The 57,671-nt window shown below is 44.0% G+C and carries 38 protein-coding genes (2 of these 38 cut by a window edge); 11 read left to right on the forward strand and 27 right to left on the reverse strand.

Going from position 1 to position 57,671, the window contains the following annotated elements; genetic code table 11:
• Nucleotides 1-4,315: the 3' portion of a T9SS outer membrane translocon Sov/SprA gene (gene sov / locus C825_RS26510; protein ID WP_010800787.1), read on the forward strand. 3,185 nt of this gene lie to the left of the window's left edge; only the last 4,315 of its 7,500 coding nucleotides appear in the window; the start codon falls outside the window, past its left edge; it ends in the stop codon at nucleotides 4,313-4,315.
• Nucleotides 4,316-4,368: 53 nt separating this feature from the next.
• On the opposite strand, the gene C825_RS26515 is transcribed toward sov, so the two are convergent.
• The gene (locus C825_RS26515; RefSeq protein WP_009859900.1) at nucleotides 4,369-5,067 is read right to left on the reverse strand and encodes a M48 family metallopeptidase; all 699 of its coding nucleotides are present in this window, start codon (nucleotides 5,065-5,067) and stop codon (nucleotides 4,369-4,371) included.
• A gap of 112 nt (nucleotides 5,068-5,179) precedes the next feature.
• Between C825_RS26515 and gpmI the strand changes: the two genes are divergently transcribed.
• Nucleotides 5,180-6,703, forward strand: a complete 1,524-nt coding sequence (gene gpmI / locus C825_RS26520; protein ID WP_010800788.1) for a 2,3-bisphosphoglycerate-independent phosphoglycerate mutase — start codon at nucleotides 5,180-5,182, stop codon at nucleotides 6,701-6,703.
• Between the two features lie 121 nt (nucleotides 6,704-6,824).
• Nucleotides 6,825-7,418, forward strand: a complete 594-nt coding sequence (locus C825_RS26525) for a DUF3109 family protein (protein ID WP_044215136.1) — start codon at nucleotides 6,825-6,827, stop codon at nucleotides 7,416-7,418.
• Nucleotides 7,419-7,589: 171 nt separating this feature from the next.
• On the opposite strand, the gene glsB is transcribed toward C825_RS26525, so the two are convergent.
• Together glsB and glsA are read right to left on the reverse strand one after the other, a co-directional pair.
• Nucleotides 7,590-8,555: a glycine N(alpha)-acyltransferase GlsB gene (gene glsB, locus C825_RS26530; protein ID WP_010800789.1), complete on the reverse strand. Its 966-nt coding sequence runs from the start codon at nucleotides 8,553-8,555 to the stop codon at nucleotides 7,590-7,592.
• 12 nt (nucleotides 8,556-8,567) lie between these two features.
• Entirely contained in the window at nucleotides 8,568-9,395 is an 828-nt protein-coding gene (gene glsA / locus C825_RS26535; protein WP_010800790.1) for a lyso-glycine lipid O-acyltransferase GlsA, read from the reverse strand.
• Between the two features lie 453 nt (nucleotides 9,396-9,848).
• On the opposite strand from glsA, the gene C825_RS26540 reads away from it, so the two are divergent.
• Both C825_RS26540 and rprY read left to right on the forward strand, forming a co-directional pair.
• Nucleotides 9,849-11,402, forward strand: a complete 1,554-nt coding sequence (locus C825_RS26540; protein WP_009859905.1) for a sensor histidine kinase — start codon at nucleotides 9,849-9,851, stop codon at nucleotides 11,400-11,402.
• A 2-nt stretch (nucleotides 11,403-11,404) separates the two neighbouring features.
• Nucleotides 11,405-12,136, forward strand: coding sequence for a response regulator transcription factor RprY (gene rprY, locus C825_RS26545; protein WP_005861388.1), 732 nt, complete (start codon nucleotides 11,405-11,407; stop codon nucleotides 12,134-12,136).
• Between the two features lie 134 nt (nucleotides 12,137-12,270).
• Here the strand turns inward: rprY and C825_RS26550 are convergent, their stop codons facing one another.
• From C825_RS26550 to C825_RS26655, 22 genes are all read right to left on the reverse strand, one after another.
• Entirely contained in the window at nucleotides 12,271-13,692 is a 1,422-nt protein-coding gene (locus tag C825_RS26550; RefSeq protein WP_010800791.1) for a carbon starvation CstA family protein, read from the reverse strand.
• Between the two features lie 216 nt (nucleotides 13,693-13,908).
• Nucleotides 13,909-14,361, reverse strand: coding sequence for a GatB/YqeY domain-containing protein (locus tag C825_RS26555; RefSeq protein WP_010800792.1), 453 nt, complete (start codon nucleotides 14,359-14,361; stop codon nucleotides 13,909-13,911).
• 21 nt (nucleotides 14,362-14,382) lie between these two features.
• Nucleotides 14,383-15,750: a cell division protein FtsZ gene (gene ftsZ / locus C825_RS26560; RefSeq protein ID WP_010800793.1), complete on the reverse strand. Its 1,368-nt coding sequence runs from the start codon at nucleotides 15,748-15,750 to the stop codon at nucleotides 14,383-14,385.
• 30 nt (nucleotides 15,751-15,780) lie between these two features.
• Complete coding sequence (ftsA, locus tag C825_RS26565; protein WP_010800794.1) at nucleotides 15,781-17,124, reverse strand: cell division protein FtsA; 1,344 nt, start codon at nucleotides 17,122-17,124, stop codon at nucleotides 15,781-15,783.
• Between the two features lie 5 nt (nucleotides 17,125-17,129).
• Nucleotides 17,130-17,858, reverse strand: a complete 729-nt coding sequence (locus C825_RS26570; RefSeq protein WP_009859910.1) for a cell division protein FtsQ/DivIB — start codon at nucleotides 17,856-17,858, stop codon at nucleotides 17,130-17,132.
• Nucleotides 17,855-19,240 (reverse strand): UDP-N-acetylmuramate--L-alanine ligase, encoded by a 1,386-nt coding sequence (murC, locus tag C825_RS26575; RefSeq protein WP_010800795.1) that lies wholly within the window; start codon nucleotides 19,238-19,240, stop codon nucleotides 17,855-17,857. The genes C825_RS26570 and murC overlap by 4 nt, the downstream gene beginning before the upstream one ends.
• Before the next feature lie 10 nt (nucleotides 19,241-19,250).
• The gene (gene murG, locus C825_RS26580; RefSeq protein ID WP_010800796.1) at nucleotides 19,251-20,360 is read right to left on the reverse strand and encodes an undecaprenyldiphospho-muramoylpentapeptide beta-N-acetylglucosaminyltransferase; all 1,110 of its coding nucleotides are present in this window, start codon (nucleotides 20,358-20,360) and stop codon (nucleotides 19,251-19,253) included.
• Nucleotides 20,357-21,661: an FtsW/RodA/SpoVE family cell cycle protein gene (locus C825_RS26585; RefSeq protein WP_009859913.1), complete on the reverse strand. Its 1,305-nt coding sequence runs from the start codon at nucleotides 21,659-21,661 to the stop codon at nucleotides 20,357-20,359. The genes murG and C825_RS26585 overlap by 4 nt, the downstream gene beginning before the upstream one ends.
• Nucleotides 21,662-21,831: 170 nt before the next feature.
• Entirely contained in the window at nucleotides 21,832-23,166 is a 1,335-nt protein-coding gene (gene murD, locus C825_RS26590; protein WP_010800797.1) for a UDP-N-acetylmuramoyl-L-alanine--D-glutamate ligase, read from the reverse strand.
• A 15-nt stretch (nucleotides 23,167-23,181) separates the two neighbouring features.
• Nucleotides 23,182-24,441, reverse strand: a complete 1,260-nt coding sequence (gene mraY, locus C825_RS26595; RefSeq protein ID WP_044215089.1) for a phospho-N-acetylmuramoyl-pentapeptide-transferase — start codon at nucleotides 24,439-24,441, stop codon at nucleotides 23,182-23,184.
• A 76-nt stretch (nucleotides 24,442-24,517) separates the two neighbouring features.
• Nucleotides 24,518-25,990: a UDP-N-acetylmuramoyl-L-alanyl-D-glutamate--2,6-diaminopimelate ligase gene (locus C825_RS26600; protein WP_010800798.1), complete on the reverse strand. Its 1,473-nt coding sequence runs from the start codon at nucleotides 25,988-25,990 to the stop codon at nucleotides 24,518-24,520.
• Between the two features lie 43 nt (nucleotides 25,991-26,033).
• Nucleotides 26,034-28,202 carry a PASTA domain-containing penicillin-binding protein gene (locus C825_RS26605; RefSeq protein ID WP_010800799.1) on the reverse strand — a complete coding sequence of 723 codons (2,169 nt, stop codon included), beginning with the start codon at nucleotides 28,200-28,202 and terminating at the stop codon, nucleotides 26,034-26,036.
• Between the two features lie 2 nt (nucleotides 28,203-28,204).
• Nucleotides 28,205-28,558 (reverse strand): FtsL-like putative cell division protein, encoded by a 354-nt coding sequence (locus C825_RS26610; RefSeq protein WP_009859918.1) that lies wholly within the window; start codon nucleotides 28,556-28,558, stop codon nucleotides 28,205-28,207.
• Between the two features lie 44 nt (nucleotides 28,559-28,602).
• Complete coding sequence (gene rsmH / locus C825_RS26615; RefSeq protein ID WP_009859919.1) at nucleotides 28,603-29,535, reverse strand: 16S rRNA (cytosine(1402)-N(4))-methyltransferase RsmH; 933 nt, start codon at nucleotides 29,533-29,535, stop codon at nucleotides 28,603-28,605.
• A gap of 388 nt (nucleotides 29,536-29,923) precedes the next feature.
• Nucleotides 29,924-31,924 carry a glucosidase family protein gene (locus tag C825_RS26620; RefSeq protein ID WP_010800800.1) on the reverse strand — a complete coding sequence of 667 codons (2,001 nt, stop codon included), beginning with the start codon at nucleotides 31,922-31,924 and terminating at the stop codon, nucleotides 29,924-29,926.
• Between the two features lie 55 nt (nucleotides 31,925-31,979).
• Nucleotides 31,980-33,662, reverse strand: coding sequence for a right-handed parallel beta-helix repeat-containing protein (locus C825_RS26625; RefSeq protein WP_010800801.1), 1,683 nt, complete (start codon nucleotides 33,660-33,662; stop codon nucleotides 31,980-31,982).
• Between the two features lie 110 nt (nucleotides 33,663-33,772).
• The gene (locus C825_RS26630; RefSeq protein ID WP_009859922.1) at nucleotides 33,773-34,249 is read right to left on the reverse strand and encodes a DUF5018-related domain-containing protein; all 477 of its coding nucleotides are present in this window, start codon (nucleotides 34,247-34,249) and stop codon (nucleotides 33,773-33,775) included.
• A 27-nt stretch (nucleotides 34,250-34,276) separates the two neighbouring features.
• The gene (locus tag C825_RS26635; protein ID WP_010800802.1) at nucleotides 34,277-35,989 is read right to left on the reverse strand and encodes a RagB/SusD family nutrient uptake outer membrane protein; all 1,713 of its coding nucleotides are present in this window, start codon (nucleotides 35,987-35,989) and stop codon (nucleotides 34,277-34,279) included.
• Nucleotides 35,990-36,001: 12 nt separating this feature from the next.
• Complete coding sequence (locus C825_RS26640; RefSeq protein ID WP_228100118.1) at nucleotides 36,002-39,220, reverse strand: TonB-dependent receptor; 3,219 nt, start codon at nucleotides 39,218-39,220, stop codon at nucleotides 36,002-36,004.
• Between the two features lie 442 nt (nucleotides 39,221-39,662).
• Nucleotides 39,663-40,697 (reverse strand): FecR family protein, encoded by a 1,035-nt coding sequence (locus C825_RS26645; RefSeq protein WP_010800804.1) that lies wholly within the window; start codon nucleotides 40,695-40,697, stop codon nucleotides 39,663-39,665.
• A 64-nt stretch (nucleotides 40,698-40,761) separates the two neighbouring features.
• Nucleotides 40,762-41,340, reverse strand: coding sequence for an RNA polymerase sigma-70 factor (locus C825_RS26650; RefSeq protein ID WP_010800805.1), 579 nt, complete (start codon nucleotides 41,338-41,340; stop codon nucleotides 40,762-40,764).
• A gap of 309 nt (nucleotides 41,341-41,649) precedes the next feature.
• Nucleotides 41,650-45,102, reverse strand: coding sequence for a DUF6383 domain-containing protein (locus C825_RS26655; protein ID WP_250690622.1), 3,453 nt, complete (start codon nucleotides 45,100-45,102; stop codon nucleotides 41,650-41,652).
• Between the two features lie 367 nt (nucleotides 45,103-45,469).
• Here C825_RS26655 and C825_RS26660 point away from each other — a divergent pair, with 367 nt between their 5' ends.
• The 5 genes from C825_RS26660 to C825_RS26680 all read left to right on the forward strand — a co-directional run bounded on the left by C825_RS26660 (nucleotide 45,470) and on the right by C825_RS26680 (nucleotide 51,213).
• The gene (locus C825_RS26660) at nucleotides 45,470-46,111 is read left to right on the forward strand and encodes an HU family DNA-binding protein (RefSeq protein ID WP_009859928.1); all 642 of its coding nucleotides are present in this window, start codon (nucleotides 45,470-45,472) and stop codon (nucleotides 46,109-46,111) included.
• 1 nt (nucleotide 46,112) lies between these two features.
• On the forward strand, nucleotides 46,113-47,099 hold the full coding sequence (locus C825_RS26665) for a GSCFA domain-containing protein (RefSeq protein ID WP_010800807.1): 987 nt from the start codon (nucleotides 46,113-46,115) through the stop codon (nucleotides 47,097-47,099).
• A 3-nt stretch (nucleotides 47,100-47,102) separates the two neighbouring features.
• Nucleotides 47,103-49,568, forward strand: coding sequence for a bifunctional UDP-N-acetylmuramoyl-tripeptide:D-alanyl-D-alanine ligase/alanine racemase (locus tag C825_RS26670; RefSeq protein WP_009859930.1), 2,466 nt, complete (start codon nucleotides 47,103-47,105; stop codon nucleotides 49,566-49,568).
• 158 nt (nucleotides 49,569-49,726) lie between these two features.
• Nucleotides 49,727-50,584: an enoyl-ACP reductase FabI gene (locus C825_RS26675; protein WP_009859931.1), complete on the forward strand. Its 858-nt coding sequence runs from the start codon at nucleotides 49,727-49,729 to the stop codon at nucleotides 50,582-50,584.
• 23 nt (nucleotides 50,585-50,607) lie between these two features.
• A complete protein-coding gene (locus C825_RS26680; RefSeq protein ID WP_010800808.1) occupies nucleotides 50,608-51,213 on the forward strand; it encodes an L-threonylcarbamoyladenylate synthase in 606 nt (201 codons plus the stop codon).
• Nucleotides 51,214-51,282: 69 nt separating this feature from the next.
• Here C825_RS26680 and C825_RS26685 read toward each other — a convergent pair whose 3' ends face one another.
• Nucleotides 51,283-52,941, reverse strand: a complete 1,659-nt coding sequence (locus C825_RS26685) for a SusD/RagB family nutrient-binding outer membrane lipoprotein (RefSeq protein ID WP_010800809.1) — start codon at nucleotides 52,939-52,941, stop codon at nucleotides 51,283-51,285.
• A 12-nt stretch (nucleotides 52,942-52,953) separates the two neighbouring features.
• A complete protein-coding gene (locus tag C825_RS26690) occupies nucleotides 52,954-55,992 on the reverse strand; it encodes a SusC/RagA family TonB-linked outer membrane protein (RefSeq protein ID WP_010800810.1) in 3,039 nt (1,012 codons plus the stop codon).
• Between the two features lie 392 nt (nucleotides 55,993-56,384).
• On the opposite strand from C825_RS26690, the gene dgt reads away from it, so the two are divergent.
• Nucleotides 56,385-57,671: the 5' portion of a dGTP triphosphohydrolase gene (dgt, locus tag C825_RS26695; RefSeq protein WP_010800811.1), read on the forward strand. It continues 39 nt past the right edge of the window; 1,287 of the gene's 1,326 nt are visible here — the first part of the coding sequence; it begins with the start codon at nucleotides 56,385-56,387; its stop codon lies beyond the right edge, outside the window.

Genomic DNA, 57,671 nt, shown 5'->3' on the forward strand with positions numbered 1-57,671 from the left:
GGTAGATTCCACTGTCTGGGGACTTGTTCCGAAGCAGCAGAGCACAGTCTATGCCTTCGACAATACGTCAGGCGCACGTGCAAGACAGGACGTCGGACTCAACGGTTTGTCGGCAGAGGAAGAACGGGATTATCCGGCATACAAGGAGTTTATTGAAAAACTTATGACAAAGTTATCGCCGGAGTTAATAGATGCAATGTTACAAGATGAATACTCTCCTCTGCGGAATCCGGGTACTGACAAATACCGTTATTTCCGTGGTACGGAATTAGACAGAGACACTGTCAGTATCTTAAACCGTTACAAACGTTACAATGGTACTGAAGGCAACTCCGCCGAAAGCGGAACTTCAGGAGAACGTTACGACACATCCGCCTCCAAAAATCCGGATGTGGAAGACCTGAATCAGGATAACACCATGAACAAGAACGAAAAGTATTTCGAATATAAAGTATCTATTCGTCCGGAAGACCTGAAAGTAGGGAAGAACTTCATTGTAGATATGAAAACGACCTATCCCAAATTACCAAATGGGGATAACGAAAATAACAACAGAAACAATCCGGCCAAATGGTACCTGTTCAAAATCCCTGTTAAGCAATACAACCGTACTGTCGGAGCTATCAGCGACTTCAAGAGCATTCGCTTTATGCGTATGTATATGACGCAATTCTCTAAACCGACCGTACTGCGTTTCGGAACATTCGAACTGGTACGCGGTGAATGGCGTTCATACGAGCAGGATCTGTCCGACCCGAAAGTTCCGCCATTATTCAATGGCACACTCGAAGTATCTTCTGTAAATATAGAAGAAAACAGCCGACGGACTCCTATTCCTTACATGACACCTCCGGGAGTAAGCCGTGTTGCTGACCCTAGCCAGCCTCAACTGACTCGTCAGAACGAACAGGCATTATCCATGAAGGTCAGTGACCTGGCTGCCAAGGACGCACGTGCCGTTTACAAGAATACTTATTACGATCTACGTCAATACAAACGGTTACAACTGTTTACCCACGCAGAAGCATTGCCTGAAGATGCGGATAATTACACATCCCTTGCCAACGGAGATTTGTCTGTATTCATTCGCTTAGGTTCCGACTATAAAAATAATTACTACGAATATGAAGTTCCGCTGAAAGTTACCCCGGTAAAAGGATCTTATGAGGCCGTAGAAATCTGGCCGGCGGAAAACATGCTTGACTTCCGTCTTGAAGTATTGACCAACCTTAAACTAAGCCGCAACAAGAAGAAACGGGCAGGAGACAAAGGTATTACATTCAATACCGTCTATTCAGAAATGGACGAGAATGGCAACACGATCAGCATCGTAGGTAACCCGAGCCTCTCGGAAGTAAAAACGATCATGATCGGTGTCCGTAACCGACAAAATGTAGTTAAAAGCGGTGAAGTCTGGATAAACGAACTCCGTCTGAGCGAGTTTAACGAAGAAGGCGGTTGGGCGGCCAACGCCAACCTGAACGTGGCTGTCTCCGACTTGGGTACGGTCAATGTGGGCGGACGTATCGAAACAGCTGGTTTCGGTGCCCTCGACCAGTCACTGGCAGAACGCCGCATCGACGACTTCACACAATACAACGTGGCTACTACCATCGAATGGGGTAAATTCTTCCCGGAAAAAGCGAAGGTCAGCATCCCGATGTATTATGCCTACTCCAAGGATCAGACAAAAGCAAAATATAACCCGCTCGATCAGGATATTAAACTGAGTGACGCCCTGGACGCTGTCGACACGAAAGCCGAAAAAGACTCTATCAAGAGTATGGCTGTCGACCAGACCGTCATCAAGAGTATCTCATTCAATAACGTAAGAGCGGATATCCGTAGCAAGACCCCGATGCCTTACGACCCGGCAAACTTCTCGATCGGCTATTCATTCAGCCAGACGAAAACGCAGAATCCGGAAACGGAATATGAAACGACCAAGGATTACCGCGGTAACTTCGCCTACAACTACACACCGTATGCGAAACCGTTCCGCCCGTTCCAGAAGCTGAAGAAGAACAACGGTTACACCCGTTACATCAAGCAGTTCAGCCTGAACTACCTGCCGTCGAACATCAGTTTCCAGACAGCCATGATGCGTAACTATAACGAAATGCAGCTGCGCGACTTGGAAAACACCGGCTACAAACCTGAAGTGACCTTCAGTTCCGAGTTCTACTGGGATCGTGCTTTCAGCCTGCGCTGGGACTTCACAAACAGCCTGAACATGACCTTTACCTCCGGAACAAATGCCCGGATCGAAGAGCCGTATGTACAGGTGAACAAAGAACTCGCCCCTGATAAGTATCAGATCTGGAAAGATTCCGTAAAACAAAGTATCGCCGACCTGGGTACGCCTTTGAAATACGACCAGACATTCAACGTGACCTGGAATATGCCGTTACAGTATATCCCGGTATTGGATTGGGTAAACAGTTCCGTCACTTACAACGCGCAGTATAACTGGGACCGTGGAGCCATTACCAACACCGAATATGAGCTCGGTAACACGATTACCAACCAGCGCCAGATCGACTGGCAGGGTAGCCTGAACTTGCAATCGCTTTACAACAAGAACAAGTTCCTGAAGAAAGTGAACCAGAAATTCTCGGCCACCCGTACCACGACCAAAAAGAAAGAACAGAAAGAGATCAAACTGGAAAGAGATATCCAACTGAATATGGACAGCGGAACAGTCGTACAACACGGTATGTTCACCAAGAAGGTGCGCATTACCGCCCGCGGAGCCGACGGCAAAGTCTATGCCATCAAATACAAACCGATCAACTTTGCACAGGTAATGATCCTGAACCAGGATACGGCTCATTTGAAACTGACTATCAAGCCGGGTCCGAAAGCGACGGAAGACTTCCTCTACAAAACGGCAGAATATGGCAGCCGCTTCCTGATGATGATACGCCGTATCAATATCCAGTATGCGACGACCGACGGTATGTCGGTTCCGGGATTCTCCCCAATGATCGGTGATATCTTCGGACAGGGCCGCTCGCCTTTCGGCCTGACACCGGGACTTGGCTTTGCTTTCGGAGCCGTGAACCGGGACTTTCTCTACGATGCCAAAGACCGTGGCTGGCTGGTTGAAAACACCAGCAACGTCAATCCGGCCGTCATGAGCAGTGCCAAAAACCTGAATATCCGGGCGAACCTGGAGCCTATCACCGGACTGAAGATCGACCTGAATGCCAACCGCGTCGATACCCGCAACACCGATATACAATATATGTATCCCGGTATGCCGGAACTGGCCGGAGGAAACTTTACGATGACGACTGTCGCATTGGGTAGTTTCTTCAAAGGCGTCGGCAATGCAAGTAATAACTATGCATCGGAAACATTCAATAAGTTTATCGAATACCGTGAGACTATTGCGAACCGCCTCGAAAGCCGCTATACAGGAACAACCTACCCGAATTCCGGTTTCCTGGGACAATCTCAATACGGAGGTAAAGAATATAATAAAGAACATGGCGGCGGAGTCAGCCATAACTCGGCCGATGTACTGATCCCGGCCTTCCTGGCCGCTTATACAGGGAAAGATCCTAATAAGATTTCATCCTCCCCGTTCCCGGCTATCCGCAGCATGCTGCCGAACTGGCGTATCACCTACGACGGACTGATCCGCATTCCGGCCATAAAGAAACATTTCAAGTCGGTCATGCTGACCCATCAGTATCGCTGTACTTACAATGTCGGTGCCTACGAAACTTATTCGACCTGGGTGGATGCCGGACTGGGTGACAACCTCGGATTTACACAGAATGCTTCCGAAGCTCCTATCCCGTCTTCACCTTACTCCATCTCTTCCGTCAGCCTGACGGAGAGTTTCAGCCCGTTGCTGGGAGTGGATGCGACCATGTTGAACAATATCACGATCCGTGCCGATTACACGACAACGCGTAATCTGAACCTGAATATCTCGTCTTACCAGATTGTGGAAGCACTATCTAATAAGTACACCATAGGACTGGGATATAAGTTCGCCGAGTTCAACAAGATATTGAAGATGAAGAAAACGCGTGATTTCAGCAATGACCTGACCGTGCGTCTGGACTTCTCATACAACAAGATGCAGTCATTGATCCGTAAGATCGAGGATAGCTTCACACAGGCAACCAGCGGTAATATTGCCAAAACGATCCAGTTCTCCGCCGATTACGGATTGAGCCGTGCACTGACACTGCGTGCTTTCTATGACTTGCAGATCAATGAGCCGCTGATCTCGAATGCATCTTATCCGACATCCAACTCCAACTACGGTGTTGCATTACGGTTCTCACTGGCACAGTAAACGCAATACAACACCGGTGCCTCCCGGCGCATAAGGTGTGAAGGAGGAAGGTGTTACAGTATGGAGTATTTCTTCAACTCCTGACGGAGCATTAACGCCCTGTTTTCCGTTATCTCATTCAGGAGTTTCCAGAAACGGTCGCTGTGGTTCATCTCTACCGTATGGCAAAGTTCGTGAAGCAGGACGTAATCGATCAGATGCCAGGGAAGCAGCATGAGCGAAAGGGAGAGATTGATACTTTTACGCGTACTGCAACTTCCCCAGCGGGTTTTGCTGTTCATGATCCGTACGCTCGTGAAAGTCAATTTATACCGGTCTGCCAACGTCTTCAGACGGTCCGGCAACAGACGTTTTGCCTCATGCCGCAATGCCTTCTCCAGAAAACCTTTCAATATGAGCTGAACCTCGTCCGATTCAAACCGGGTTTCCAGCGGACAGGCGATATGCAGGATACTGTTGTCCAATTTCATATAAAAATTGGCACGTTCCGTCCGGAAAATATGTAGCAGGAAAGTAGTTGTTTCCAATCTGGCAGTTTCATTCAGCAACGGACGTGCCGGATGCTTTTTCAGAGCGTTCAGAAGTTTTTGCCGGTTCTCTTCAATAAAGGACAACATTCTCCCCTCATCACCCCCGACCGGCATAGTGGCGGTGATCATTCCCTTTGATATTTTCAGCGTATAACGGGTAGCTCGCGGGGCAGTACGGAGAAGGATGGTTCCCAGATCGTTGTCGTATATCTTCTTTTCCATATCTACCTGCAAAAGTAATACTTTAAAGGCAAATAATATTACATCAGAAATGCTTATCTTTGCGCCCGGTATTAGATATTTAATAAGTATAAACAATATAAACAAGGCAATCATGAGCAAGAAAGCACTTTTATTAATCTGCGATGGCTGGGGAATCGGCGACCGTGGTAAAGATGATGTAATCTACAACACTCCCACTCCTTACTGGGACGAACTGTTGAAAACATACCCAAACTCTCAGTTGCAGGCTTCCGGCGAAAATGTTGGTTTACCTGACGGACAGATGGGTAACTCGGAAGTTGGCCACCTTAATATCGGTGCCGGCCGCATCGTTTACCAAGACCTGGTGAAGATCAATATCGCATGCCGCCAGAACACAATCCTCGATAATCTGGAAATCAAACGTGCTTACAGCTACGCCAAAGAAAACGGCAAACAGATCCATTTCATGGGACTGGTTTCCGACGGTGGTGTACACAGCTCATTGGAACACCTGTTCAAACTGGCGGATATCGCCAAAGAATACGGAATCGACAAAGCATATGTTCATTGCTTTATGGACGGTCGCGACACGGACCCGAGAAGCGGTAAAGGCTTTATCGAACAGCTGGAAAATCACCTGCAAACAACAGGCGGAAAGATCGCTTCCATCATCGGCCGTTACTATGCAATGGACCGCGACAAACGTTGGGAACGCGTAAAAGAGGCTTACGACCTGATCATGAACGGCACGGGTAAACCTTGCGAAGACATGGTTCAGGCAATGGAAGAGTCATACGCAGAAGGTGTAACAGACGAATTTATCAAACCGATCGTACACGTAGAAAACGGTAAGCCGGTAGCGACTATCGAAGAAGGCGACGTTGTGATCTTCTTCAACTACCGTAACGACCGTGCCAAAGAACTGACAGTCGTCCTGACTCAACAGGATATGCCGGAAGCCGGAATGAAGACTATTCCGAACTTGCAGTATTTCTGTATGACTCCGTACGATGCTAGTTTCAAAGGCGTTCATATCCTGTTCGACAAGGACAATGTAGAAAATACACTGGGCGAATTTCTGGCATCAGTCGGTAAAACACAGCTGCACATTGCCGAAACAGAAAAATATGCACACGTTACTTTCTTCTTCAACGGCGGACGCGAAACTCCGTTCGAAGGTGAAGACCGTATCCTGGTTCCGTCTCCGAAAGTGGCCACTTACGACCTGAAACCGGAAATGAGTGCTTTCGAGGTAAAAGACAAACTGGTTGAAGCCATCTACACAAAGAAATATGACTATATCGTTTGTAACTATGCAAATGGCGACATGGTAGGCCACACCGGCATTTACTCAGCCATCGAAAAGGCTGTTGTTACTATCGACGCTTGCCTGAACGACACTGTCGAAGCAGCCAAAGCGAATGGTTACGAAGTAATCATCATTGCCGACCACGGTAATGCCGACCACGCTTTGAACGAAGACGGCACACCCAACACTGCTCACTCTTTGAATCCTGTTCCATTCGTTTATGTAACAGAAAACAAAGACGCTAAAGTTGAAGACGGTATCCTGGCAGACGTTGCTCCTTCAATCCTTCATATCATGGGGCTGAAGCAACCGAAAGAAATGACAGGAAAATCATTGATCAAATAATTATTGTACCAATAGTAACTTTTCCCCTCTTGAGAGGGGGCAGGGGGTGTGTAAACTTCAATAACAAACCCTCATGTCCTCCCTGAAGAGGGGTATTTATTACCTCTTCCCTGATAACAAAATGATCCAAATAGACGACACTCTGGTCAGCCTGGACCTGATCGAGGCAAATTTCATCTGCGACCTTGCCCAGTGCAAAGGCATTTGCTGTGTGGAAGGTGATTCCGGTGCCCCGCTTGAGAAAAGCGAGATTGCCAAACTGGAGAAAGCGCTTCCGGTCGTATGGAACGACCTGTCACCCGAAGCCCAGGCAATTATCAACAAACAAGGCGTAGCCTATATCGACTGCGAAGGTGATATCGTCACCTCCATCGTTGACAACAAAGATTGTGTATTTACCTGTTATGACAGCGACGGTACTTGTAAATGTGCTATCGAGAAAGCCTACCGTGAAGGGAAACTGTCCTTTTACAAGCCGGTATCCTGCCATCTCTATCCTGTCCGTGTAACCCAATACAAAGACTTCCGGGCTGTCAACTACGACCGTTGGAAAATATGTAAAGCGGCAGAAATATTAGGACAAAAAGAGAAACTACCCTTATATAAGTTCCTGAAAGAACCGCTTATCCGCAAGTTCGGCGAGAAATGGTATGAAAGCCTGGTCGAAGTAGCTGAGGAGTGGAGAAAACAAAAGGAACAGGAAAAATTGGGTTAGTGCCAATAATAGATGTGCCTGTTTATGGAACACGGATAACGTGTCTTCTGTCAGACTATAGTATAAAGACTGTTTTTGACGTCCTCATAAACATTTTCAAGGACCTCATAAACATTCACGAGGGCGTCAAAAACATTTATGAGGCCCTCGTGAACAGAAATCATCCCTAGGTTATTCCGCTTTTCTTATCAGATCAGCCGTCTGGCCTTCCTCTTTCAGATAAGTTTCTATATGACGTTTTTTCTTGTCTTCCAGAATCTCATTGATCGCAATCAGGATACCGGTCTCTTCCACATCCCCAAATTCATGGTTGATGGCCGTCCCGAACACGCGCATCTTCGGTGAAAGGCTCATATAGGCATTCACCAGCGGCGGCACATTGATACCGAATTTACGTACTTCCTGATTCAATACCTTATAATTGTCCTTGAAGTTATCATAACGGAACAACTCCTTCATCTTCTCTATGTCCGTATCGGTTTCCAACGGATAGACCGGAGTCACCAGCTTATCCGCATCCGGAAAGTGCATCCCCAGAAAATAAAGAATCATATTACGTGCCTCCGTATTATACGTATTATACATCGTCACCTTCCCGAAATAATATTGCAAACTCGGATCGACTACCGACAAAGCTCCCAATCCATCCCACAAATTATCCAACACAAACAATCCTTTTGCGCCAGCACGTGTAGACTGATATTCCAAAGTAACGAAAGAACGGCCCAACTCGACCGTATAAGGGAGGAACTCTTTATTAAACTTTTCCGAGAAATTGAACAGATGCGAAGTAGCCAACATCGGCTTCCCGTTCTCATCGAACTTGACATCCGAACCGCACAGGAAACGGTAACCGCCCAGGATCTGCTCATCTTCCGGACTCCAGACAATCAACTGCCGATAAGCGTCCTCCATCGTATCGAACTCGTCGATATCTACCGGGAACCCCGTTCCCCCACCATAGTAACGAAATGCGATTTCCCGCAGACGCCCGATCTCCTGCATCACATGGGGAGCGTCGTGGGCTGTAACAATATATATTTCATTGTTTGACTTATTCGTGCTGCGGAGTTTCTTTTCTTTCGTCAACTCCGACTTCAGAAGAGCACGATCAGTCGGCTTAATAATGTCTTGCATATATTATAGAGTCTATGTTTTCCTGAGATTATAAGCAAGTTCCTTCACCCACTCGGCCCATTCGACCGGCTTCTTGCTGCTATCGAAAGTCTGCCACGGGACAGGCTTGCCAAAATGGATACGGAACGTTTTATGCTTAGACCGGAACATTTCATCCGGCAAATAAATCATTTCATAGTTCATCTTTATACCCAACCTCTTGCGCAGATTTGCCAACCGATAGAAGAAATTAGAGTTTCTTCCTTCGAAATATACTGGAACGACATCCCGCTGATGTTCGACTGCCTTCTGGATAAACGATTTCTTCCAGTCGGTATCCTGTATCTGTCCGTTTATCTTGCGCGAACAAAGTCCTGCGGGGAACGTCACGATCTGATTTTCGGAAGCATAAGCCTCGTCGATCAGCCGGGCATTATTTTTACCCTGCGCACCATGTTTGTTGATAGGGACAAAGATGGACCTTAGATTTGACAAGTAGAGAAGCAGGTCATTGACCAGGTAACGGATCTTTCCGTCATAATGCCGTCCGATCACTGCCGAGAGGCAGATACCGTCAAGCCCTCCCAACGGATGGTTGGAAGCAAAAATATAGCGGCCTTCCGCCGGAATGTTCTCTTCGTTCACCAGTTCCAGGGTCAGGTCAAAATAACCGATCAGTTCCTGCATAAAATCAACCCCATCCTTATCATGATAACGGGTTAGGATATCATTCAGTTCGTCCTGATGAATGGTACGAATCAGATAATTGACAATAAAACCGGGTATTTTACCGGCCACGGAGGGCGCTTTCTGCTGTAATACCTGTTTTACATCAATTTGTGTAATACCTTCTTGTGCCATCTTGCATAACTCTTGTCAGCAGCAAAGATATAGCTAATAATTAAATTTGAATGCATTCGGCAAAAGTTTTTAAGAAGTTTCAAGTACTTAAGCCATATGTTCTTCACTGCCGGATGAAATAAAACAGCACCTGTATCCGTTATACATTATACTATCTGACACGTATGCACGAACATGGAGATGCGAATTCTTCCATCGGAATTCATATTTTTTGCATAAGTTGAAACAAAATAATCAATAATTATGTTTTTATAAACAGAAATGAAGATGCATATATATACACAGACAGATGTTAATTAGCATAAACGGTTGTTTTAAAAGATAATAAGAAGAAAACCGGAGTCCCAGGTAAACCTTTTTTAATATAAACAGCCCGCTATTTTTACCTTTTTTGTGTAAATATTAAACTAAAATGAGCGTTATTTGTTCTGTTAAAAAGAGAAAGTATTTAGAATGAGGAAATCTACGATTTGGTTACTCGCAGTTGTGATGGCATTTGCTTTTGCTGGTTTGCTTTTCCTACAGGTTAAGTACGTGAGCATCATACTCAAAAAAAGCAGCGAGCAATTCAATGAAACAGTCAAAAGAAGCCTGCACCAGGTCTCAAAAAACCTGGAGTTGGATGAAACGCAGAGATATCTGGAAGAAGATCTTAAGCGTGACGAGAGTTATTATCTGCAAAATAACCAGGATCCCCAAGAGATTGCTCAGACAATCACCCAGCAGAAACTACAAATAAAGGATGCCAACGGTAATATACTGCAAATAGATCAGCTACACAGTTTCAGTCAGAAATTCGAACCGCTGTCATCGCTGGACAAAAAACAAACGTCCAATAATATTATCAGTACGTCCCAGGATCTGCAAAAAACACTTATGCGTCGTCTTAAATATCAGAATGCTTTGATGCAGGAAGTTTTGGTGAATATATTAAATACGGCAAACCTTAAACCGATTCAGGAGCGTGTCGATTTTAAGAAGTTGAACAATTACTTAAAATCAGAATTTATTAACAATGGTTTGAACCTGCCGTTCATATTTTTTGTTATAAACAAAGACGGGAAAACCGTGTACCAGAGTGGGGAAATAAAGAAGGAACCTATTGCGTCTGATATAATTACGTACGTATTGTTCCCGAACGATCCTCCCTCAAAACTGAATTATCTGAAAGTATACTTCCCTACAAAAGGTGACTATATTTCAAGTTCTGTAACATTTATTGTACCGTCTGTTCTTTTCTCGCTGATACTGTTGGTAACATTTATCTTTACCATATATATTGTATTCCGCCAGAAGAGACTGTCAGAAATGAAGAACGACTTTATCAACAATATGACGCACGAGCTGAAAACTCCGGTTTCCACTATCTCGCTGGCGGCACAGATGTTGAAAGACTCGGATATAACGAAAAGCCCCGATGTATTCAAACATATATCAGGCGTGATAAATGATGAAACGAAGCGATTAGGCTTCCTGGTTGAAAAAGTGCTTCAAATGTCGTTGTTCGAACGGCAGAAAGCAGCATTCAAACTGAAAGAAGTAGATGCAAACGACCTGGTGATCAGCGTAGCGAACACCTTCGTCCTGAAAGTAGAAAAGTATGATGGCTCACTCGACATTGACTTGCAGGCAACCGATTCGTCCATCTACGTAGATGAAATGCATATCACCAATGTATTGTTTAACCTGATGGACAACGCAGTAAAATACCGCCGTCCGGAAGTGCCGCTTACATTGATGGTAAGAACCTGGAACGACAACAACGGAAAGTTGCTGATCTCCGTAGAAGACAATGGTATAGGAATCAAGAAGGAATACCTTAAGAAAGTATTCGACCGCTTCTTCCGCGTACCGACAGGGAATGTACACGACGTAAAAGGTTTCGGTTTGGGACTGGCTTACGTCCGTAAGATTATCGAGGACCATAAAGGTACGATCCGTGCTGAAATGGGACCCGGAAATGTAGGAACAAAATTTATTATTACTTTACCTCTTATAAAAAGTTAGTTATGGAAGAAAAACTGAAAATCTTCTTTTGTGAAGACGACGAAAACCTGGGTATGCTATTAAGAGAATACTTACAGGCAAAAGGTTATGTAACAGATCTTTTCTCTGACGGAGAAGCTGGTTACAAAGGTTTCACCAAAGGCAAATATGATCTTTGCGTATTAGACGTGATGATGCCGAAAAAAGACGGTTTCACTCTTGCACAGGAGATCCGTTCTATAAATCCTGATATTCCAATTATTTTCCTTACAGCAAAGACGATGAAGGAAGATATTCTGGAAGGATTCAAGATCGGCGCAGACGACTATCTGACAAAACCGTTCAGCATGGAAGAACTCTTGCTTCGTATCGAAGCAATCCTTCGTCGTGTGAAAGGCAAAAAGATGAAAGACATTCCTTTCTACAAGCTGGGGAATTTCTTATTCGATACGCAGAAACAAACACTGGCTATCGGTGACAAAGTGACTAAGCTGACTACTAAAGAATGCGAACTGCTGAGCCTGTTATGCGCTCATGCTAATGAAATTCTGGAACGTAATTATGCACTGAAAACTATTTGGGTAGACGATAACTACTTCAATGCCCGTAGTATGGATGTGTATATCACTAAACTTCGTAAACTGTTGAAAGATGATCCCGGAATCGAAATCATCAACATCCACGGTAAGGGTTACAAACTGATCACTCCTTCAGGAGAAGAACAGGCCCGCGAAGAAGGTATCCAGGTACTTTAATAAACATATCCCGGAGAATAGCCGCCAAAAGCGGGTTCTTCGGAAGATAAAATAAGAAAGGCATTGCTGCTCGAAAGAGTTGGCAATGCCTTTCTTATTTTAGTTGAATACTTGCTCGAAAGCAACAGCCCGAGTTAATACTCAACTGTTTTATTTTTCTTTTTCCACCAAAGGAATGCCACCAGAGTTATAGCGGTGATGATACAGCCGATAGTTTGTGAAACAGTAACATCCATTCCCAGACCTTCAGGGGCGACAAAGATATAAGTCGAACAAACAGCTGTCATAAACAGGGCCGGAATCAGGGTGACAATATACAGTTTTTTGGAACGTGCCAGGAAAACTGTCAGTGCCCAAAGGGTAAATACAGCCAACGTCTGGTTTGTCCAGGCAAAATAACGCCAGATCATATCGAAACCGTCCTTATCTTTCAGGCTATAGAGCAATATGCCGATCGCCACAATAAACAAAGGTATACAAATCACCAGACGGCTTACCATGCTTTTCTGTTCCTTATGCAGGAAGTCGGCTACAATCAAACGGGCCGAACGGAATGCCGTATCACCGGAAGTGATCGGAGCGGCAATAACTCCCAGGACAGCCAGGATACCTCCGACCGTACCCAGCCATTCTTTAGTGATGCTATCTACAATTACAGCAGCATTACTTTCTCCCATCCCGTTATTATGATAGAAATAAGTTGCGGCAGCCGCCCAGATCAGAGCAACAATACCTTCTGTGATCATCGCACCAAAGAAGACGGGACGTCCCATCTTTTCGCTCTTGATGCAACGGGCCATCAACGGACTTTGTGTCGCATGGAACCCGGAAATAGCTCCGCAGGCAATACTTACAAACATGATCGGGAAAATAGGTAGATTCTCCGGATGCTTATTGGCTAACCCGTCCGTCAACTCAGGCAGGGGAGGATGATTCACAAACAACATCACCAGAATGCCGACTGCCATAAACAGCAGGGCTGCGGCAAACAGCGGATAAATCTTTCCGATGATTTTATCAACCGGTAATAAAGTAGCCAGGATATAATAGATAAATACCACGAATATCCAGAATGTAGCATCAAGATACTCCGGTGTCAGCTTCGCCAGTAAACCGGCCGGACCAGCTACAAAAACGGCACCGACCAATATCATCAGTACCACAGTGAAGCCGCGCATGAATTGCTTGAAGTTATTTCCGAGATAACGTCCGATAATCTCCGGAAGGCTTTCCCCGTTATGACGTAATGAAAGCATTCCCGCCAGGTAGTCATGGACAGCTCCGGCAAAGATCGTCCCCAGGACTATCCAAAGGAAAGAAGCCGTACCGAACTTTGCGCCCATAATAGCACCGAAGATCGGACCAAGGCCGGCAATGTTCAGAAACTGAATCATAAAAACTTTCCAGGAAGACATCGGAATGTAATCGACTCCGTCCTGATGGGTGTAAGCTGGGGTTGTACGGGAAGGGTCCACCCCGAAGATACGTTCTATAAAAGAACCGTAGATAAAATAGCCGGCAATAAGAGTTGCCAGGCAGCAGATAAAGGTTATCATTATAAAGAGTTATTAGAATGTTGGTCTATTCAGAAAAGGATATTTATCGATACACAAACGGGATATCCTGATGGTTTAGTTAGTATAAGATATGAACTACCTTGTCCCCGTGCTTGACACGGGGTCGCAGAAGAACCGGCAGTATATAGGATACGGTTTGGCCTTTGCGATCCCGTGTCAAGCACGGGAAGGGGATAGCTCAATTCTTTCTAAATATCAGCTATTCAGCAAACGTTTTACCGTTTCAGAGATAGCACGTCCTTCCGCTTTACCGGCAAGGGCTTTAGAAGCTACGCCCATAACCTTGCCCATGTCTTTCGGGCCGGCAGCACCTACCTGGGCAATGATGGCCTTTACCTCAACTTCCAGTTCTTCGGCTGTCATTTGCTTCGGAAGGTAAGTTTCAAGCACTTTTACCTGCGCCAGTTCGGCTTCAGCCAGATCGACACGACCTTGCTGAGTATAAATTTCAGCTGAGTCTTTGCCCTGTTTTACCAGCTTCTGAATAATCTTCAACGCATCGGCATCCGTCAGGGTATCGTTGGCACCCGGAGCTGTCTTAGCTTCCAGGAAGAACTTCTTTACATTTCTCAATGTTTCGAGGGCAACTTTGTCTTTTGCCTTCATTGCGTTTTTAATGTCTTCGCTGACTTTTTCAAACAAATCCATATCTAATTTCTTTTTTAAGAATTATCGGAAACTTATCACCTGCTTACCGCCCGTATCGGGTTTCTTCCCTTCGCTACGCGGCGCCGAAGGAGTCGTTGTCGCAGAAGATGAAACCGGGATCTCGTCACCCATCACTTTGGAACGGGCACGGGCAATCACCTTCGGGTCACGGTTATAAGTAGGATTATCTTCGATCAGAGCGATCAGGGCATCGTCGTCCAGTTCATCCTGATTCAACACAACCGCTTTTGCACGGGCTGCCACACGGCGCATACGCTGACCGGAAGCTCCGTAATATTTGTCGATCAGGTCTTTTTCGGCACGTTCCTTGTTCAGGCGTTCTTCTTCCAGGCGCAGTTCCTCTTCGGTCATGCGGCCTTGCTCGATCTGACGCTTTTCGGCGATCTGAGGAATGTCTTCCATACCGAAACCGGTGGCTAGGATAGTCATTTTGACTTTCGTCCCTAATGTATTGTCGATTGCCGTACCCCAAATCACTTCGATGTCACGTCCGAAGCGTGACATGAAATCGTGTACGTCATTCATTTCTTCCATACGCAGCTCAGCCTCTTCGCCAAACGATACGTTGAACAATATCTTTTTAGCATTAAACACGTCGTTGTTGTTCAGCAGCGGAGAGTTCAGAGCATCTTCTATTGCCTGGCGCACACGACCTTCCCCTTCACCGAAACCGTTACTCATAAGAGCTACGCCACCATCTTTCATAGTGGTATTGACATCGGCAAAGTCGAGGTTGATAATACCCGGAAGAGTGATGATCTCGGCAATGCTCTTAGCGGCAATGGTCAAGGTATCATCGGCTTTTCCGAAAGCATTCGTCATGGTCAAGTCGGAATATATTTCACGAAGACGTTCGTTGTTGATAACCAGGAGGGCATCCACGTTCTTGCTGATCTCTTCCACCCCGTTCAACGCTTGGATGATTTTGCGTTCACCTTCAAAGACGAAGGGGATTGTAACGATACCGACCGTCAGTATTCCCATATCCTTGGCAAAACGAGCGATTACCGGAGCGGCTCCCGTTCCCGTACCACCACCCATACCGGCAGTGATAAAGACCATCTTGGTACCGTCGCTCAGCATCTTGCGGATATCTTCCATACTTTCCTCGGCAGCCATCATGGCCCGTTCGGGTTTGTTTCCGGCTCCCAGTCCCTGGGTGATGTTACGCCCCAGAGGCACTTTGACCGGCACGTCCGAGCGGTTCAGTGCCTGGTTGTCGGTGTTACACAGAACGAATGTAACATCATGTATACCTTCTTTGTACATGTGGGTAACAGCGTTACCACCACCGCCTCCAACACCAATTACTTTGATGATCTTAGGAGTATCTGTCGGATAATTGAAACTTAATATTGTGTCGTCCATTGTCTTCCGGTTTTATTACATTCGCTGTTGTTACTTTATATCGTCTTCGTCATCAAACAAACCCTTACCAAACGTGTCTATACTTTTAGTAAGGCGTCCGAACAAGCCGGGACCTTTCTTCTTCTCCGGTTTCTTCTTAGGTGGCTCAGGAGTCTTTTTAGGTTCTTCCTCAACCGGCTCTTCTTTCTTCTCCGGTATAGGATCTATCTTAGGCGGTATATAAAGGGCACAGTTTATTGCTCCTCTTGCCAGCAAACCGACAGCAACAGCATATTCGGGATTGTTGGCAATCATTTCCCCGCTTTCCACGATACCCTTACGCACGGCAGAGTAGCGCACGTCCATCTTCAGACGTTCGCGGATCACCTCCGGCAGGTTCTTCAGAGCGGCACCACCACCGGTGATGATGATACCCGCACCAAGCGAGTTTATCAGGCCGGTTGCTTCAAGGCGGGCATATACATTTTCGAGAATCTCCTTCATACGCGCCTCGATCACATTATTGAGGTCGGCGAGTTTGATCTCACGCAATCCCATACCATCGGCAGAACTTACCTGAATGCTCAAGTCATTATCTTTCTCCATCTGGGCACTGCCGTAGGTCAGCTTTACACGTTCTGCTTCGGCTTCTACCAGATGGAGACTGGTGATATCGCGGGTAATCAAATGGCCTCCGAAAGGAATGACGGAGAGGTTCACCAGCTGTCCGGCTTTATAGACCGTCAGCGTAGTCACTCCGGCACCGAAACCGATCAGGGCACAGCCCAGGTCCTTTTCATTGTCGGTCAACACCACATCGGCCAGGGCCAGCGGCGAAACGACAATGTCAGCAATTTCTATTCTGGCACGGTCGGCAATACTGTTGATTACATAACGTTTCAACGAAGGCCGTCCGACAATCAGCTTATAGCGAGCTTCAATCCGGGTACAGGGAATGCCAACCGGATTAGGTTCAGGTTTATCGTCTAAAAAATAGGTAGGAGAAACGGCAGCCAGCACATCCAGCATATCCGGATGATAATTGCGGCATTCCTCATACAGGCCGCTGATGACCTCTTCCGTCACCACCCCGTCGGTACCCAATATCCGGGGAACGGTATGGTCGATAGAGCGCAGCGACTGCCCGCCGATGCCAACATAAACCTTTCCGATGCGGGCACCGCCAAGTTTATTTTCCAGCTTCAGGATGAGTCGTTTGATCTTATTTGCTGTTTCTTCCACATTATATACACATCCTCTTCGTATACAGGTAGCGGAGTTCTCAACTTCGTAGGCAATAATCGAGAGAGCTCCCGTCGGGCTCTTCGTTCCTACCATACCGACCATGTGAGAAGAGCCAAGGTCGATGGCTGCTATAAAGTCTGTGTATGCCATATCATCTATCTTTTAGTACAAACAATCTGATCTTTGTATTTTAAATTTATTATACTGTATTTCTCCCAACCGACTTTCGGTATGACCTTGTCATAGAAGAGCCGGAGGTTATCCAGCTTTTCCTGGAAATCGTCGAAAGTACCCAGTACAATACGGTGGTTTCCCACCCGGGGAATCAGTTCCACTTCGTTGTCAGGATGAACATAAATCTGTTCTATCTGATTATTCCAGAACTCATTCTCCTGCAAAAATAATGCAAATTTGTATAAGTCGGTTACCGCCAGCTCTTTTTCGACATATCCACTTACCAAAGGGACATCGGCGACGTAACGGAAACTGACCGGCATCGTTGTGCCGAGGTTATCCACGTAGAAGTTTCCCCGGGAGCTAATCACACGCAAGATAGGTATTTTTTGCTCAACTTCCAGCTTTATGATTCCCGAAGGTGTCTTATAGGCTTCGATACGGGCAATCATTTCGTTCTTTTTGAGTTCGGTTTCTATCCTGTCGGTGTTGATAGCATCCATAGGCTTCTTGATCGGGTTCAGATCAGCCTTTTTAAGGATCGTCACCAGATCGCTTTCGCTTACAAAATGTTTATCGAGACTGTCTTTCACCACGACCTGAAGGTCCTGGCATACCTTATCCTGCCTCATTTCACGGAAGAAGAAGGATACAAACACGATGTAACAAAACAACAGTGTAGCGACTACTATGGAAACTATACGAATCACAATTTCTTATCCAATATTTGTTTAACAGGTTCGATCAGCCGGTCTATATCGCCGGCTCCAACCATCAATACAACTTCAAACGTATCTGCCTCCTTCTCCACCAGGTCGAGCAGTTCGCTTTTACGAATCAGCTTCTTGGCTGGGATGGTGACAGCATCGAATATGATTTCCGAAGTCACCCCCGGAATAGGCTCTTCACGTGCAGGATAAATATCCAGCAGGATAAGTTCGTCCAACAACGACAGGCTGGCGGCAAAGTCGGGAGCAAAGTCGCGTGTCCGGGTATACAGATGCGGTTGGAAGATGCCCGTTACCTTGCGTCCGGCATAAAGTTCCTTCACAGATTGGATGCTGGCAGCCAGTTCGGCGGGGTGGTGGGCATAATCGTCGATCAGGACGATAGCATCTTTCTTCAGATGGAAGTCGAAACGGCGTTTCGGACCAGCAAAGGATGCCATGCCTTTTCTTATTTCTTCCGGAGTCACGCCGTTCAGCCAGGCAAGGGCAATAGCGGCAACCCCATTCTCTATATTTACTTTTACAGGAACACCCAGCTGAATGTCGGCAATACGGATATCCGGGCCAACGAAGTCGAAGTGGATCTCACCGTTTCCGATACGGATGTTTTCAGCATAAAAATCAGCTTCTTCTGCTCCGGTATAAGTATAGAGTTTCACACCCTCTTTCAGCCGGGGCGTTACGTCGATGCCTTTCTTCATGAGCAGGCAACCGTCGGGACGAATCAGCGAGGTGAAATGTTCGAAACTTTCACGATAGGCTTCTGCCGTGCCGTAGATATCCAGATGGTCCGGGTCGGCGGCAGTGATGACAGCCATATAAGGTGTCAGCCAGTGAAAAGAGCGGTCGAACTCGTCTGCCTCAATCACGGTCAGGTCACTTTTATCGGACAACATCAGGTTACTGTCATAGTTCTTCAGGATACCTCCCAGGAAAGCATTGCAATCGACATGTGATTGTTTCAGCAGGTGGGCAAGCATGGAAGAGGTCGTTGTCTTACCATGTGTTCCGGCAATGCAAAGGCCACGCGAACAGTTGGTGATTTCGCCTAAGACACGGGCACGTTTCATGATCTCAAAACCATTCTGACAAAACCAGGCCAACTCCGTATGCGTCTCGGGAACGGCGGGCGTATAGACAACCAAAGTCTTAGCCGAGTCTTTAAAAGCATCCGGTATCAGGGAGATATTATCTTCGTAATGAATAACGGCACCTTCACGGTTCAACTGTGCGGTCAGGTCGGACGGAGTCTTATCATATCCGGCTACTTGTTTTCCCTTTGAAAGGAAGTAACGGATCAAGGTACTCATCCCGATTCCTCCGGCTCCGACAAAATAAACAGCCGTTATCGTATTTATATTCATATCGTTTTCTTTATTTCTTCTCTATAATCTTTACTATCTCATCGACAATACGGTCTGCACTCTGATGCTGGGCCAACTGTTCGATATTACTACTCAACTGAGCCAGACGTTTGTCATCGTGGATAACCTCCAGGGCTTTCGTTACCAGTTGCTGTTCAGCATCTTTATCTGAAACCATGATCGCTGCATCTTTGTTTACCAAAGCCATGGCATTCTTTGTCTGATGATCTTCCGCCACGTTAGGGGAAGGAACCAGGATGACAGGTTTCTTCAATAGGCAAAGTTCAGAAATAGAACTTGCTCCGGCACGGGAGATGATCAGGTCGGCAGCCGAATAGGCATAATCCATACGGGTGATAAAGTCGGAGCACCAGATGGGCATGCCGCGATAGGCTTTCAGATGCTTGGTGGCTTCGCTGTAATAATAACGCCCAGTCTGCCAGATCACCTGCACATCGGAAGCGAACAGTTTATCCAGGTCGCCCTGTATGCTGCGGTTGATCGTGCGGGCTCCCAAGCTACCGCCGACTACCAGTATCGTTTTCTTTTCCGGAGAAAGACCGAAGAAAGCCAGCGCTTCCTCTTTCCTGTCGGTCGCTTCTTCCAGATCCTTGCGGACAGGGTTTCCGGTAATCACAATCTTGTCGGCCGGAAAGAACTTCTCCATACCGTCGTAGGCGACACATATCTTCGATGTTTTCTTTGCCAGCAATTTATTGGTTACTCCGGCATAAGAGTTCTGCTCCTGTATCAGGGTCGGGATGCCCAGCGAAGCCGCCATCCACAACGTCGGGCCACTGGCATAGCCGCCCACTCCCACTGCAATGTCCGGACGAAACTCGCGGATCGTCTTCTTCGCCAGTCCGAGGCTTTTACGCAGACGGTTGAGCACTTTTATATTGTTGAGCAGGTGGGCACGGTCGAAACCACTCACCGGTAAACCTACTATTTCATAGCCGGCAGCCGGAACCTTTTCCATTTCCATCCGGTCTTCCGCACCTACAAATAAGATTTCCGCATCAGGAAAACGTTTCCTGAAGGTATTGGCAATGGAGATAGCCGGGAAGATATGTCCTCCGGTTCCGCCACCACTTATTATTATACGGTACTGTTCCTTCATTCTCTTGATTTTGTCTCTGTTACTACTTCTTCTGTTTCAGGCTGTGTGTCGGGCACCCAGTTGGAGATTTCTTCCTCCGTGATGGCTGGGACTGCACCGGCGCCTTCGGTTTCATCTTCTTCCGGAAGTTCATCTTCCTCATTACCCATATTGGCTCCGAAACGGCTTACACTCAGGATAATCCCGAAATAAATACAGGATATCACCGTCGAAGTACCACCACGGCTGACCAACGGCATCGGCTGACCGGTTACCGGTATCAGGTTGACGGCCACCGCCATATTGGCAAGCGCCTGCACGACGATCAACAGGCCGCACCCGAGCACCAGGTATTTGGGAAAGGCTTTCTCGCACTTTCGCGCAATCATCCCGACTCGCACCAATAACATGATATAAAGCATCAGCACGAATACGCCGCCTACCACACCCAATTCTTCAATAATGATCGCATAAATAAAGTCGGAATAGGCCTGCGGAAGAAAATCTCTCTGCTGACCATGACCGGGCAACTGTCCGAACACTCCTCCGCGTGCAATCGCGATCTTCGCATGGGAGACCTGGTAATTATCGTCTGTGATCTTATATACTCCGTTCTCGTCGGTATCCGATTCATGCCCGTCGAAGAAACGCTCCAAACGTCCCTGCCAGGTACTGAAACGGTCCGGCAAATATTGGGTCACCCCTGCCGGCGTAAACCGCAGCAAAACGATAAACAAGATAAGTGCCAATATCAGGACACCCGCCAGCTTCCCCAACTTCATCAATGGCAACTGGCCGATGAACATCATCAGGAAACAGACCCCGAACAGCATAAACGCCGTCGAAAAGTTTTCCGGAAGAATCAACACACAGGTCACTCCCACCCCGATCAGTATGTATTTGAATATCTGGTCGTCGGTAAAACGACTCCGCTTACTGAGCAGGAAGGCGATAAACACAATGGAGGCCAACTTAGCAAACTCCGAAGGCTGGAACTGTATACCGAATATCTCCAGCCAGCGGTGCGCGTCGTTGGCATTGATCCCAACAAAAGGCGTGACAAGCAACATCAGCACCGAGACGGGCAGCAACAATATAAACGCCGGAAAGAACCGGCACGGGACATTGTGCAACAGCAAAACCAGCACAAACCCGCCCAGCAGAAAAGTGGCATGACGAACGATCGGCGCCCAATGATTCGCATTCTTGTAGGCGATCGTACTCGTGGCACTGAACACCTCAACAACCGAAATCAGGCACAAGAACATGAAGATGATCCATATCACCCGGTCGCCCTTAAATAATTTACTTGCCAGATCCATTCTATACTTGTCTTTTATTCAAATTAAAACTACGGCAATCTCCGGATTCCCGATATTTATATTTCCGATGACCGGAAGAGTACTGTTCCGACCATCGGAATAGCGTTGTTCCACCTATCGGAAGAGCACTGTTCCGACCATCGGAAAAGCGTTATTCCGACAACCGGAAATTAAAGACTGCGTACGCAGGCCTTGAACTGGTCGCCACGGTCTTCGTAACTCTTGAAGAGGTCGAAGCTGGCGCAGCACGGGGATAACAAGACCGTATCTCCCTTTTCTGCCATTTTATACGCTTTGCTTACCGCTTCTTCCATCGAGCGGGCATCTTCTATCTGCGCTACTTTCCCATCGAAAAAGGCATGCAGCTTGGCATTGTCGACACCCAGGAAGATCAAGGCACGTACTTTCTGTTTCACAAGTTCTTCAATCTCGGAGTAGTCGTTCCCCTTGTCTGTCCCGCCCAGTATCAGTACCAGCTTGGTAGTCATACTTTGCAAGGCATACCAGCAAGAGTTTACGTTTGTTGCTTTCGAATCGTTGATATAATCTACTCCGCGTACACGGGCAACCTTTTCCAGGCGGTGTTCCACCCCGGTAAAGTCACTCAGTGAAGCCCGTATATTCTCATCGTGGATATCGACCACCTTAGAGGCGATACCCGAAGCCAACGAATTGTACAGGTTATGTGTACCCGTTAATGCTAATAAGTCCTGATCCATTGTAAATGTTCCGTTTGAGGTTTCAATTACTATTTGCTTATTATCCGTATATCCCTTCACGCCGTCTTCATGTGTTTCGGCGAATGGGTAAAGAGTAGCCGCAGGATGGCGCTTAGCGATCTCGCGGGCAATGATCGGGTCGTCGTTCCAGAAGATGAATGCATCTTCAGACGTCTGGTTCTGAATAATGCGGAACTTGGCGTCCACATAATTCTGCATCTCGTAATTATAACGGTCCAGATGATCGGGCGTTATATTCAGCAAGATAGCTATATCCGCTTTGAAGTCGTACATGTTATCCAACTGGAAGCTGCTCAGTTCGATGACATAGACCGCATGCGGTTCTTCTGCGACCTGTAAGGCCAGGCTGTTACCGACGTTTCCTGCCAGCCCGACGTCCAGTCCGGCTTCTTTCAGGATATGGTAGGTCAGCATGGTGGTCGTTGTTTTCCCATTGCTACCGGTGATACAGACCATTTTCGAGTCGGTGTATCGTCCGGCAAATTCGATCTCAGAGATGATATGCGTCTCCTGCGCTTTCAGCTTTTGGATGATCGGAGCCTTGTCGGGTATTCCCGGGCTCTTGATGATCTCGTCGGCATTCAGAATGTCGGCTTCGGTATGCCGTCCCTCTTCCCAACGGATTCCGTGGGTGTCCAGCATCTCCTTATACTTGGGTTTGATAGACGAAAAGTCGGAAACGAACACGTCAAATCCCTTCGCTTTCGCCAATACGGCAGCACCTGCACCGCTTTCTCCTCCCCCTAATACAACAATTCTTTCCACGTTTATATATATTTATTATCTCATCTTCAATGTGACGATCGTAATAACCGCCAGAATAATACCGATCAACCAGAAGCGCACCACGATCTTCGATTCGGGCACTACATTGAACGGTTTTTGTATCAACGCCTGTATACCAGCATTCCCAGCTTTCTGGAAATGATGATGTAATGGCGTCATTTTAAATATGCGACGACCTTCGCCATACTTCTTCTTTGTATATTTAAAGTAAGCAACCTGTGCCATCACCGAAATACTTTCAGCAAGAAAAATACCACAAAGAATCGGGATAAGCAACTCTTTACGGATAATTATGGCAAACACAGCTATAATACCTCCCAGCGTCAAACTACCCGTGTCACCCATAAATACCTGTGCCGGATATGAATTATACCACAGGAAACCGACTGTCGCCCCGATAAAGGCAGCAGCAAAGACCACCAGTTCTTCCGCCCCCGGAATAAACATGATATTCAAGAAGGAAGCAAACTCGAAGTGAGACGACATATAAGCCAATATCCCCAAAGCAACCCCAATAATCGCAGAACTTCCGGCAGCCAGTCCGTCCAACCCGTCGGTTAGGTTCGCCCCGTTTGAAACGGCCGTCACCACAAAAATAGTCATCAGCACAAATACCAGCCACGCTGCTTCTTCCTTATAATCGCCCGCCCAGCTGACCAGTTGGGCATAATCAAAGTTGTTATTCTTCAGGAACGGGATCGTTGTCTTGGTCGACTTGGTTTCCACCGTATGATAATGTACTTCTTCAATTACATTATCATGGCGCACTTCCATATTCTCCTTTATCACAACATCCGGACTCATAAACAACACCAGTCCGACAATCAGTCCCAGACCGATCTGTCCGACAATCTTGAACTTGCCGTGCATCCCTTCCTTATTCTTGCGGAAGACCTTGATATAATCGTCAGCAAAACCGAGAGCACCCAGCCAGACGGTCGTCACCATCATCAGGATTACATAAATATTGTTCAGCTTGGCGCAAAGCAATGTCGGGATCAAAATGGCAATGATAATAATGATACCTCCCATTGTCGGCGTACCTTTCTTACTCATCTGTCCTTCCAGTCCGAGATTACGCACGGTTTCACCGATCTGCAATAATTGCAAACGGTCGATGATACGGCGGCCGATCGCTGTCGAGATGAACAAAGAGAGGATCAACGCCAGTCCGGAACGGAATGATACGTACTTAAACATCCCCGCCCCAGGGAGATCCAGCTGATCCAGATAATTAAAAAGATAATACAACATAAAAACTTCGTTTTCGATTGACAGTTGACAGTTATTTGTGATGAACATTTAACTGTCAACTATCATCTGTCAATTGTCAACTATTAAATATATTTCTTATTACTTCGCGGTCATCAAAATGATGTTTCACACCTTTTACTTCCTGATAATCTTCGTGTCCCTTGCCGGCAACAAGGATCACATCGCCTTTCTTCGCCAACATGGCTGCCGTTTTGATGGCTTGCATGCGGTCGGTGATACAGAGCGTACGTTCCATATCCGCCTTGCTTAGTCCGGCCACCATATCGTTGATGATATCGTCCGGTTCCTCAAAACGAGGATTATCAGAAGTCAGGATGACCTGGTCGCTCAGCTTGGCGGCTTCCTTTGCCATCAACGGACGTTTGCCTTTGTCACGGTTTCCTCCGGCACCCACCACGGTGATGATGCGGCCTCTGCCATTCAGTACCTCATCGATACCGTTCAACACATTCGTCAAAGCATCCGGCGTATGGGCGTAATCGACAATAGCCGTATAACCCTTCGGAGACTGTATCGTTTCAAAGCGGCCGGAAACCGAATGAAGCGTGCTTAACACAATCAGCGTCTCTTCCGGGTCTTTGCCCAAAGAAACGGCAGCCCCGTAAACAGCCAGCAGGTTGTAAGCATTGAATCGGCCTACAAAGTGGACAACCACCTCACGGCCGTTAATAATCATCTCGGTTCCTTCAAAGTGCGATTCAAGAATCTTTCCTTTGAAGTCAGCCAATGTGCGCAATGAATAGGTCAGCTTCTTTGCTGCCGTATTCTGAAGCATTACCAGGCCTGATTTGTCGTCGGCATTCGTCAGTGCGAAAGCATCAGCTGGCAGGTCGTCGAAGAATTTCTTCTTGGCTTTCAGATAATTCTCTACTGTTTTATGATAATCCAGATGGTCACGTGTCAGGTTGGTAAAAATACCACCGTCGAACGAAAGACCACTGATACGTTTCTGGTCGATCGAATGGGAACTGACTTCCATAAAAGCATATTCGCATCCGGCTTCCACCATCCGTGCCATCAGGCTGTGAAGGGTGATCGGGTCGGGTGTCGTATGATCGGTCGGAATCGCTTCGCCATCAATGTAATTGCATACAGTTGAAAGCAGGCCTACCTTATGTCCCATCTTACGGAACATTTCATATAATAAGGTAGCGATAGTCGTCTTGCCGTTCGTTCCGGTAACGCCCACCAGCGTCAGTTTATCCGAAGGATTGTCATACCAGGTCGAAACCAATTTACCCAATGCATCCGCCGAATCTTTCACCCGGATGAAAATGACATTTCTCCCGGAAGGATTTCCATTTTCTTCCGAAAGGGATGGAATTTCCTCGCAGACTACCGCTACGGCACCTTTGGCAATGGCTCCGTCGATATAAGCGTGACCGTCGACTGCCGTGCCTCTTACCGCCACGAACAAAAAGCCGTCTTCCACCTTACGGGAATCAGACTGGATACCTGCGATTTTTACATCATCTGTTCCTACGACTTCCAGTACATCCAACGTATGAATCAATTTCTTCAGTTCCATATTCTATCTGTTTACGGAGAGGTCCGGAAACCTCCCCTTTCTATTATCTTAATGTTAAGCGAATGGACTGTCCTTTGGCTATCCGTGTACCTGCTCCCATCGACTGGGCGGAAACACGTCCCATTCCATCCAATACAACACGCAAACCGGCACTTTCAAGCAGGAAAACCGCATCTTTAGCGCCCATTCCAATCACATTCGGCACCAGGCCTTCACGGATTGCCAGGTCACGCAGATGAAGTTCTTCTTCGCCTTCTTCACGCTTTGCGACAACCCATTTTGTCTCCAGGCTGTCTGTATTTGCACTGACATCGAGTTTATCCAATACATTTTCCAGTGCCTCCAAATTCCCGTTCTTTGCAGCCGGCAATATCACGGCTAATGAATCGCGCTCCATATCACGCACATCAAACGACATATGGCTGGCATATACTTTCTCGGCAATGGCTTTTACCACGCCCCCGGACATCGTTCCACCGGACGGATAACCGATACGCGGACGGCGGATAACGACAATACAGGAATATTTCGGCTCGTCGGCCGGAAAATATCCGCAGAAAGCAACCTGGTGCCCGCTTGTACGGTAAACACCGCCCGAAGCAATCTGCGCCGTACCTGTTTTTCCGGCTATACGGATGATATCCGAATGAACGGCTTTACCGGTTCCTTTCTCTACTACGCCCAGCAACATATCTTTGATAATCTCCAATGTTTTGTCTGAACAGATAGACGATTTCAACACCTCTGTTGAGAAACTCTGCACCGTCTTTCCGTTGTGCATAATCTCTTTAGTAAACATCGGGCGCACCATCTTTCCCTCGTTTGCAATGGCATTGAAGAATGTCAGCGTATAGATAGGCGGTATCTGCGTTTCATATCCGAAAGACATCCAGGGCAATGTTGTCTTCGACCAGTACAAGGCGGTATCGTTCGGCATACGAATCTTGGCACGTCCGGCTCCCGGGATTTCCAGGTTCAGCGGAATAGTCAAGCCCAGCTTATACAAACCTTCCACATATTTGGTCGGGTTCTTTTCGTACCCTTTCAGAATAATCTTCGCCACACCGATATTCGAAGAATACCAGATAGCCTGCTCCGCCGAGATACGACCGTAACCGCCTTTATTCATATTATGGTCGGTCATACGGGCACCTTTATACATATAAATACCTTTGCCCACATCCACCGTATCGCTTGGCTGGCAGATTCCGTCTTCCAAAGCGACCATCATAGAGGCGACTTTGAAGGTCGAACCCGGCTCTATCTCATCCGCTACTGCATGGTTCTTGGTTTCAGCATAAGCGCCTTCACGGATACGGCCCATATTGGTTATCGCTTTCACCTCGCCTGTCGCCACTTCCATGACAACGGCTGTTCCGGATTCGGCGTCGATCTTCTTCAACATATCGACCAATGACTTCTCGGTTATATCCTGGATATTGATATCGATCGTAGTCCGGATATCCATGCCATCGACCGGCTCTATCTCAACAACATTCGTCCATCCGCCACCAACACGACGAACCGAACTCACTCCGGGTTCACCCCGAAGCAAAGAGTCGTACTGCAACTCCAACCCGTTCTTTCCTTTGGTCACCCCTCCGGCTTCAATCTCACCGTAAATATCTCCGATAGTACGGGATGCCAATGTCCCAAAGGGTTTCTGGCGTTGCACCATTTCCTTCGTATAGAATCCACTCTTATAACGGCTCAAACGGAGAAACGGGAATTTCTTCATCTCTTTCAGGTCGGTATAAGAAGCACGCCCCTCATAAACGGGATACTGACGGCTTTTGCTATTCAGTCCGCGAAGCAGATGCGCCTTATAACCGGCCGGCGTACGGTTCTTAAATTTACGTGACAGATAAACGGAAAGTGAATCCACCCCGTTCACCTTCGAATTCCGGAACGTATCGACAGAAAATCCGTCAGCACGGAAATCGATATAGGTATAATAACGAGGCACACTGGTAGCCATCAGCTTTCCATCGGAAGAATAGATGTTTCCGCGTCCGGGTAATATCAGACGGTTCGGGCGTTTCTGGCTTTCGGCCACCTTCTCCCATTTCTCCTTCTCCACAAAAGCTGTATCAAACGTGCGAAACAATATGCCCACTGCTATAAGCCCCAATAATAGCACGACAAGAAAGTAACAGAATAATATACGGTTACTTTTCGGGGCGATTTCTATTGGTTCATTCTCTTCTGCCATATTTATTTGTATAATTCATACGGCGGAGTTTTGGCTCCTTCCAGTTCAATACCTTGTTCTTCAATCAATAATTCTACTTGCGACTGACGGCTGTTGCCCGTCAGTTCCGATGAAATAGACAATGCCTCGAAACGAATGTCGCGCAAACGTTGTTGCAGGCGGTCGATCTCCCTTAGTTTCTGCATGCAGGTGTAGCGGTTGCCGATGAAGAAAAATATCATTATCACAACAAGCACAATCATTCTTGTGTGTTTAACGATAAAATCCTCGTTCAGGATACCACCGCCCAGCACATACAAAAGAGAAAGACGTTTCTCTTTTTTCTTTGACTTTTTACGTTGTTGTTTTTCCTCCATAACTCCCTTTTTAATTGAAAATTATACGAACGCGAACCTAATTTTCAATTCTCTTTTTTTCCTTTCTTCTCCGCTATTCTTAATTTGGCGCTTCTCGAACGGGGATTTCTTTCAATCTCCTCGTCGGAAGGCACAATTACTTTATTATTTACCATACGAAATGGCGTTTGTACATTTCCGAAAAAGTCTTGTTCGCTTTTTCCTTCAAAATTTCCTGTTTTCAGGAAGTTCTTTACCAGCCTGTCTTCCAGAGAATGGTAAGTGATTACAACCAAACGTCCGCCGGGCTTTAAGACCTGGAGGGTTTGTTGCAGCATTTCTTTCAGGGCACGCATTTCGTCGTTCACTTCGATACGAAGGGCCTGGAATGCCTGTGCCAGGAACTTTTTCTCTTTGTCTTTTCCGGTAAAGGGTTTAACCAGTTCCAGAAAGTCTCCGATTGTTTCTATCTTTTTGTTTTCACGTGTCCGGACAATCAATGAGGCTAGCCTGCGGGCAACTTTCAGTTCGCCGTAAAGGTAAAAGACGTCGGCCAATGCTTCTTCCGTATAGTTGTTTACGATATCGGCAGCCGTCTGGCCGGCACGGGTGTTCATACGCATATCCAGCGCTCCGTCGAAACGGAAAGAGAAACCACGGTCTTTATCATCGAAATGATGAGAGGAAACGCCCAGGTCGGCCAATAGCCCGTCCACTTCGCCGTCTACGCCATGATAACGCATAAAATTATACAAATAACGGAAATTACTGCGAACAAACACAAAACGGGAGTCATCAGGAATATTATGTTCGGCGTCGGCATCCTGGTCAAATCCGTAAAGTTCGCCATCGCTATCCATCCGTTTCAGGATTTCGCGTGAATGTCCGCCACCTCCGAAGGTCACATCCACGTAGATACCCCCTTCTTGAATATTCAGGCCTTTCACGCTTTCATCGAGCATCACCGGTACATGATAGCTAGTCTCTTTCTCTTCCATTTTCTGTTTTACACGTTAAACTTTCCCTTAAACAAAAGCACCCTACTTCGTTGGCAACGGGCACTTTACTATATTTGTGGGTAAAATTAAACATTTATCAAATTACCTTCCAAGAAATATATGAGAAAAGTACAAAAAAGTTATCAACAGGTGGGGGAGACCTACTTTTCTCTTGATAGAAAAGTAGACAAAAGATCAAGGCTGCCCCCAAACAATAGTGTGATTCTGCAATGGAACAAACAGGGAGATAAATACAATTTCCTCCCAAGAAACCGGAGTTTCCTCGGGAGGAAATCAGAGTTCCCTGCCCAGGGAATTGTAGTTTCCCAGGCAGGGAACGCCAGTTTCCAAAGCAGGGAACTACGAGGAAACTGTAATAGATTAGTAATCAGTCTAGTTTAACAGAAACGATTTCTCCTTCTTTTATGGCTTTATGTAATAGTGTCTTCCCCTCGGATTTGACAGTAACTAACTGTTTTCCATTCTCACGGAGCACTTCGATATCGAATGTTGTATTAAATGCTTTTATTTTACGCAGGTTCATACTGTTCCATTCCGACGGCAAACGGGGAGTAAAAGTGAAGGATTTCAGTCCTGTCGGACGAATACCGAACATTCCTTCCGTGATGATACGCCCATATAATCCGCTTTCTGCAGAAAGATGGCGCTGACTTCCTTCCGGCCAGGCTTCGATAGCATAAGGCACGTGATCACCTAACAGGCGTTGATTGGAATAGAATTTCAGATATTCTGTTGCCTTCGCGGTTGCCCCGCAGGCATATACGCCTCTTAAAGCATAAAGGGTGGAACGGTCCCAGAATGTTTCACTTCCTGCCTGGGTCAACAAACCGTTCTCCGTCCACAGGCGGGGAGAGAACAGGGCATTGATCGTACCTTCTTTGCGGTCAAAGATTCCAACAGTCAGAGGAATACAAATCCAGGAACGAAGGACATCGTTTCCTTCATAATATTGATACGTGTCAAAGCCTTCGACTTTGGCTCCGAAATAGTTTTCCATATTTTCCCGAAGGTCTCTTGCCTGTTTTTCATAAGCACTCAATACAGAAAAAGGCTTCTTCAAATCTTTTCCCAGATAGACAGCCGAGCGCAACGCATCGTAATACAATGAAGAGGTACAAAGATTGGCTTTTCCGGCAGGAAAACGTCCTTCCAGTTCATCTGAATCAGAGGCGACCACTCCTTTATCATTCAGGTTACGATGGCAATACTCCAGACACCATTCAATCAGAGGCCACAACTCTTCGGCTTCCGCCTTGCCACCTCTTGCCAGGGCATAACGGGAAGCTCCGTAAGCGACCATTGCCGCATCGCCACGGTCACCGGCCCCACCCCAAACATCAATACCTTCTGCGATGATTGAACTCGGTATCTTTTCATACTCCGGATTCATGAAACGGGCAAAATGTTTAAACGAATTAAGGGCCGAGCCATTTCCGGCTCCATATCCGAGATAAGGAAAGAAGGGATTGATATATTCGGCCTGGTCGTTTGCCCAGATAGCGGCATAATATGACTCACCGCCAGGACCGTGCATCAATCCGCCTTTGGTATCGTAAATACTTTCAGCACCACGTATTTTGGCAAAGGCAAACATGGTATTGACAACTGGGTCCGGTGTTTCGAGAATCAGGTTATTCCAAAAGCCTGCAATCAGTTCCTTCCGCTCCTGAAGTTCCTTTTCCACATCAGGTTTCAATTCTGCTTCACCGTTTTTATAGCCGGTGATAGCAGCATAAAAAACAAGTTCTTCTTTCGGCTGAAGCTGTTTGGTTGCTGCCCCGATAATTTCCGAGACTAATTTATAACTGCCGTCCACTCCTTTTTCCGGGTCTGTGTTAATCACGGCACGCGATTCGGGCACTTCCACCGTAAGAGGCGAACTACCTGTATTCCGAAGGATATACTTTTCATAAACGGCCGGTTTCGCCACCGCCGGGAAAATGATGCGTGTCAGTTCAGCTTCTGCATTACGAGGCAGGCCAATAGTACTCTCTACCGTCATTTTCCCATCCAGCGTAATCTTATTCACCTTTTCTCCGGATAACGATTGTCCGTTCACCGACACCATATCCGTTGCATTCCAAGCAAAACGGCGCATCAGGCTGGCATGTGTATTGTTCGGGATAGTGCGCAACATGGGCCAAACCATACTTTTATTCAGTTCAAAAGAACCGTCGGCATTCACCCCGTAACGAAGCACAGTCGAAACTTTCAGCCCGCTCATCTCAATATGGTCATAATGAGGGATACGGTCTTTGACATTCCAGGAGATACTGCCGTCGGGGTTGATCGACCAACGGTTTTGAGCGGAAAGAGTTCCGCCACAAACAAGAGTCCAGAATAAAAACACAAATAAAAACTTCTTCATGATACTTTATTATATAAATGGTTATTCACACATTACTTTTATTATAATTCCATTACTAATCAGAGTAACGAACATCCTTCACCGTTACAGATTCAGTATTTTTCATGTAAACAGGATGCGGACATCCCGAAATATCATTGTTGATGATCCGAACACTCTTCGCGTCTTCAACCGATATAGCATGTTCATTTACCGCTTCAATAATATTATTCCGAATAAGAATATTATTGTTTAAAAAACCCGTATTCTCTCTTATACCGGATACAGATATACTGATTCCGGATGAAGCTCCCTGAGTTCCTTGTGCATAACCACAACCGGAAATCCAGTTATTTTCAATCAACACATTCTCCACCGGACCACTTTCACGCCAACCAGCCTCAGCTCCTAATTGAATAGCCGTTCCAGTACTATTCTGTATTACATTTTTATTGATAAGAACATTCCTGCTTTTTATCAAAAATGCCCTTGCCAAGTGACTCTTCACTGTATTATTCGTAATCCGAACAGAGGGACGACGTGTAATATTTGTCATATAATAAAGATCCGGAGAACCGATAAGCCAGTCTTTATTCAATGTCACACTCACCCTCCAGTCTACAGTAGACGTATCTACCTGCTCCACTATAAAATGTTCTTTCTCCATCAAATTACTCCTATTCACAACCAACAAAGTATCACCAACGTCCGGATAATCCAATGATAAAGCATGAAGGTCTGCATTTTGTATTTTTATTTCTACAGATCTTTTTGTTTGGGGAACAATTGTATAATAATAATTATGAATATTTGTGCAATCGTCTCCCTGCCCTCCAAATTTACAATTTTCTATCACAATTTCTCCTTTACAACTAGTAAAATGTGTTGCATCCGTATTAGTTGAAATAATCATACCAGCTTCCGGAATCACTTGCAGATTCTCTAAAGTTATATTTTCCGACAGATGTCCGACAACTCCCATACCCGGCTGACTATGAATCTTAACTCCTTCAATATAAATATCAGACGATTCCTTTATCATAATTGCAGGACGATAATGCCCGGAATGACGCAATACACAGAAATCACCTGTAGAAGGTCTGAAATCAGTATAAATCCGGATCATGTCTTTCGAAAGCAACTCTTTTCCGGAAACTCTGCCACCAGTATATAATCTCTCTCTCATAGCATCCACATAATGAACTCTGCCTGTTACATCTTTATCCAAATAAAAATACCGTTCAGGATCGATCTGCATATCAAAGCTACCTTCATTCAATTTAGTTATCTTCCCCACCGTATTAGGCGGCCTCCGATAAACAATACTCAAACCTTTTATTGTTACCTCCCGGGCCTTATCTATCGAAACAACTTCATACCATCCCTCCAATAATAATATAGCACCTTCCGCTTCCACAACCAGATTCTCCGCTCCAAACAAATCCAATGCTTTCACATAAGGGGCATCCGGTTTAAATAAGCGACCTTGTACATTATCTCCATATACTCCGCTTATAGCCTCTCGCTCAATCTGTAATGCCAGTGAATCCCTGAAATTATACAGACCTGGCGGAAAAAACAAGACGGTAGATTTATTATCCCTACAATATTCACAAGCTTTACGAATATTCTCCGAATCATCAAGCCCATCATCCGGTATTGCTCCAAAATCCAATACACTGATCCGTTGTCCTGACTCTGCATAACAATACAACCAAGAATGGAATAAGATGATAAATAAATATATTAATCTCTTCATTTTAACTCAATTTCTATTCTGTCAAATCATATTATAGATACAAAAAAGCACTCTTAAAGAATAATCGCTTAGCTTTATTCCAAAAGAGTGCTTCTTACATATGGTTACAGCTACTTAGTAAAACTTGTAATCACCAATCTCCATTGCTTTTTATTCTTATTATCGGCCGCAGTCACCTCATAGACCATATCTGATTGAGAAAAATCTCCAACTTTCCCCAATACCGGAGCAGAACCTACAGGCGCAATCGATGCTGCAGTTGAAATAGTTGCATATCCTATTAATTTGGATAAGGAAACCTGATTTCTTACTTCTTCCGTAAATGTTCCGGAAACTTTAGGCACTGTAATAGCACATTCAATAAGTCCTTCTGCCTGATTGATTTTCGTCTGTGCAGTCAATGTTTTTACTTGTAACTTCTCGCTAATACCCTCCTGTATAGTCCAGCGATATTCAAAATTGAATGCCGTTACTTCCGCCTCTGTATAAACAGGCAGATCATCATCTAATCCTGCCGTCAGACACGATGACAAACAGATACACAAGAAAGAGAGCAATACGTACTTAATTAATATCAGTTGTTTCATATTCAATAAATTCTAATATATTCATAATTATTCCCAACCCGGATTCTGATCATCCGACAACTTTTCATTCAGAATTGTTTCATTTTTGGGTATCGGTAAAAAGTATCTTCTGGTTGTAAATTTTCTATCATTAGACGGACCTACAACCGGAACCGGTATGATCTCAAAACTTTTGCCATCAGCCGCAATCTCTATTGCTGTCGGAGGTGTATTAAGTTCTTCAATTTCATCCAATCCGTCTTCTTTTCCCCAACGGAGTAAAGACCAATATCTATCTTCTTCCTGCACCAGTTCAACACGGCGTTCCTGTTTATAATATTTCCAGGCTTGATCAAAGGAAAGAGCTGTCGACAAAGCTGGTAACTTTCCATGAGTCATTCTAACCTTATTTATATATTCAATTGCTGTAGTTGTTTCCCCCAGTCTCAACAAAGCTTCCGCATAGTCTAGATACGAACGTCCCAGACGCAAATGAATCAAATGCCAGTCTGTCGGCACGCCAGCAATGACTGATTTATCCTGATAGAGGTTCTTAATATATAAATAACCTGTTTTTGTCATATGACGGTCTTTCTCCTTATTATTCAAATAATACAAGTTTCCACCAACACGTGTTGTAATGATTGAATTAAAATATTTGACTGAGTCGTAAGCTATCGTTGAATAAAAGCGGGCATCGCGGTTCCTATAGATTGCATTACTTACATAATCGACATTCGGTTTGAAATTCTTATAGTAAGATGTTTCATCCCATGTTTTAGCATTCCCGTCGGCATCAACCACCTCATAAGCGTCAACCAAATCCTGAGACGGAGATTTATCATGCCACCCCTCAAAGTTTTCCACAGGCCATACAGCAGCCACCTCTTCCGGTATTTTTCCAGCTCCCTGGTTAGGGACAATAGATTGCATCCATGTTCCTGACATCTTTGTCGTCTCTGATAAATAATAAGTGGCCAGAATCACCTCTTTCGAACTTAACCCGGTAGAATAATCATTGAACAGTTTTCCATAATCGCTTTCCAAAGAATAAATACCCAATGCAAACAAGTCTTCACACGCTTTTTTTGCTTGCTGATAATAGTCCCTTTTCTCATTAGAATCTGTTAAAAAAGCTGCTCCCTGCAAACAAACAGCTGCTTTTAAAGCATACGCTGCACCTTTTGTCAAAGCACCAGCAGATGCAGTCACCGGCAATCCTTCCGCAGCTTCAGTCAGATCATTAATAATAAAATCATAAGTTTCTTTTATCGTTTTCGAACGAGGAAACATAAGGTCGTCATCCGGAGTCAGTACGCGATCAACGATCATCAAGCGTCCAAACAATCTGGCACGAGTATAATAAACAATACTACGGAGCATTTTAGCCTGTGCGATCAGAGGTTCCTTATCCGCTTCTTTTATATCTTCGGAAGCAGTAACCTTCTCTATAATCAGATTGCACCGGCGGATTTCACCGAATTTGTTCCAACCATAATCATTGGCATTCGTCATCAACTCGCGAACTGTTCTGACAGCAGCGCTCATCTCTGTGTTGACAACTGAATTATCACTCCAGTCATCTGCATTCTCCGTCAGCAACTTGGATACATATAAAGTCCCGTTAATAAAAGTCTGTGCTCCTTCTGCAGATCTCCACACCTTATCTTCTGAAAATTTATCCAATGGAGATTTATCCAGATCATCTGCACATGAGGCAAACAAAAGAATAAAAGTCGATAAAATTGCTATATATTTCATATTTGTTTCTTTTTAAAATCCAACATTTAATGCAACTGAGAATGTCTGTTGAACAGGATATCCCTGTCCGCTACCATCCACAACTTCAGGATCGAAATAATCTTTCACACCAGAGATAGTAAAGAGATTGGTCCCCATTACCGATAATTTCAATTTACTAATCGCATTCACATTCCTCAACAATATATTCTTGAAATCGTATCCGAACTGCAGACTCTTCAAACGGAAATAACTTGCATTTTTAATCCAGAAATCAGAAGACTGCGTATTGTTCGAACTATTAATATTCTGATAAGAAGAAGCACGGGGATAAGCCGCATCCGCATTTTCCGGAGTCCAGAAATCCAGCTGATACTTATAATTCATCTCCATAGTATTACCACCTTTCATCAAACCGCTTAATTCAACATAACGCGGTCCTGTACCCTGAAATAGTCCATACAAGAAAAAGCCTTTGTAATCCAAATTGAAATCAAAGCCATAGTTAAATGACGGGAAGAACGGTTTACCGATTCTCACTTGGTCTTCCGAATCAATTTTACCATCACCATTTACATCAATATAAGCCAGATCACCCGGTTTCAATTCCGTAGCACTCAGGAAACGAGGATTATCAAGGACATCTGCTGCACTTTGATAGATACCACTTGACTGATACGCATTTCCATAATAATTCTTTTGATGGGTTGAACGCTTTTTAGGGTTTTTCAAAGTGGCTTCCGATTCACTTTCATTTACTTCCCACAACTCATCATAAGTCGTAAAATTGAAACCCAGATCATAATTCAAATGACCGACTTTATTCTTATATCTTACCATTGCTTCATAACCAGCCCGCCGATGGATACTATTCGATTTCACTTGTGGAAGATCTTTTCCCAATGTAGTTGTATAACGATTCTGAGGAGAGATCAAGTATCCTTTCGTCTTATAATAATAATAATCGAAAGTAAAATTCAAATGATTGTTCAGGAACGCCATATCAAAACCAATATCAAATACATCTTTTGTATACCAACTCAAAGCATTCGACACCAGATTCCCTTCTGTAAAACCTGGAACAAACTCACCTCCTACAACGGCAGATTGAGAGTTATATGAATAAGTAGGAATATAACCAAAACGAGCAACTCCGGTTTCCAACCCCACTTGTCCATAAGAAGCTCTGATTTTAAAGAAATCAATAATCTGCTTATCCTTCAATGTCTTCATAAAGCCTTCTTCCGAAACAACCCATGCAACAGCACCTGATGGGAAAAATCCCCAACGCTGATCTCTTGCGAAATTATCAGAACCATCATAACGGAAGTTTCCCTCCAACAGGTACTTATCAGCATAATTATATCTCAAACGTCCCACATACCCAATACGTGCTCCCTCCTGAGCCGTTCCGGTGTTCTGCTGTGTAGATGCGTCTCCGGCAAACAACTGGTCGAAATCATTTGAAATAAAGCCATTTCTCGATGCACTGAATTCTTCATTTGTCGTATTATAATAGCTATACACTCCCTGGACTTCGAGGAAGTGTCGATCAAAAGCACGACTATATTCCACACTAGCCTCCAATGTATTATTACGCCACCAGCTATTTGTCAGTGACATTTCAGATGGGGCAGCCTCCTTCAATACCCCGGAAGGAGAATATTGGGGAGCACTGGATTTAAAATACTTTTCATTATAATTAGAATAGCGGGAGTTAGCCAAAATTTTAAACTTTAACCCTTTATCCCAAGGTAACGTCCAGGTTGCATAAAGTTGTGTGTTTAATATATTATCCGAAACCCGGTCATATCCCGATTCTTTATCCAGCCAGGCCAATGGATGAACAGAGAAAGCACTGTAAGTCCCGTCAGGATTGTAAGCCACGTCTATTGGTTTGTTATACGCCAATAAGTTTCTCCAAATCTGTGACTGACCATATGGATTCGGATTTCTCTTTTCCAAAATTGCATCCAGATTCAGCCCCACTTCCAAACCGATATTATCAAAAGAGGAAGAAACATTACTTCTGATATTATAGCGTTTAAAAGTATTGTTATGGGACTGCTTAAATAAAGATTCCTGATTTAAATAACCCAGAGAAGTATAATATTTCACACCATTTTTAGATTTACCCGACATAGACAGGTTATGCCGCATCTGAGGTGCAAAATTATTGATTGCCATTTTCAGCCAGTCATTATCCGGATAATTAGCCGGATCAGAATGGTTCAACACTTTATTGACCACATCTTCCGAGTACATGGCATAAGCTCCACGACCATCATATTCAGCCGCTTTATTGGCTGCCGTTACATATTCAACAGCATTGACCCGGTCCGGAATAATGGTCGGTCTGCTCCAATCAAAACCTGCAGTATAATCAATATTGATCTTTTCACTATTTCCTCTCTTAGTAGTGACAAGAACGATACCGTTACCAGCCTGAGCACCATATACAGCTGTTGCACTCGCATCTTTCAATACTGATATTGATTCAATATCAGAAGAAGTCAAAGCATTAAAGTCCAATGGTTCACGAATAATACCATCAATGATATAAAGAGGAGTACCACCACCGCGGATAGAAATTGTAGGAACTGTTCCACCTGGTTCTCCTCCTGTTTGCTGAACAATTACACCGGCAGCACGTCCCTGCAACGCAGCAGATGTACTTGTATATGGCAGTTCGTCTATCTTATCTGTTTTTACACTAGTTACTGAACTTACCGTTTTTCTGGTTGATGTCGAGCCATAACCAACAACGATCACTTCATCCAATTGACTGTGGCTTTCTTTTAAAACGACCTGTATTGCAGATTGATTAGTCACAGCTATTTCTTTGGATTCATATCCTATATAAGAAATAACCAATGTTGCCTTTTCAGGAACTGTTATACTAAATTTACCATTGACATCAGTAATCCCTCCTAGTGTCGGATCATTCTTTACTATAATATTAGCACCAATGATTGGTTCTCCATTCTCATCAGTCACTATCCCGGTCACAATCCGTTCATTACTAACCAAAGCGAATAATCCACTTTTACTTAATACAATCTGACGATCGCTAATAGTATAATGTATATCTGTATTTTTCAGTATATTATTCAGAATATCCGAAATGCTACTTTCATTAACAGAAACATTCACTCTTTGTCCCACGTTTACAACGTCTTTATTATACAAAAAGCGGAATTCTGTTTTTTCCTCTATCTTATTCAATACATCTTCAATAGAAACATTTTTCATTTTGAGCGTCAATGAAGTTGATTGAGAATAAGATACCGAGGCAAAAACTTGCGTTAGACTTAAAGCTATAAATAACAAGCATAATCTCATAACTCGAAAAATTTTAATGGCAAAACTTAGCCTTTCGATTTTTTTATCCGAAATGGAATTCATACATTTGTTTGTTTAGTTAGAAAAATAAGGTTGACTAAAAACTTTTAAACAGCTAAACAATCAAAGGAAAGGTCTCGCACACCTTTCCTTTTTATTTAAAGCTGCTTACTCATTGATCTTAATAATTGACTACTTCATAGGCATCAGATTTTTATAGTGAACAAATAATAATTATCTTTTCATACATAACTAAGACGTCTCAGCTGTTTTTTACCACAACTGAAAAGTCATTTTTTTTATTTAAAATCAGATTTTCTTTATTCGGAAGATAAAAAGGTGATATTTTTCATCACCTTTTTCTTTTATACACTTCTATTGTTTGCTTCTCATATGCATTATTCCGGTCCTTCACCCTCTTATTCTGCTTGAAATGCAGAGGAGCACTCATTTCAAGTAAACGCAATATTTCATCCAACGATTCATATTCAAAAGTAGCACGATAAGGTGCATTAGCTAAAGAAGGATCTTTTAATTCTATATTCACATTAAAAGTTAATCCCAGGCGCTTAAAGACATACGATAATGGGTCATCCCTGAATATCATCAGTCCGTCTTTCCAGGCATACCACTTATAAGGATCAGTCTTTGCAATAAGACATTGTTTCGTGAGATTATTAAAGGAAGCTCGTTCTCCCGGAACCATAGCAACAGGTGAAGAGTTTCCGAAAGCGACATCTATCTTTCCGTTAACCATAGTAACAGCAGTAATAGAATCACTTCCATAGGCCTCCACATTAAAAGCCGTACCGGTAGCCCGGAGAGTTATCTGACCGGTTTTTACGATAAAAGGATTTTCTTTATCCGAATGCACTTCAAAATATCCTTCGCCACTCAAGAAAACATCCCGCTCGCCTTTCCGGAAAGTTAAGGGATATTTCAGGGTACTTCCACCATTCAGCCAGACATTCGTTCCATCCGGCAGACGGACTTCAGAGAAAGTACCGTGAGGTGATTTCACTTCCTGATACTCTATCTCATCATACACCCCATTATCCTTCTCTAAAAATAAATAAGTACAGATGATCAACAAAGGGATGACAAGGACAGCAGCCATACGTTGCCAATAGATAATTAATGTACGGGCGATATTCCTCCTTGTGGTTGCGATATTTGCTAAAACTTTTTTCTCGGCTTCAAATACATGAATCTCAGAGGGGGTAAAAGCGGGGTGCATCACCTGCCATATATTACGCATTTCCTGATAATATCGGTCATTATCAGGAGATTGCTTCACCCAATCATCCAGTTTACGGCGTTCTTCTGCCGTTGCTTTACCGGATAGATAAGCTGTGATAATAGGTTGTATTTGATCTTTGTCTGTCATTTTTTCTCTTTTATAGTATTTAAGACGTCCGGGGAATCATTTCCCACATGGTTTATAACTTTTTTTAGGGAATACCTATTGAAAGCAATAGCATAAAGAAATCTTTCAAATATTTCCGTAATAATTCCAAAGTCTTACTGACACGGACTTCAACAGTCCGCTCCGATACATTCAGCTTTTCTGCTATTTCCCTGTATTTCAATCCTTCAAAGCGATTCAGCTCAAAAGCTTCCCTATACAACTCCGGCACCTGTTCCAAGGCATGACGCAAATGGTCATGCAAATCTGAATACAAGACATAATTTTCCGTATCGTAAGAATCAAGTACTGTATTTTCATACTCCGTCTCATACTGACGGACAATTTCAAGATGACGAAATTCATCAAAACAACTGTTACGGACAGCCTTCAACAAATAAGATTTCAAAGAAGTTTCAATCTGTATGTTTTTCCTCTCGTTCCAAAGTTTTAAAAAGATTGATTGAACAATGTCTTCACAAGAATCTTTGTCTTTTATAAAATTCCCGCAGAACAATACAAGATCGGTATAATAGGTCTGAAACAATAATGAGAAAGCCTCTTTGCTGTCTTGCTTCAAAGCAGACAAAACAAAGTACTCTTGTTGTTTATCCAGTTTTCCCATATCGATTTCAAGTATTAACACTATTTCCTGGCAGCTAAATTAATTACATTTTTTCATTTTCAACCTATTTTATCATGCAAAACAACTGCAACCAACAAAGCCTCTACGACACAAGATCGCAGAGGCTGTTTTTTTCTGTATTCCTTCCTCACGGGAGAAATTACAGTAAGAACTTTATTTTATTACTTAATATTAATAACCACTTGTTCGCCTATCACAGGGTAGTTGATGGATAGTAGAGGCGTAGCGTACTACGTCTCTACCCCAACTCGTGGAAATTTTAGAATTTATTTCTGTTTAAAATTATTCTTATTTTACGATTGCCTTAACAGCAGCTTCGCCTTCAACAGCTACTACAACTACACCTGCAGGAACAGAGATTGTAGCTTCGCTAGAAGAGATTACAGTGTTAGCAATTGTCTGACCAAGAACGTTGCTGATAGTAACAGTCTTGCCAGCAGCACCCTTGATAACAACAGCACCTTCTGTTGCAGTTACACTGATAGTAGATACTTCAGGAGCGATTGCATCTGTTGCAATGTCATCTTTAGAACCCGGTTCTACATTGAAGATCAAAGCATCATCACCACCTGTAATAACTTCGTTAAATGTAGAAGCATTAGCATCAGACATTACCAGACAACCATTCTGCATCTTCAACCAAGAAGCTTTAGAAGGAGCAATAACATCAGCAGCATTCAACGGCAGTGATTCGAACAAGAATGAACGATTCGGTTCTTCGATTTCTTCTACTGCAGCATCAGTATCTACATAACGGAATGACCAAGTATATGCTTTGTGTGCATCACCTCTCAGGTTCTTGATATAATATCCATTACCATTGCGATCTTTTGCACCACCATCGGCAATATATTTATCATTAGCTTTCTTGATTGCAGACAAATCAATATCTTTTGTTGCAATGCCAGCGAATTGACCAATCAACAGATACAAGCTATCACCAACGTGAACACCGTCAACGAAACCTACACGAGAATATTTACCCCAATTGTAATCTTTTGCAATTGCATTATTAGAGTTATTTGCAGCTACTGAATCTACAAAGTTAACCAAATAGTGACCTCTTACGTGACCAGGTACTGTATAAACTTTATCATGGATACATTGTTCAGGAGCATCTTTACCTGCTTCAATCAAAGCCTGACAAACCGGACAACGTTCAACAATTGTAATAGTAGGAGCTGTTTCGCTAGCCAGAGAAACCAAATATTGAGGTTTGATATAGCCTCTACTTCCTGCACGTTCTACCCATGCAGTATCAACGATGAATGATAAACCATCTTTTGCTTTATCAGCAGCATCAATTCCTAAGAATTGGATACCTTCAACCATGAAGTTTTTATTAGCTTCAAGTTGCAGATACTCATTACGATATCTTTCGAAGAAACGCAATGTGTCAGTAGCATCACCTGCAACACCTTCCAAAGCAGAATTGAAACGACGATACAACGGAGCATTGTCTACTTCTACAGTAAAGGCAGAAGTACGAGTTTCTGTCATTACTTGTCTCTTCAGATATTTGTTGTTTTCATCAACACCTACTTTACGCAGAGAATCCGGAGCCATCTTATAAGCAGTATCAACCAATGCATAATAAATAGTACCTTCTACATTGTTGTTAGCTTTGAAGAAGAATTTAGCAATCTGAGCATTAGTTGCATTTGAAACAGCGATTCTGTTTTCACCTGCTTCTACAACCATTTTGTCAGATCCCTTAGACTTCATTGTATAAGCCTGACGAACCAATTGAGACAAACCAGATACATTACCTTTGTAACCATAGTTAGCAGCATCACCTGTTGCTTTCAGCACATAATTATCTTTAGCACCTACATAAATTACAGAGTCACCGCTCTTCATTGCACCCATATACAGATCGTCAGATGCAAAAGAAGTCCAGTATTTCAACTTGTAAGAAGTCACAGTCAAAGAGTCTTTATCCAAGAATCTATAACCCAGATATTTATTACTCATGATTGCAGATGTAGCTTTCTGGAAACCTGCCTTATCAGTATCTGCTTCACCAACTGTTTTAACTACAACCTGTACAGCTTCACCATTGATAACAGCATCAGCATTGTCTTTCAATTGCAAACTTGCAGCTACAGTACCTTTTTCTTTACCAAACTCACGGTTGATGATAGAAATCGGAGAATTGTCTTTCTTACTAGTGTGTTCAACTACCCACTGGAATGAAGGCATATCCCAAGGATTTACATTAGCTTCCAAAGAAACCCAATGATAAGTAGAATCTTCGTGGATAGGCATTGCCAGATATTTACCAGCTTTATTCTTGATCAAATACAAACCTTCTGCGATAGTAGTTTCATGTTTTTGAGCCGGTTCTCCGCAAGTTCCAAGATTAAACTTAATCTCAGTTTCTTTCTTGCCATAGATAGTTACAATGCGAATATCATCAGCACTAACCAAATCCTGAATTGTTACATAGTTCTTATCATCTTCGCTTACTCCTGTAACACTTACATTTCCATCAACAGTCAAAGCATTTACAAAATCATTAGCAAAACCATCTTCGTCTGCATCATAAGTAGCTTGTTTAACCTGAATTACCAAGCTATCGATAGAAGGCCAATAAGTAAATGTAAACTTAGACTGATCATCAATATCTGTGCCTAATTCTTCATCGGTTGTATTAAAACCTAAGAATCTTTCACCGTTGTTATTAACATAAGCAGTATCTACATATACATATTTTTCATCCTCTTTATTCAAGATACGAACCCAAGTATCATCACCCTCTATCTCTTCTGCCAAGAACGGAGCGTCAGTAAAATAGTTCACTTGAGAAGTTTTGTTCTTATTCGGATCAAAAGTCAACTGAACACCTTCTGTAGCTTCCTGAGTTCCCAAGATTGTATTAATCTGAGAAGCAGTAAGAGTCATAGGAGCTGCTTCTACTAAAGTAAATTTGAGAGCATCATAGTTATTCTCTTCTTCTGCTGCAAATTTCTTTAAATTCACATAGTTATTACCGGCAGCATCAGTTGCAGTACTTGCATTTAATGCAACAACAGTATTTGCATCAACATAATAATACAAAGGTCTCCCTGATTGCAAAGGGTTAATAGCATTTGAGAAAGCCCAACCGCCAATAGCACCACCAACTTCCAAATCAGCAGTAGTACCATTTACAGCAACACCAGTCAAATAATCTTCAGAAACTTCCAAAACCTCACCGTTAGCCTTATTTCTGAATTCAAATTTAATTGCTTGCCCTTGATTGTAAGATTGAACTTCAACACACCACAGTGTATTTAAAGTCAAATCGCCCGGAGTTGTAAGCAATTTCAAACTGTCATTTTCGATAGCCAGGAATTTATCGCCAGCTTGCAACTGATACAAACCAGTGTTTACTCCCAAGTCTAAGGAAGGAATACCAGCTGCATTTCCCGAAAATGAACCAATAGCTAACAAAGCGCTAGCTACCAAAGTAGTAAACTTTTTGTTCATAATAAATAATTTAATATTAATACTAAAGTGTAATAAGTCCAATTCACAATAGAAACGTTCCACTCCCCAAAAAATGGCGAGTTTAAACGTTCCTTTTATCTCGTCACAATATTTTTTTCTTACCTTTCTTTTTGAAGATGTTTTTACATTGTTTGCTATTCTTATCAAAGCAATAGCAATAGACAGATAAAAAATATCTTCAAAACGAAAGGTATGAAAAAAACTGGCGAGATAAAAGGAACGTTTTATTTCGCCACGGCTTTTTCTCAATCGCCACTTTATTAATCAACCAATTACACTCTATTTTTTCACACATTTTTTACTCAATAATATTAATGTACGGGCGTACATTAATATATAACTATATAGCTTTTCTTTCAGCACTTTACAACACATACCCAATAATCCTACTAGAACTAAGAAAAAGTACCGAATAATTAATTCTTTATATCAGGAGATTTATTACCTTTGGTACGGACTTTTAAATATGAAAGGAACACATTACAGAAAAGTAAAGCATTCCTTACATATTTGTATTCCTAACCTTACATTTATGAAAAGAAATTGTTTCATAAATAAGATTAGGGAGAAAAATCCTTAATAGTCATGACGTTAAACCTTAAACATCAGGAGGAATATGAGTATTGAATACGACTTATTTGCCAATCCCCCCAGGAATGGGGAAGAGAAGCCGACGTTACATGCCAGAGCTATCAATATCCAGACCGTCAATACCAACGAACTGGCGCGGATGATCGAGAGCATGAGCACTTTCACGACAGCCGATATCAAAGGGGCAATCAAGGCAATCAGCGATCGGTTGTACTTCTGTCTCAGTAATAGCCAGAGTGTACATCTGGAAGGGATCGGTACGTTTTCAGTAACGCTGAGATGCAAGCAGCAGGTGGAAAACAAAAAAGACATACGCTCGGCATCCATTGAGTTTAAGAACGTGGAGTTCCGTGCTGATCCGGAGTTGAAGAAACGTTTCCGGGGCGTTCGTATCGAACGGCGGGAAGGGACCAGCGAGAAAAAAAATTACAATGCCGATATCCGGCAGAAACGTATCCTGTGGTATATAAAAAACTATGGGACAATCAACCTGACGGTTGCTGCCAGCCTGAACCAATGCACGCGGCAAAAGACTAAAAAAGATCTGGAACAGCTGCTTGAAGACAATCAGATACAAAAGAGCTGGTGCGGAAAACGAGCTTTCTACACCAGGCGTTCGCCCCAACAACCAACAGCCGGCCCGTTACCTAACGACCCTACGGAATAATATGGAACTATACACCGCTATCAAAATACCCAAGCCTCCTTTCCGGCTTTCCTGGCAGGAACGCATCTTACTGCTCGGTTCCTGTTTTGCGGAAAATATCGGGGCGAAACTGGCTGAGAACAAGTTCAATGTCGATATTAATCCGTTCGGAACACTGTATAATCCGGCATCCATCGCTGCCGCATTGCGAATGCTGCTACATCCGGAGCGGTTTACAGCAAATGATTTATTCCGGCACGAAGGCGTATATCATAGTTTTACGCACCACAGCCGTTTCTCTTCCACCTCGGAGACAGAGTGCCTGGAAAAGATTAACGACAGATTGTTTGCCTCGGCACAAGAAATCAGGAAAACCGGATATATGGTGATCACACTGGGGACTGCCTATGTCTACCGGTTGAAAAGTTCCGGCCAGGTGGTAGCAAACTGCCATAAGCTACCGGAGAAAATGTTTGACCGCTCGATGCTATCCGTGGCGGAGATTGTGTCGGAATGGAAGGAGTTGTTGCTCTCCTTATGGGAGCAATGCCCGGACCTGAAGATACTTTTCACCGTCAGTCCGATACGCCACTGGAAGGACGGGGCACATGGCAATCAACTCAGTAAGGCCACTTTGCTACTGGCAGCCGATACGCTCCAGATGGCCTATCCGGAACGGATCGCTTACTTCCCCGCCTACGAAATCATGATGGATGAGCTGCGCGATTACCGCTTCTATGCAACCGATATGCTGCATCCTTCGGAACTCGCTGTTGATTATATTTGGCAACGTTTTACAGAAAATTTCTTATCCGATGAAACGAAAGGCTTCCTTAAAGAATGGGCAGAGATCCAAAAGGCTATTAATCATCGCCCGTTTCAACCCGAAAGTGAAGCCTATAAACGCTTCATCTCGCAAACTTTGTTAAAGATGGAACGAATTAACGAGAAATTTCCTTCCTTTGATAGTACAAAAGAGATGGAAATAATAAAGTCTAAACTAATGTAAAGAATGGAATACTCAATAAAAGAAATCGTCAGAATTATCGGTGCGCAGGCAAATAACTTGCAGGATAGCACCATCAGCATTTTGCTGACTGACAGTCGCCGGCTTTCTTTTCCGGAACAAAGTCTCTTCTTTGCCCTTAAGACAAAGACCAACGACGGACACAGATATATAAAGGAACTCTACAAACTGCGCGTCCGCAATTTTGTAGTGAGCGAAATGCTTCCGGAGTTCGAATCGCTCGGAGAAGCAAATTTCCTGGTGGTAAAAGATACGTTGAAAGCTCTTCAGAAACTGGCTACCCATCACCGGAAACAGTTCAATATCCCGGTGATCGGCATTACAGGCAGTAACGGGAAAACGATTGTAAAGGAGTTCCTTTATCAACTATTGCACAAGGAATTCAACATTGTCCGCTCGCCGCGCAGTTACAATTCACAGTTGGGCGTGCCGCTGTCCGTCTGGCAAATAAGCGACAAGAATACGCTGGGAATCTTTGAAGCCGGCATTTCCCAACCGGATGAGATGGAAAACCTGCGCCCGATCATTTCACCGACTATCGGTGTTATTACCAATATCGGAGAAGCACATCAGGAAAATTTCATTTCTACCACGCAGAAATGCCTGGAGAAACTGACTTTGTTCAATGAATGCGAAGCCATTATATATGACGGGGATGATGCGTTTATATCCAACTGTATCGAATCGGCCTGCCTTTCACATAAGGCGATTGCCTGGAGCCGGACAGACTCGGATGCACCGCTTTATATCGAAAAGATCGAAAAGAAAGAGAAGGAAACAGTCATCCTTTGCACACTGCTCGGGCTGACTCAGAAATATGTCATTCCTTTCACCGATGATGCTTCCATTGAAAATGTGATCCATTGCCTGGCAGTAATGCTTTATCTGAAGCCGACCAGCGTAAATGATGCAAATAAATTTGCCAGGTTGGAGCCTGTCGCTATGCGTCTGGACGTGAAACAAGGCATCAACAATTGCATGCTGATCAACGACACATACAACTCGGATATCAACTCGCTGGATATCGCCCTCGACTTCCAGCAGAGCCGTCATGTGGACAAGAACCTGAAATGTACGTTGATCCTCTCCGATATCCTGCAATCAGGCACCTTGCCCAAGTCGCTTTACAAAAAGGTTGCCGACCTGGTTCGCCGTAAAAACATCGACCGGATTATCGGTATCGGACGGGATCTGAAAGAATATGGCAGTGCATTCGATATCGAAAAGGAATTTTACCTCAGCACGGATGAATTTCTCAAATCACCGACATTCAAGAAGTTCAAAGACGAACTGATCCTGATAAAAGGCTCACGCCACTTCCACTTCGAACGTATCTCCGAGTTACTGGAAAAGAAAGTGCATGAAACGATCCTCGAAGTAAACCTGGACGCGGTTGTGCATAACTTCAACTATTACCGTTCGAAACTGAAACCGGAAACCAAGATGGTTTGTATGGTAAAAGCGTTCGGATACGGGGCAGGTTCATACGAACTGGCTAAAACATTACAGGAACATCGTTGCGATTACCTGGCCGTCGCCGTTGCCGATGAAGGGGCGGAACTCCGTAAAGAGGGCATCTCAATCCCTATTATCGTAATGAATCCGGAATTCAGCAGTTTCAATGTCTTGTTTGAAAACAATCTGGAGCCGGAGATATATAGCTTCCGCCTGCTGGATGCCATGATAAAGGAAACGGAACGACGGGGGATCACCTCCTACCCGATCCATATCAAGATAGACACGGGAATGCACCGCCTGGGATTCCAACCGGATGACGTCCCGGCGATCTGTGAACGGTTGAAAGAACAAAGTGGCGTAACGGCACGTTCTGTATTCTCCCATCTGGTGGGAAGCGACTCATCCATCTTCGATGATTTCACAAAGAAACAACTGAATACATTTACCCAGGCGGCTGCCGAACTGGAAAACGGCCTGGAATATAAAGTCATCAAACATATCCTGAACTCTGCCGGAATCGAACGTTTCACGGACTATCAGATGGATATGGTCCGCCTGGGAATCGGACTATACGGTGTAAGTGCTTCCGGCATAAAAGGCCTGCGCAATGTCAGTACCCTGCGTACCACCATCCTTCAGATACAACATGTCCCGGCTGGCGACTCCATCGGTTACAGCCGCCGTACTTATGTGGACCGTGATTCGCGCATCGCCATTATCCCGATCGGTTATGCCGACGGCCTGGACCGTCATTTCAGTAACCGGGGAGGCGAAGTCTCCATCAACGGAAAACGCTGTCCGATCGTCGGAAATATCTGTATGGATGCCTGCATGATCGACGTGACCGACACAGACGCCCAGGAAGGCGACCCAGTCATCGTCTTCGGCGAAGAACTTCCGGTAAGCGAACTGTCCGACAAACTGAAAACTATACCTTACGAGATACTGACCTCAGTTTCTCCACGGGTAAAAAGAGTTTATTACAGGGAATAATTTTCCGACAAATAACAGGAGGCCCGGATGCAGAAATATGCGTCCGGGCTTTTTCTTTTAAGGGAAGTTCTCCACAAGTTATGCAGCAAAGCCGGACATAAATTGTTTATCTTGCACATTTTATGTACTTTTGTGCCGTAAATAAATTAAATAAAGGTATGAGTCATAATTTATTGAAAGGTAAAAGAGGCATTATCTTCGGTGCGCTGAACGAGATGTCGATTGCCTGGAAAGTGGCAGAAAAGGCTGTGGAAGAAGGGGCAACTATTACATTAAGTAATACGCCGGTTGCCGTACGTATGGGTGAAGTCGACGCCCTGGCTAAAAAGCTGAACGCAGAAGTGCTGCCGGCAGATGCCACTAGCGTGGAAGATCTGGAAATGGTATTCTCAAAATCAGTAGAAATACTGGGAGGAAAAATAGATTTCGTATTGCACTCTATCGGTATGAGTCCGAATGTGCGCAAAAAACGTACATACGATGACCTGGATTACGATATGCTGGGAAAGACATTGGATATATCCGCCGTCTCTTTCCACAAGATGCTCCAGGTAGCCAAAAAGCAGGATGCTATCGCCGATTGCGGTTCGGTACTTGCTTTATCGTATGTGGCAGCACAGCGTACTTTCTTCGGTTACAACGACATGGCGGATGCCAAGAGCCTGTTGGAATCGATTGCACGCAGCTTCGGTTATATTTACGGACGCGAAAAGGGAGTACGTATTAATACGATCTCTCAGTCGCCGACCCTGACAACAGCCGGTAGCGGAGTGAAAGGTATGGATCATCTGATGGATTTCTCCAATAAGATGAGTCCGCTGGGTAATGCATCGGCCGAAGAATGTGCAAACTATTGCATCGTAATGTTCTCCGACCTGACCCGCAAGGTTACTATGCAGAACCTTTTCCACGATGGTGGCTTCTCAAGCATGGGCATGAGCCTTCGCGCCATGAACCAGTACAGCAAAGGATTAGAAGAATTTACCGACGAGAACGGAAATATTATTTACGGTTAACCAGCCGTAAATAGCTGACAGTTATGCTAATAAAAATATACCCCGAAAATCCCAATCCGAGGGAAATAGACAAGGTTATCGACGTCCTTCGCGACGGAGGCCTGGTCATTTACCCGACCGACACAGTATATGCGATCGGCTGTGATGCATTGAATGTCCGCGCAGTTGAAAAGATCTGCCAGATGAAAGGTATCAATCCGCAAAAGAGCAACCTTTCCATCATCTGTTACGATCTTTCTAATTTGAGCGAATATGCCAAAGTAAACAATTCCGCTTTCAAGTTGATGAAGAAGAACCTGCCCGGTCCTTTCACCTTCATCCTGCCGACAAGCAGCGAATTGCCGAAAATATACAAAAACAGGAAAGAAGTCGGTATCCGTGTGCCGGACAACAATATTATCCGGACCCTGGTAAAGGAGCTGGGAAACCCTATTCTGACCATGTCTGTTCATGACGACGATGACGTGATCGAATATTCGACTGATCCGGAGCTGATCCATGAAAAGTATGAAAATACGGTGGACATCGTTATCGACGGTGGTTACGGTGGTTTCGAAGCCTCAACGGTTGTAGATTGCACCACAGATGAGTTTGAGATTGTACGCCAAGGGAAAGGTATATTAGAATAAAGCAAAAAGGCTTCCTGCATTGAAACAGGAAGCCTTTTTCTATTTTAACTATCTAACAGAATCTGCAATTTAGAAGTTCCCCACATTTGCTTTATCCCACCAGACACGAGTACCGCCAATATCGCCGGTAAATTTTCCACTTGAGTTTTCCTGATTCAACAGATCAATACCTTTCTGTAATTCTGCATTATTTGTATTGATTTCAATTTCAGAATAAATCAGACGACGAATTTGTTCATCCGTATCAATTGTTCCGTTACTGCTGTTAACACGAACCGGGAATAGTTTAGGATAACCTGTACGGCGATATTCAGCCCAGGCTTCTGTAGACAACGGGAAGTTTGCCAGCCACTTTTGCGTAATGATACGCTGCAGCTTTTCTTCATTGCTTGCACCATCATTCCATTTAACCGGCACTGTATTCATTGCTTTATAACTATTTTTAGAGTCAATCGGATCTACGAAGTCAATCTGCGTTGTAGTACCATTGATGTAATTCTCGATATCTTGTTCAGATATATCAACCGTTCCATTCACATAAGCCTTTTTGTATTTCAACTCATTATTAATAGAGATACGGATGCCTTCTTCATACAGATCCTTGGCATTACCACCCATACTCCAACCACGCAAAGCACCTTCTGCACGCAGGAAATAAGCTTCTGCCACCTTCATTACCGGGAACGGAGTAGCATAAGAACAAACGACACTTGAGAAACCACCCCATTTATTCGGCTTCGAAGGTAATTCACAACCCGCACGTATGCCCAGATACTTAGTATCTACAGCTATTTTAGATCCGTCTTCGGCTACAATTTCCTGAGTATTCTTCGTTATATACAACGGTGTACGAGGGTCCTTATAACCTTCCATAATAGTTACCAAAGATGCATTGACACCACAATCTCCCCATTCGAACATACGGGTCAATTCATTACTTAAACCCTGATCAATCAGAATATCTTTATCGGCAGAGGTCAGAACGCCACCCTGATACGCTTCTTCCGCTTTCTGTTTTGCCAACGTCGGATTCGCTTTTACAATACGCATCGCAATACGCAGTTTGAACTGGTTAGCAACCTTTATCCATAAAGAGCGGTCACCTTTGCACCAATAATCAAACTGTTGCATGTCTGCTGCGGCTGAAGTTCCATTTTTGAAACCTTCTATTGCTTCATCCAGCAAAGTGAACATACTATTATAAACACTTTCCTGTGTATCATAAGCAAAAGCCACATCATTGCCATCCAATACAGACTGATAGGCAATAGGGCCGTAAGCATCTGTCGTCATCAGCATACCGTAAACCTGGACAACACGCATAACGGCAGCATAATCTTTGATACCCTTTTCATCACAGGCATTGATCAGACGGCGGGTATTATTGAAGATATGCAGATAAAAATTCTCATACATACCGCCACAGAAACCGCGGTTCAATTTATAATCGGCATTCCCGTTACCTCCAAAGTTGTGAGGGGTCATGAAATAACCGCCAAACAGATCAACACTCAGATTTGTCCAAAACTGGAACATATTTTGCTGCGGAGCATATACATAAGTAATCGGTTCTATGAACTGAGCCTCAAACGGCATGTTATCCGGATCGACTTCATATTTATTGGTATTCAGTTCCTCAAAATTATCAGTACAACCGACAATCATCGTGCCGCAGGCAATAGTCAGGCCCAAAGCGGCTGCATATTTGAATAATATATTTAATTTCATAGATAATCAAGATTAGAAGTTTAATTTCAGATTAAGACCAACACTACGGGAAGAAGGCAACGCAAACATATCAACTCCTTGCCAACCGTTTCCGGTACCGGCAGATACATCCGGATCCATCGGAGCATCTTTGTAGAAGAAGAACAGGTTACGGGCAATCAAAGACGCATTCAGATTCTTTCCGATACCGAAAAGGTTACGGAACGTATATCCGAAAGACAACTCACGCAAACGGACATTCGTTGCATCGTAAACATACAACTCATTAGCATACTGCGAATTGAAGTTTGTTGCACCTACTACGGAATAGAATTTCTGAGGATCAAAAGTTACTCCTTCAAACACAACACCACCATTATCGCGGGCAGCACCAGAGCGTTCGGAAACACCCCAACCATCCAACGTAGCTTCAGTCATTGACATTACTTTACCACCCACCTTTGCATCGATCAGGAATGACAAAGTGAAATCTTTATAGTGGAATGTATTGGTCCAACCCATATTTACTTTAGCATTCATATCACCGACATATTTCAGATCCTGAATACCGTCACCACCCAACTGGGGAGCACCGTTTTCAGAAACAACAGGTTTACCGTTGTCATCTCTCTTGATCTGACGAACATACAAGTCACCATAATGGCCGCCTTCCTTCAGGATCACTTTTGCTCCGCCATAATCGGCCAGGGTCAAACCGTCAGGTAGTTCATCCACTAATTCCTTAATCTCATTCTCGTTATATGCAAAGTTGAAGTTTGTACTCCAGCTAAAATGATCGGTAAACTGATTATGCCAACCCAAGCCAATTTCAAAACCCTGGTTCTGCACATTACCGGCATTTACATAACGGTTTCTCAGACCTGTTTCCCACGGAGCTGAGATTGAGAAGAACTGGTTCTTTGTATTTGTCTTATAATATGTAAGATTCACATCCAGGCGATTCTGAAAAAATGTTCCGTCAAAACCAACTTCCAGAGAATTTGTCTTTTCAGGTTTCAATGTTTTGAACGGTGCATTTTCGGGAGGCGTCAAAGCACCCTGGTCACCCAACTCATAACGCAGATTCGTCATAAAAATAGGAACGTCATTACCAACCATTGAGTAAGAAGCACGCAACTTAAACATATTAACATTCTTGCCAAAGTCAATAAACTTATCCAGTAAAGCACTGGCACCTACTGACGGATAGAAGAAAGAAACGCCATCCGTATATGCCAAAGCAGAAGACCAGTCATTACGAGCAGTTACATCCAGGAACAAACCTTCCTTATAACCGAACTGAGCAGTCGCGAATACAGAATTCAAACGTTTTTCTTTCAATGATTCAGTCGTAGTCATCCGGTAATAGTTAGCCGGAGAGAAGATATTCGGATAATAAGCACTACCGGTCGGTTTGCCATCTACAACCGAGAACTTGGAGTCACCCCAACCGATCAAATCAACACTGGAACCAGTTGTTTTCGTAAAACTGCTACCAGCCGTTACTGATAAGGTATAAGTATCTTCCCAACTTTTATTATAGCTTGCCAGAATATCCCCATACATCTGTTCACTGAAAATACGGGAATCCTTCATGGTACCCATCTGGTTACGTCCGCCTGTACTGGAAGCATATTCATTATATATCCATTTCTCATCACCACGTTCGTAACGCAAACGGCCGGTAACGGAAAGACCTTCCATAATATCATATTTAACACTACCTCCGAATTCATAACGGTTACGGTTTGAAGTCGGTTTCTGACGGTTCACCATCCAGTAAGGGTTGGAGAATTGTTCCTGGGCAACATTCGTCCAGTTCTGGACATTTGCGTTCAAAGAAGGTTTATACACCTCGTAATTATTTTTGTAATGATCCCAGTCTTCTCCTCTCGGGAACAAATAAGCACCGGTAACCGGATTACCCAGAAAACCGGCTGCTGCCTGGTTTTCAATATCCTGATTATTATAGCGGGCACTTACATCAATATGAACTTTCTTCCATAGGTGGAAACCGACTTTAGCCAACAGGTTATGACTCATATAGGTATTTTTCGGTGTTACACCGTGAGAAGCTACATTCGCATAAGAAAAATAAGAAGAGATGTGTTCATTACCACCACTCAAAGCAATTGAATTGTTGGTAGTGAAACCAGTCTGATAGAAATCTTTCGCATAATTTGGAGCAGTAGTCGATAATTTGTCCCCCCAACTGAATGTACCCTCATTGCTCATTCCGTAAGAATTCTGGAACTTAGGCAACGAAGCAACTGTTTCCACTGTTGTATTGCTCGATACATCGATCGACACTTTACCCGACGATGCCGATTTAGTAGTAATCATAATTGCACCGTTGGCAGCCACAGCACCATACAAAGCCGCCGCAGAAGCACCTTTCAATAAAGTTATCTGAGCAATATCGTCCGGATTGATCGTAGACATGGCATCACCACCATCACGACCTCCACCATAATTACTGTTTACCTGTGAATCAGACACATTCATCATCAAAGGTACCCCGTCTACCACAATCAACGGTTGGTTGCTACCATTAATAGATTTGTTACCACGAAACAGGATCTTGGAAGCACCACCCGCACCGGTAGAGTTCGGAGTGATCTGCAAACCGGCACTCTTACCCTGTAAAGAGTTGATCATGTTTACGTTTTTAATTTCATTCAAGTCTTTGCCGCCAACAGTCTGGGCTGCATATGACAACGTTTTCGATTCGCGTTTGATACCCATGGCAGTTACAACAACTTCGCCCAATTGTTCAGAATCGGAAACCATAGAAACATTAACAACAGAACGTCCGTTAACCGGTTCTTCCACTGTTTTCATACTCAAATAAGAAAATACCAGAATTGCATTTTCACCAACTTCCAGAGAATACTTTCCATCGAAATCAGTTACGGTTCCAATAGTCGTACCCTTTTGTAGAACATTTACGCCAGCAAGAGGCTCATTCAGTTCTTTGTCCATCACAACACCGCTTACTTTTCCTTGTGCCCACAGCACATTTGTACATATCCCAATGCAGAATAGTACCAACATAACAAAGCTCTTCCTCATAAAGTCAGATTGTTTAGGTGAATTAATAATGAAAATTTCCATAACACTTTATCCTAAAGTTAAATAACAGGTTTAACATTTACATACATACAGCCAAAACAAGAACTAAGTCCTACCAGAACTTATATAGCATTGCGTTTATCCGGTTGTAAATCTATTAAATTATAACCGAAATAAGCAATAATTGTTTGAATAAAGATTATTATTTTGTTTATATTAACACAATAATGTCGCGTTTCCAGCACACTCGCATCAGCATTAACATTTGTTTGTAGCAAATAGACAGAGTTCTGGTAGAACTCCGTAATAAAATATTTATTTGAAACCTTCATATTCCTATTGTCTTCCAAAATGCCTACCTTTGTAATTAGGTACATTATTAATATAGCAATATGAACTGGACCCAATTATTATCAGGTAAACGTTTCGGAATGGAAGAATATCATGAACGTAAACATGAACGTACGGACTTCCAGCGGGATTATGACCGTTTGATCTTCTCCTCCCCCTTCCGCAGATTACAGAACAAGACACAGGTATTTCCTTTGCCGGGCAGTATCTTTGTCCACAATCGTCTGACACATAGCCTGGAAGTTTCCTGTGTAGGTCGTTCGTTAGGTAATAATGTAGCAAAGGGATTGATGCAAAAATATCCCGACGGAAGTATTAACTTTCCGGAAATAGGTTCCATTGTTTCCGCAGCCTGCCTGGCTCACGACATGGGCAACCCGCCATTCGGACATTCCGGAGAGAGAGCTATTTCCGCTTACTTCCTGGAAGGGAACGGCAGTTATCTGGAAGACGAAATTCGTTCTGCTGGTGGCCGTTGGGAAGACTTTCTTCATTTTGAAGGCAATGCCAATGCCATGCGCCTGCTTACCCATCAGTTTATCGGCCGGAGAAAAGGCGGATTTGCTTTAACTTACAGCACATTGGCCTCTATCGTCAAATATCCTTATGCATCGGTTCATTCAGGCAAAAAAGGGAAGTTCGGTTTTTTCCAGTCGGAAGAAGAAACCTATATGCGCATAGCTACCGAATTGGGAATAAACCACAATCCTGAAGACAAGAATAAATTTGTCCGTTACCCGCTGGTTTATCTGGTAGAAGCAGCCGACGATATCTGTTATCAGATCATGGATATAGAAGATGCCTGCAAACTACATATCCTTACGACAGAAGAAGCCATTCAACTATTGCTCAACTTTTTTGAAGGAGAACGACTGGACCATATCATCCGCGTCATGAAAATGGTAGACGATACGAACGAACAGATCGCCTATCTTCGCTCCTGCATCATCGGACTACTGGTAGATGAATGTTCGCGTGTCTTCCTTGAAAATGAAGACGGAATACTTGACGGGACCTATAATACTCCTTTGATAGAGCAGATAGGAGAACAAGCCAAACAAGCCTATGCTACCTGTTCAAAAACGGCTTACAAAAAGATTTACCGCGCCAAAGAAGTACTCGACATAGAACTGGCCGGTTACCATATTTTCAGCCACCTGATCGACAGCCTGACAGAAGCTGTCATGAATCAAAGCCATGCATACAGTAAATTATTGTTGCAGCGCATCCCGGAACAATATGACACGAATGCACCAACCACTTATGGCAAAATACAATGTGTACTTGATTATATCTCAGGAATGACAGATGTTTATGCACTCGACTTA

The sequence above is a fragment of the Parabacteroides sp. ASF519 genome (assembly GCF_000364265.2).
Lineage (GTDB): Bacteria > Bacteroidota > Bacteroidia > Bacteroidales > Tannerellaceae > Parabacteroides > Parabacteroides goldsteinii.

Coding starts and splice junctions, on each gene's coding strand:
- C825_RS26515 (WP_009859900.1), bottom strand. CDS start 5,067: ATGGAAAAGAAGATATACGACAACGATCTGGGAACCATCCTTCTCCGT.
- gpmI (WP_010800788.1), top strand. CDS start 5,180: ATGAGCAAGAAAGCACTTTTATTAATCTGCGATGGCTGGGGAATCGGC.
- C825_RS26525 (WP_044215136.1), top strand. CDS start 6,825: ATGATCCAAATAGACGACACTCTGGTCAGCCTGGACCTGATCGAGGCA.
- glsB (WP_010800789.1), bottom strand. CDS start 8,555: ATGCAAGACATTATTAAGCCGACTGATCGTGCTCTTCTGAAGTCGGAG.
- glsA (WP_010800790.1), bottom strand. CDS start 9,395: ATGGCACAAGAAGGTATTACACAAATTGATGTAAAACAGGTATTACAG.
- C825_RS26540 (WP_009859905.1), top strand. CDS start 9,849: ATGAGGAAATCTACGATTTGGTTACTCGCAGTTGTGATGGCATTTGCT.
- rprY (WP_005861388.1), top strand. CDS start 11,405: ATGGAAGAAAAACTGAAAATCTTCTTTTGTGAAGACGACGAAAACCTG.
- C825_RS26550 (WP_010800791.1), bottom strand. CDS start 13,692: ATGATAACCTTTATCTGCTGCCTGGCAACTCTTATTGCCGGCTATTTT.
- C825_RS26555 (WP_010800792.1), bottom strand. CDS start 14,361: ATGGATTTGTTTGAAAAAGTCAGCGAAGACATTAAAAACGCAATGAAG.
- ftsZ (WP_010800793.1), bottom strand. CDS start 15,750: ATGGACGACACAATATTAAGTTTCAATTATCCGACAGATACTCCTAAG.
- ftsA (WP_010800794.1), bottom strand. CDS start 17,124: ATGGCATACACAGACTTTATAGCAGCCATCGACCTTGGCTCTTCTCAC.
- murC (WP_010800795.1), bottom strand. CDS start 19,240: ATGAATATAAATACGATAACGGCTGTTTATTTTGTCGGAGCCGGAGGA.
- murG (WP_010800796.1), bottom strand. CDS start 20,360: ATGAAGGAACAGTACCGTATAATAATAAGTGGTGGCGGAACCGGAGGA.
- C825_RS26585 (WP_009859913.1), bottom strand. CDS start 21,661: ATGGATCTGGCAAGTAAATTATTTAAGGGCGACCGGGTGATATGGATC.
- mraY (WP_044215089.1), bottom strand. CDS start 24,441: ATGTTGTATTATCTTTTTAATTATCTGGATCAGCTGGATCTCCCTGGG.
- C825_RS26600 (WP_010800798.1), bottom strand. CDS start 25,990: ATGGAACTGAAGAAATTGATTCATACGTTGGATGTACTGGAAGTCGTA.
- C825_RS26605 (WP_010800799.1), bottom strand. CDS start 28,202: ATGGCAGAAGAGAATGAACCAATAGAAATCGCCCCGAAAAGTAACCGT.
- C825_RS26610 (WP_009859918.1), bottom strand. CDS start 28,558: ATGGAGGAAAAACAACAACGTAAAAAGTCAAAGAAAAAAGAGAAACGT.
- rsmH (WP_009859919.1), bottom strand. CDS start 29,535: ATGGAAGAGAAAGAGACTAGCTATCATGTACCGGTGATGCTCGATGAA.
- C825_RS26620 (WP_010800800.1), bottom strand. CDS start 31,924: ATGAAGAAGTTTTTATTTGTGTTTTTATTCTGGACTCTTGTTTGTGGC.
- C825_RS26625 (WP_010800801.1), bottom strand. CDS start 33,662: ATGAAGAGATTAATATATTTATTTATCATCTTATTCCATTCTTGGTTG.
- C825_RS26630 (WP_009859922.1), bottom strand. CDS start 34,249: ATGAAACAACTGATATTAATTAAGTACGTATTGCTCTCTTTCTTGTGT.
- C825_RS26635 (WP_010800802.1), bottom strand. CDS start 35,989: ATGAAATATATAGCAATTTTATCGACTTTTATTCTTTTGTTTGCCTCA.
- C825_RS26640 (WP_228100118.1), bottom strand. CDS start 39,220: ATGAAAAATGTTTCTATTGAAGATGTATTGAATAAGATAGAGGAAAAA.
- C825_RS26645 (WP_010800804.1), bottom strand. CDS start 40,697: ATGACAGACAAAGATCAAATACAACCTATTATCACAGCTTATCTATCC.
- C825_RS26650 (WP_010800805.1), bottom strand. CDS start 41,340: ATGGGAAAACTGGATAAACAACAAGAGTACTTTGTTTTGTCTGCTTTG.
- C825_RS26660 (WP_009859928.1), top strand. CDS start 45,470: ATGAGTATTGAATACGACTTATTTGCCAATCCCCCCAGGAATGGGGAA.
- C825_RS26665 (WP_010800807.1), top strand. CDS start 46,113: ATGGAACTATACACCGCTATCAAAATACCCAAGCCTCCTTTCCGGCTT.
- C825_RS26670 (WP_009859930.1), top strand. CDS start 47,103: ATGGAATACTCAATAAAAGAAATCGTCAGAATTATCGGTGCGCAGGCA.
- C825_RS26675 (WP_009859931.1), top strand. CDS start 49,727: ATGAGTCATAATTTATTGAAAGGTAAAAGAGGCATTATCTTCGGTGCG.
- C825_RS26680 (WP_010800808.1), top strand. CDS start 50,608: ATGCTAATAAAAATATACCCCGAAAATCCCAATCCGAGGGAAATAGAC.
- C825_RS26685 (WP_010800809.1), bottom strand. CDS start 52,941: ATGAAATTAAATATATTATTCAAATATGCAGCCGCTTTGGGCCTGACT.
- C825_RS26690 (WP_010800810.1), bottom strand. CDS start 55,992: ATGAGGAAGAGCTTTGTTATGTTGGTACTATTCTGCATTGGGATATGT.